A 57,671-nucleotide genomic window follows, 5' to 3' on the forward strand; every position below is an offset into this window, starting at 1 on the left:
GAAATTTAATTGATGAATTTTTTAATAAGTAACTTTTATACACTGTTGGCGGAGTGGACGGGACTCGAACCCGCGACCCCCGGCGTGACAGGCCGGTATTCTAACCAACTGAACTACCACTCCTCCGAGTGTATAACAGTTTTGTCTCTTTACGGTGTTAACCGCCGGCGTGACAGGCCGCTTATATTAGACAAGAGTCTAACCAACTGAATTACCACTCTTCCGAGTGTATAACAGTTTTACCACTTTATTTTAAATCGTTGTGATCTCGATTAAACACACTGTTGGCGGAGTGGACGGGACTCGAACCCGCGACCCCCGGCGTGACAGGCCGGTATTCTAACCAACTGAACTACCACTCCACGAGTGTGTTACAGTTATTTCTTTATAAATTAATACTGGTGAAATAAACCATTTAGCTTTCATATAATACTGTTGGCGGAGTGGACGGGACTCGAACCCGCGACCCCCGGCGTGACAGGCCGGTATTCTAACCAACTGAACTACCACTCCACTGGAGTATTACAGTTCAAGCTTTTGATAATTATCTATTACATTTGCAAGCAAATGAGTTGGCGGAGTGGACGGGACTCGAACCCGCGACCCCCGGCGTGACAGGCCGGTATTCTAACCAACTGAACTACCACTCCACGTGATAATCATCAGTTCAACTTTAGATTTTGCTAGATAGTATTGCCAACTCTAAATTTATAAAACTGAATTTATAAAAAAATTGTTGGCGGAGTGGACGGGACTCGAACCCGCGACCCCCGGCGTGACAGGCCGGTATTCTAACCAACTGAACTACCACTCCAGCAAAATCAACGTTACATAATATGCAACTCCGTTGAGGCGCAGATAATACGGAGTTGCAGGTACTGAGTCAATAACGAAAAACAAAAAAAACATAATATTTACAAGGTAATTGGTCTAAGTGCTTATTTTATGTTCATAGCGTTTGTTTTTTAGCTTATTTATTTTATTTTTTAGTCGGTTTAGGTTCATCAATGATCAATTCATCTAATGATAATCCATTATCTGCAGCTAGCTTTTTTTGTTTTCTTTTGAGAAAAAACATCACTGCGAGCACTGCTATTACAATTAACAACGCAAATGAGGCTATTAATATCCATAGGTATTGGAATGGTTGCTCTGTTGCTTCGCCCGTCGCTTCTGCTCCTGAAATAGTTGCAGTGGCCTCTGAAGTGATGGGTAATAGTGAACTTACCTCTGGGATTTCAGGTGCTGGCGCTATTAATTCAAAGCTTTGATCAGGCAGTTTAAAGTTAATTTCACGACCATCTACAGTGGTTGCAAATACTTTTCCAGCGTAAGTGTAATTACCGTAAGCGAGTGGCAAATCAACGACAAGTGTATTACTTGCTTCTTTTTGGTCTGAGAAGTTTACGATAGATTGTTGTGTTTGTGGATTATCAACACTACTGATCATGGCATCGATGATAATTGAGCTAGGGACTATTTCAGATTCATCTGCAATTAACGTTAATTGTGCGCTACTCGCATTCTCTGCGGCTGGTTGTATTGTGTAGGTTAATGGTTGCGGAAAGACAACAATGTCTTTGTTCACGTTACGAATAAAAATATTATTTTTAGTCTTAATATTCAGCAAATACCGACCAGGATCTAAGTCCATGAAAAAATCAGTCGTTAGCTCTCCGTCAAAAGGGAATGAATCATAATATTGGCCATCGTCTCTATATAATGAGACTACTTTTTTCAGATCGCTAACAATAGAAACTGTTAACTTTGCATATTTCAAATAATCTTTGTTAGTCATTATCTGCCCATCTTTAATCAAAGATACATGGGATGTCAGATATTCACTATTGTAAACTTTAAGCGGCAATTTATTGATTTTTAATGAGATAGGGTTTAATAGCTGAATTCTATTATTCCCATTTAGCATTGCAATAGCTTGCCATGGACCGGGCATCGGATTTTGAATGGTTATAATATCTTGGCTGTTATTATGGAACCAGGCAACACTTTCTTCAGGGTGGCGGCGAGCAAATAATTTACTGCCATCGGGTTGTACTAACACCGTCTTTTGCGCACGTTTAGGGTGATTTAAGATAATTGTTACTTGTTCAGTATTAGGGTCAATTCTAAAGCGGTTATCAAGTAGTGGAATGTCATTGGGCGCATAGATCGTATGCGCAAAAGAGCTGACAACAGCCAGCATTAATAATGTAAATACAATCCAACTTTTATTGATTACCGCCACAAGCAGCTCCCTGATTTTTCTACTAAATCCAAACGTGATTCATGCGCTTTTAATTCTTCTTGGTTCGCATGAATAATAGATAAAGGTGATAAATTTTGACGTAAACGTCGACCAGTATCATTTTTACCTGACTCATTATTGGCTAAATTTAAGTCTTTTTGACCACCTGACATTAGTAGATAAACATCTGCTAATATTTCCGCATCTAATAAAGCGCCATGTAATACTCGGTGCTTATTATCAATACCATAACGGTCACATAAAATATCAAGATTATTCCGTTTACCGGGAAACATCTTTTTAGCCATCTCTAATGTATCGGTAACTGTGGCTATTTCTTCAGTAGGTTGTGTCTTTTTATTTAAAAAACGGAATTCTTGATCCATAAAGCCAACATCAAAGGGCGCATTATGGATAACTAAGTCTGCACCTTTAATAAAATCAATGAACCCATCTGCGATTTCCGCAAAGCGAGGTTTATCATATAAAAACTCATCGGTAATTCCATGGACGGCCATCGCTTCTGGATCAATTAACATATCCGGTTGTATATAAACGTGGTAGTGGCGACCAGTTAAGCGACGATTAATAACCTCAACACAACCAATTTCAATAATACGGTGCCCTACATAAATGAGACCATCTTTGTTCATACCTGTGGTTTCTGTATCTAGTACAACTTGGCGGGTGAGTTTACTTGTGTTCATAGACATCTCTATTTATAGTTGCTGCGTGTTTAAGCTGAATGTTAGCTTACTAGTCTAACAAATTTATGTGATGGTAATAATGAAAAAAATCCAACTTTATACAGATGGCTCATGTCTTGGTAACCCTGGTCCGGGTGGTTATGGTGCTATTTTAGTCTTTAATGAGCACCGCCGCGAACTCTCTGAAGGTTATGCGAGAACCACTAATAATCGAATGGAGATGCTAGCCTGTGTGAAAGGGTTAGAGAGTTTGACTGAAGTTTGTGAGGTGGATGTAACAACAGATAGCCAATATGTTCGTCAAGGCATTACACAATGGATACATAATTGGAAAAAACGTGGCTGGAAAACAGCAGCTAAAGCGCCAGTGAAAAATGTTGATTTATGGAAAGCGTTAGATGCTGCTCAAGAAAAACATACGGTAAGGTGGCATTGGGTAAAAGGGCATTCAGGACATCCTGAAAATGAACGCTGTGACGATTTAGCGCGAGAAGCCGCAGAGGCTAAACCAACTCAAAAAGATGAAGGTTATGTAGAATAGTATTCACTGCAACTGCGAATAATATTGTTAATCGCGCAAAAGAACTGTTTAGGTGTTTTTTGAGTGAGATTGTTTAGTAGTAACTGGTTGATTATTAATAATTCGTCGTTTAAATTCAAACCCTAATTTGATCGGCGTCATTGGTGTGGTTTGTTTTTTCGCAACCATGAAATAAACGCTACAGAAAAAAGGTAAATAACGACGTCCAAAGTTTCCTAAATTAGTCATGATAGGACCTTTGGGCTGTGCTAATAAACAATCAAAGTACTGTTTTTCTTTTATTTCAAACCCTAAAACATGTAACCAATCGATAACTCGATTAGGTGAAAAGAGGCGCGCGGTATGTTGATCATTAGGTGTTAATAATGTTCGACACCCAAAAAAGCTGTAGGGGTTATAACCACTGATTATCAAGGTACCATCAAGTGTTAAGATACGATCGATTTCTCTTAATAATTGATGCGGATCGCTCGAAAAATCTAATTCGTGCACTAAAATGCACAGGTCGATAGTGGCGTTTTGAAAAGGTAAATGTTGTAAATCGCTTTGTAAACCAATATCTTCTCCATCCTCTGCGCAATTTATTTGATGGCGAATAGGGCAATTATCGGTTTTTAATTGTGTACTCAGATGCCCTAGTTTTAATAAGTGATAACCAAAGCAATGTGAGATGGCATCCTTAACAAGGTCTTGAGTTTGTGCCTGCAGACGTTGCCCGTTACTTAACTGTAACCAGTCCGTAATTGGAGTTAAGATACGTGATGTTTTTGCTGTTTTCATGTGTCTCCACTCCTAAACTTTAAAGTTGAGAAAAATTATGTTTAGTGTTTTAACTATTGCTGCATTTAATGATAACTATATTTGGCTTATTAAAGATAGTCAAAGCCAGCGCTGTGTTGTGGTCGATCCCGGAGACGCAGCGCCTGTTCTTGAAATTTTAGCGGCACAAGAGTTAGTCATTGAAGCAATTATTATTACTCATCATCACCATGACCATATTGGCGGTGTGAAAGATTTATTATCAGACAACCCTAATATTAAAGTGTTTGCTAAGCAACCTCTGTTTGATCAAGTTAATTTAGTAGATGAAGATGCTGAGGTGAGTTTTTTTGATGACAGGTTAACCTTTAAAGTATGGCAAGTGGCTGGACACACCTTGGATCATATCGTTTATTTTAATGATCAAATGCTGTTTTGTGGTGATACTTTATTTTCAGCTGGCTGTGGCCGAGTATTTGAAGGCTCACATCAACAAATGTACAGCGCATTATCGCGTTTAAGCACGTTGAATGATGAGACTAAAGTATATTGTGCTCATGAATATACGCAGAATAATCTTATTTTTGCTCTGCAGGTTGACCCAACCAACAATGATTTGCTCGCTTATATTAAACAAGTAAGTAAATTACGTCAGCAGGGACTGCCTTCTATTCCAACTACGATCAAGTGTGAGAAAGCGATTAATCCTTTTTTACGTACTTCTGATACTGAATTAGTTAATAATCTACAAAACTTACTTGCAAAACCTATTGAAGCTGGATTGCCATGCTTTGCAGCATTACGTATTTACAAAGATAACTTTTGATCGTTTATTAGATTCTAATATTGGCTCAATTTAAAAGTAGGTACGCCTGCATTTGTACCTATCTGGTTTACTTTTTATCAATGGCTCGACTATGAAACTATTTTTTCCTTTATTTTTTATTTTATTATTGAGCGCTTGTCAAAGTACTTCCTTTCAAACCGCCAATTTCCCAGAAGAAACCATCTTCAATCAAGAACGAAATGAATTGGAAGAGCAAGATGATGAAGAAGGATTAACTAATCTTGTTGAAATTGAAAGCAGCCAAGCAATAGAGGGGCTATCAAAAAAGCATTATGATAATTTGTGGCTTAAATTAGCGGAAGGTTTTGATTTTGAAGTGCCTGATAACTCTCGAATAGCAATACAGCGTGATTATTATCTTCGCCACCCTAAATATTTACAACAAGTTTCAAAGCGTGCTGAGCCATTTTTATGGTTGATCGTCGAACAAATTGAAGCCAATAATTTACCATTCGAATTGGCTTTGTTGCCGGTTGTTGAAAGTACTTTTGACCCCTATGCATACTCCTATGCTGGCGCTTCTGGTTTGTGGCAATTTATGCCAATTTCCGGGGCGCGTTTTGGTTTACGTCAGGATTGGTGGTATGACGGACGCCGTGATGTATATGCTTCGACGCGTGGTGCTTTGCGATATATGCAAATTTTACATCGTTATTTAGGTAATGATTGGTTGTATGCTTTTGCGGCTTATAATTCTGGTGAAGGCAGAGTGGAGCGTGCTATTTCCAAAAACAGAAAAGCAGGCATGCCGGTTGATTATTGGAATTTAGATTTACCTAAGGAAACAGAAAAATATGTGCCTAAATTTTTGGCCTTAGTAGATATTCTCAGAAACCATGAAAAATACGATATCGACCTACCTTTTATTCCTAATAAACAGGCATTAACTTATGTTGATATTGGATCACAAATCGACCTTTCCTATGCTGCTGAATTAGCCGAATTAAGTCTTGCAGAGGTTCAACTGTTAAATCCTGCATTCAATCACTGGGCAACCTCACCTGATGGGCCTCATAAATTACTATTGCCAAGTGTTGTGGCAAAAGAGTTTTCTAATAAACTGGCCAAAGTTGATAAAAATAAGCGTATTCGGTGGGATCGTTACCGCGTTAAATCCGGTGATAGCCTGAGTATGATTGCGCAAAGGAATAAAACAACAACGAGTGTATTAAAACAAATCAATGATTTAAACAGCTCTTTTATCAAAATTGGACAACCTCTTTTAATCCCTATCGCTAGTGCTTCGCAACAACAATATTTATCTTTACAGGCAAAACGTTTACAAGATCAAGAATCTAGTCAACAGCTCACTAAGAAAAAAGTGACTCATAAAGTCATTGAAGGAGATACGCTTTGGGATATCAGCCGTCGATATAAAGTAACCTCTCAGCAAATAGCTAAGTGGAATGGTTTAAAAGTGAAACAAACACTCCGTTTGGGGCAAACGTTAAAGATTTGGAAAGCATCTTCTGTTAATACTTTTGCTAATACTAAAAAAATTACGCGCCATGTTACTTATCATGTACGAACAGGTGATTCTCTAGGCGGGATTGCTAATAAATTCAATGTTAAAACTGCTGATTTGGTACGTTGGAATAATATTAAAAATAGCAGAATGATTAAGCCTGGGCAGAAAATAAAAGTGTATGTTGATGTGAAAAAATCGGATACCTAATTATTTACAGGGTAATTATCAAGCCTACAATCGCTTGTCATCTTCAGTGCCCGTATTACATTTTAATCGTTGCTGTTTAATATCTTATGGGTAACTACATAGCTACTTAAGTAATTAGTACCTAACATTTAACAAATAAGAACCTGCAAGCCATAAGACGAGCAGGTTTTAGGTATGAGTAGAAGATTAAAAGGGGAGGTTGTAACACAAACAATTAAACTTTGCTCAACCCGTCAACCGCTTTAGATACCTTTTGCGCTCCGGATTGAACATCATGCATTATTGCTTCCATTGCACTTATCTGGGCACGATTTTTTTCAACAAACTCTGAAACCGAATGAATGCCATCTTGGACATTTTTAGTGACGTCTTGATTATTCGCCACAACATCTGATATTTCTTTCGTTGACTCTGTTGTTCTAGACGCAAGTTGTCTTACTTCATCGGCAACCACTGCAAAACCACGGCCTTGTTCTCCTGCTCGTGCTGCTTCTATAGCCGCATTTAATGCTAATAAATTAGTTTGATCTGCAATACTTTTGATTGTTGATACAATTGCTTGAATGTTATCCGATTGCTCACTGAGTAGGTTAATCTGCTGAGTGGCTTTATCGGTGAGTTCGGAAATATCTGCTGAGGTTTTGACTGACGATATTAGCATTGTTGATGCTTTCTCAATCATGTCCATAGTCGCTAACGAGGTGTCATGGGCGATGGTTGACGCTTCTCTTACTGATGCTTCACGCTCAATGTTATGTGTTATATCACTCGCGAATTTGATGACCTTAATTACGTGATTATTATCATCGAGAATAGGATTGTAAGTTGCTTCTAACCATAGGTCGTTACCGTAAGCGTCTTTTCTTAAAAACTGCCCACTTTTAAAGTTATTTTGTTGTAAATCTTCCCAAAAAGTAGGGTTTTCTTTGTAAAATGAGTCTTCACAGAATAGGCGGTGATGTTTGCCTTGAATACTTTTTAGGTCATAACGAACTGCAGATAAAAAATTGTTATTAGCAGTAATAATATGCCCTTCAAGTGTAAATTCTATAATCGCTTGTGATTTATCAAGTGCATTAAATACCGCTTCTTTAGCTAATGAAGCTATTTTCTTTTCAGTAACATCTGCTGCAATTTTCATGACTTTAGTGACTTTTCCATCTTCTGTAATAGGAAAGTAAGTCGCTTCTAACCAGATTATATTGCCACTTTTATGCTTACGCATGAAAGTGCCTTTATTAGAGTGACCTTGTCGAAGTGACTGCCAAAATGAGGCATATTGTTCAGATTTGATATATTCAGGAAGGCACATAACAGAGTGATGCTCGCCAACAATTTCTTCTTTTTGGTATCCAGTTACATTTAAAAATAAAGGGTTAGCATCAATAATTTGGCCATCAGGAGTGAATTCGATGGTTGCTACGCTGTGCTTTATTGAATCTACAATAGAGTTAGCTGTTTTAAGCATCAATTTATGATCGCTTAACTCATTTTTTATATGCTTATTAAACATTTATTTCCATCCTATGGCTTTATCTGAGTATGATTAAACTATTGATGCACTATTGATGCACTATTGATATTAGAGACATTATTGATTATTAAGTGTTATCTGAAGAACTGTAAAAGTAGTCTAAAAAATGAATTAAACAAGATGTTATGTTTAGTATTAGATATGTTTGATATTTTAAAAAATTATATCTGTATTTCAATAGCATAAGAAACTTTGTATTAGTAAATAGCTAGCACTCTTAACGAAGAAGTAAGCAAACGTCTGCTATGTTCCATTTTTTTAAAACTAGCTTGAGTATATTTAAAAAATAATTAGGTGATTGATAATTAGAGTTACTTCAGGTTGTAATAGGATCTTAATCGCCTGAAATGTTCGTTAGGATATTATATCTTTAGACAGTAGATTATGGATGTCTTTGATATACGTATAAGCAAGGTTTGCTTTCCATTTACCATAAAAGCTATAATTGATTTATTTCAACAATTTAAGACCTATTTTTGATTTAATAGATTTTATTTTACGCATATTTATCAGGGCCAGAGAAGATATAGATGGAACTAAATCTTGTTGTAAGCGATATACATTGGTTGAATAGTAGCGTTGAAATTGCGCTGGCAGTCATTATTTTATTTAAAGTCAAATTGTTAAGAGTGAAACTCAGTCTCTTCGCTTGCGCTGTTGTTTCTGTGATTTGGCATGGCGCAGTTCCTGATACTATTTCTGCAGGTTCCCTATCTTGGGGGTTTTTCTTAATTGAGTCTTTACGATACCTTGCTTGGGTGATTGTATTACTTTATTTATTGATGTTAGCGAGGGGAACAAAACTCCCTAATATATGGGCATATGGCTTGTATGGCACATTGTTAATCACCTTAACGCTGTTCATTTATAACATTAATAATACTGCGCTCTTTCCTTCACCTATTTTAGCGCTTTACTTTAAAATAATGCTGAGTTTATTCGGCTTTGTGGTTTGTGAGCAATTGATTAGAAGCGATCATTCTAGTCGAATGACAAAATTAGTTGCGTTAGTTGCATTTATTATTTTTTCCTACGATATAGTAGTGTTTTCACTGCTGTTACTCGATAGCGACCTTGATCAGTCTTTATGGCAAGCAAGGGCTGTGATTAGCTCTGTCACTTCTTTATTATTAGCCCTCAGTATTATATTTTATGCGGATCAATTAAAGGAAAGTAGTCGTTTCCAGTTGTCAAATAGTGTCATTCTTTTTAATACGAGTTTGACCTTGGTAGGTGTATTTTTAATCTCGATTGCTTTATTTTCTTCGGCACTAGACTACTTTAATATTAGTTGGTTAAGCGCCTCTAAAGTCATGTTATACGTTTTATCTGTCTTTTCTATTGCTGCACTTTCACTTTCAGAGAAAATACGTGAGGGATTTGTTGTTTGGACAAGTAAACATTTCTTTGCCCATAAATATGATTATAAAAAACAATGGATAAAACTAGATCTTCTGCTTTCTCAGCAACATAAAAGTCAGAATTGTTACGATGTATCATTACACGCATTAAATCAGTTATTTAATTGTGATGCAGGTGGAATTTGGGTTAAAGGTCAACAATTTTATACGTGTGTTGCTACTGCTAAATTACAATTTAGTGGACGTTTGCCGATAGAGTCTATACATAGCAATTTTATTCAAAAATTAGAGCAAGAAGAATGGGTTTACCAGGCTAACAAATTTGCTAATAAGTACGATGCACAATACAACAATGATTTACCTGACTGGATAGCAACGGTACAAAATACTTGGATCGTGCTACCACTCAATGCAGCATCGGGTTTAGTTGGTTTTGCGGTGCTTTGCAAAACAAAATTAAATGAAAATGAGAAACTAACCTGGGAAGATCTAGATTTATTAAAGCTAACGGGGCGACAAGTTGCCACCTATATTAATCAAGAGCAAGCGGCAGAAAAGTTAGTTCAAAACCAACAATTTGACATGTTTAATAAAGTCTCGGCCTTTGCCATTCATGACATTAAAAACTTAATCGCGCAGCAAGGTCTGGTGGTTAAAAATGCAGAAAAATATAAACATCACCCTGAATTTGTGGATGATGTTATTGCTACAATTGCTAATTCTGTGAAAAAAATGGATCAGTTATTAAAGAAATTAAAAGGCAGTGACGAGTTAAAAACGATTAATTTACATGAGTTATTAGCTCAAGCTGTAGCAATGAATATGAATGACTTCCCACAACCTAAACTAACCAAAACTTGCTTAGATGCAGAGGTTAAAGGGGATAGAGACAAGTTATTGATGGCTATTAACCACCTTATCAAAAACGCTCAGGACGCAACTGAAAATGAGGGGAGTGTAGAATTATTATTAAATTGCAAAGATGATCAAATCTGGTTAGATATTATAGATACTGGTACAGGTATGGACCAAGATTTTATTAAGAATGATTTATTTCAACCTTTTAATAGTACCAAGCAGGATCAAGGGATGGGCATAGGCGCTTATCAAATACGTGAAATCATACATTCATTAAAAGGAGAGTTAATTGTCGAAAGTACACCACAGGTCGGTAGCAAGTTTTCTATCTATTTGCCTATGGCAAGTTAACGGCATTAACATTTTTATAAGATAAATATGATTTGTTTTAAGTAATTAGGGTAATCTCCTAATAACGTAATTGGGTTTAAACTAGCATTTACACTTAAATTAAAAAAGAGAGAAAAATATGAATAAATATCTACTAGCGCTTCTCTGTACTGTGATGATAAGCGGATGTGCAAAAACAGTTGTTTTACATGAAGAACCTTATTCGGATAAAGTTAAATTTTCAGAATATAAAATAGGTAATAATGATCAGTTATTAATCAGTGTTTGGAAGAACCAAGATCTTTCTGTCACTGTTCCTGTTCGCCCTGATGGCAAAATTTCAATGCCTTTAGTGGGTGATGCGCAAGCACAAGGGTTAACACCTGAAGTGTTAGCGTCAGAGCTTGCTGATAAATTAAGTAAATTTATCCGTGCCCCTAACGTAACTGTTATTGTACTCGGTGCTAATAGTGCTTCTTATTCAAGTCGTGTACGTATTACAGGTGCAGTTAACGGCCCATTATCGATTCCTTATTACACGGATTTAAATGTTTTAGATTTAGTCCTGGAAGCTGGTGGTTTAACAGAGTTTGCAAATGCAGATGAAGCAATTTTGTACAGAAACACACCTGATGGCATCAAACCTTACCATGTTAATGTTGATGATATTTTAAACAGAGGCATTTTAGATACTAATTATCTGCTTCGTCCATCTGACATTTTAATAATTCCTGAGAGTGTATTTTAAAGATGGATATTACGGAAATTTTTAAATATGTCGCCGTAACATGGCGAGAGATATGTCAGCGTAAGTTTAAAGTGGCCTTTTTAATGACCATTATTAGCTTTGCTATCATGTTTGTAGGCATGTTACGACCGCCGAGTTATTCTAGTTCGATTACTATTTATGCTGATAATCAAAATATTATTAAACCATTATTAGGCTCGAAAGCATCAGTGACCGAGTTAAAACAGAACAGAAGTAATCAAGTGCGTGATATCATTTATTCACCGCGTATCTTATCGGAAGTGATCGATAGCGTTTATGGTGAAGATGCATTCCCTGCTGGCTTAGCAAAAGACATTAAAATTAGCCAAATTCGAGGCAATCTAAACGTAGATGGTAAGTCAGGTAACTACATTCAAGTTTCCTATAAAGACGATACTGCAAGTAGAACCTTTGAAGTGCTGAACAAAGTGGTATCCGTTTTTATTGAAGATAGCGCAGATACAAAGCGTCAAGAAAGTCGAAGCGCTTATAATTTTATTGACCAACAAACCGCGTCTTATAAAGCTTTACTGTTAAAAGCAGAGGAAAAACTAAAAAGTTTCCAATCATCTAACTTTGATGGCACAGAGGAAGAAGTCAATTCTCGTATTGCTTCATTGCGCGCTTCGATTGAAGAGATGAACATACAAGTTCAAGAGAGCAACACACGAGTCTGGAACTTACAAAAACAACTTTCTAGAGAGAATAAGTTAGTTGGTAATAATTATGAATCGTCAGTCTATCAATCTCAATTAAGAGAGCTGAAAAAAGAAAAAGCAGCTTTGCTGATCAATTATGAAGATAGTTATCCTGCAATTGTTGATATTAATTATAAAATCAATGATTTAGAGAATACTCTCGCTGACTTGGCGAATGGCGGTCAAGCTAACAAGCCTATTAATTCTGATCTTAATCCATTGTATGGAGAGTTACGGAGTTTATTATCTGCTGCAAGAATTGAGCATCAAACCCTATTAAATCGTCTTAAAGCATTTAATGAATTATTAGATGAATCCTATGAACGACGTAAACGCATTGCAAATAACAAAGCTGAATTGTCTGAATTAACGCGTGACTACAGTGTATTTCAACAGCAGTATGAAGAAATGCTGACTAAAAAAGAAAAAGCACGTATTTCCATGGTGTTAGATATTCAAGGTCAAGGGGTGAACTATAAACTGCAAGAAGCGGCTACTTACCCAAATACACCTATTGGCGCTCGCTTTATTCACTTTTTTGTTGCAGGCCCTATTGTTGCTTTACTTATTATGATCGCTATTTTTGTGATTAAAATTATGCTTGATTCAAAAATTCGATTTACCTCTGAAATAAAAGATTTTGAAGGTGTTAGTTTATTAGCAGGTATTCCACATGCCCTTTGTAATACTGAGAAAAGACGTAATCGAGTCCATAATACTTTTCTCTTACTTTATTATATTGCTTGTTTATCTTGTTATGTCGCTATAGCTGTTGCCTACAAGTACGGTGCATCATTAACAAATATCATTGATTTTGGAGCATTTTAATATGTCTGATTCTTCTTCAAATAATTCTTCAGCTCTGCAAAGCCGTGATACCTTCACGCCTGAGTCGCTGCAACTGAGTAAGATAACGGAGATGGCTGAAACAGCCTTGCTTTCGTCAAAGGAATTGGATGAACGTAAAATCATTTATCCTGGTCTTGATGATTATAAAACGCTAAATGCTTACCGCGAATTACGTACTAATCTATTAAATAAAATGGACAACAATAACTTTGTGTGCATGGTAACCGGGATCTCTCAAGAATCAGGTACTAGTCATGTAAGTATGAATTTAGCGACCAGTATTGCATTAGATCAAGGTAAAACTGCCTTAGTGATTGATTGTAATATTTATAAACCTCGAATTGCTTCCTATTTGAAAAACGAGCCAACGCTCGGGTTAACTAATTTGTTAGCAAGAGACACTGATGCTATTACAGATATTATTTATCCATCTGGTATTCCTAGAGTTAGGGTGATACCTGTTGGTACGAATATTATTCATGCTGCAGAGCTCTTTTCTTCACTTAACATGCAAAATTTTATTAACTCAGTTAAAAACCGCTATCCAGATCGTTTTATCATTATTGATACACCCCCCATTGGCTTATACGCGGAAACTCAGATATTAGCTTCAATTTGTGATACCGCCATTTTAGTTGTTGGGTATGGTCAATCGAACTCTTCTCAAGTGGAAGCAGGCGTCGATGCAATCGGTAAAGATAAGCTAGCTGGATTGGTTCTTAATAATCAATAGTCGATAGTGTGAATATGAAATTAAAAAAATGTAGTTTTAAATTTATAGAAACGAGCTTAATGGCATTATTGTCAAGCACCGCTATTGCAAGTGATTTGCCTGCCTCTGTGAGTGATCGTTATATCTCATTGGGTATTGAGCATGCACAGAGTGATAACATTAATAAATCGAGTGTGAACAAAGAGTCAGGGTATGAGCAAACGATTGATCTTGGCTTGGGTTATTTTAATCAAACCGCGACCAATTTGACCGCACTCGATTACACTATTTCTTATTCAACTTATAGCGATGATGAAACTGATGATGAAAGCGATATCTCGGGTAGCTTAAATTTATCGCAGGAGATTTTTAGTAAGAATCTGATGCTTAATTTAAGCCATTTTAGGCGTTCATATTTACTCGACCAATCAAGCAGTGATGTACCTGAAAATAGTGGGGACAGGGATGTATTCACTGTCAATCCTGTCTGGATTATTCCTTATTCAAAACGCGCCGGATTTCAACTTAGTTATAATTATATAGCAACGCGTCTTAGCGATAATGATGACGATGATGCAGATCGTAATATTTTTGGATTGGCTTGGTACCATAAATTAAATACTAAAACTCGCTTCGAACTTTCTAGTGATATGAGTGATGTTGAATATCGCAATACAGGGGCCGACTATCAAGAAATTAGTGTTAATGCCTCTATCGAAGGGCAATTGGTTGCCGGTACTTATTTAGTACAATTGGGTTATAGCAAATTAAGCGATGATAACAGTGATGAAACTGGTGCTATTTTCAAATTAGCTTACCAATATCAATTCGCCAAACATAACCTTTCATTGAGCGCAGAAAGAGAGTTAAGCGACTCATCTTTAGGGTTAGGTCTTGATGTGGCTGATAATGAAAGTGAAGACTTTTCCGATAGCCAATTATTATGGATAGACAGGCTCCAATTAGATCATAAATTTATTATTACAAGCCGCTTAAACAACAATAACAATATTTTTTATCAACAAGAAAAAGATATAAATACCGATGAAAAAGATCCTCGCTGGGGTTTAAGTACAGGCTTCGACTTCAAAAACACTGAAAAATTAAATTCTTTTGTGTCGTTACAATATAGTGAGTCAACACTGGTTTCAGATTTCGATAAACAAATCACTAATGCCATCATAGGTGCAAAATACTTATTCCGTCCAAGGTTAAGTTTCTCATTGCAAGCTGAGTATGAAAAACAGTCTACAGCTAGTATCTCAAGTTATGATGAAATGCGTTACACAGCTAGAATTGAATTTAGGAATTAAGGAAAGATATTGAAAAATAAAAAAGCTGATACGTTACTGATAGTAGAAGATGATCTTGGCTTACAGACCCAATTGAAATGGCATTTTTCTGATTATAATGTTGTCATTGCCGCCAATCAAAAAGAAGCTATCTCTGCTATTCGTTTACATGAGCCTAAAGTCATGATCCAAGATTTGGGGCTGCCTCCCGATGAGGATGGTGTGACCGAAGGGTTTGAATTATTGCAGCAGGCGCTACATTTACATCCTTATATGAAAATTATTGTGATGACCGGCAATGAGGGTAATGAACATGCAATGCAAGCTGTTAAATTAGGCTCCTATGACTTTTATGCCAAACCAGTAGATGCAGATACCTTAGATCTTATCGTGCAACGTGCTTTTCATATCTATCATCTAGAAGAGAAGAATCGTCAGCTTAGCAGTCGCAGTCAAAAAGAATCAATGTTAAATGGGTTGATTGCTAGCGATACTAAGATGTTAAAAATATGCTCGATGATAGAAAAAATTGCTCCCACTGATGCGTCTTGTTTATTGATTGGTGAAAGTGGAACGGGTAAAGAAGTTATCGCTAATTCTCTGCATCAACTTAGTTTGCGAAAAGATCATAAGATGATAGCGATAAATTGTGCAGCTATCCCTGAAAACTTGATTGAAAGTGAACTCTTTGGTTATGAAAAAGGTGCATTTACCGGTGCGGTTAAAAGTACCGTCGGTAAAATTGAAATGGCGCACAAAGGGACCTTATTTCTTGATGAAATTGGTGATATGCCATTACACCTGCAAGCTAAATTATTGCGTTTTTTACAAGAGCGAGTAATAGAGCGTGTTGGCGGAAGAACGCAAATTAATATCGATACACGTATTATATGTGCAACCCATAAAGACTTAGAAAAATTGGTAGCTACAGGTGAGTTTCGTGAAGATCTCTTTTATCGTATTGCAGAAATTCAAATAGATATACCACCCTTAAGAGATCGTGGTTCAGATAAAATCTTATTAGCTAAATATTTACTTAACAAGTATGTAAAAAAACAGAAATTACAAATTATCGGTTTTTCGGAAGATGCGATAAATGGCATAGAAAATCATACTTGGCCAGGTAATGTGCGAGAGATGGAAAACAAAATAAAACGTGCAGCTATCATGTGCGATTTAAAATACATCAGTGCTTTAGATTTAGGATTAGTGAATGCCGATACGACACCGCTTAACCTAAAAGAAATTAGACGAAATGCAGAAGTAAGTGCGTTGAAGCAAGCATTAATTGCATCTGATCATAATGTTAGTGCGGCAGCAAAATCTTTAGGTATCACGCGACCCACGCTTTATGACCTAATGAAAAAATATGATATGCAATAATTAAAATGAATTTCAACTACCTTTTATAAAAGGGAATACCATGAAAAAACATACAACAGGCATTTTGAGTTCATTTGTATTAGTAAGCTCTTTGCTTATGGTTGGCTGCAATGGAGATCCTGAATCAGCCAATGTTGCTGATTTGACTCAATATACTCAGCAAGGCAAAACTTATTTAGAGCAGAGTCAATTTAAAGCTGCGATAAACTCTGCCAATAATGCCATTACTGCTTATCCCAATTATAGTGATGGTTATCTTATTTTGGCAAAAACCTATAATAAACTAGGGCAATCTAATCAATCGATTGAGGTTTTAAACGCTTATAAAGGCGATAAAAATGCAGATTATTACTTACTATTGTTAGAGTCTTATCAACGTAGTGGCAAGGTTATTTCTGCAAACAAGTTAATTGAGCAGCATGCTGATTTGTTATCTCAAGATGCTAATCAATTTAAGTTGTTAAAAGCAAAAATACTGTTACTTGAAGATAATGGTAAACAAGCATTGTCATTATTCAAAGAACTGCAGACGACATCAGGCTTCAAAAGTGAAGGTTTAATTGGTGAAGCACGCATTGCGGCAGCACAGAATAATAAGCAGAATGCGCTTTCATTACTTGATAGTGCATTACAAGTGGATGAAAAAAATATCGAAGGCTTAATGCTTAAAGGCTTTCTATTAATGGGTAAAGGAGATATAGAAAACGCCGAGAAGACATTATCTTATGCACTTACTGTGATCCCGTCATCTGATATTTTTACGCCTGAGCGTATTGGTATTCTAAGAGCGCTAACAAGTATTCTAACTTCACAGGGGCGTAGCTCTGAAGCTTTATTATACTCACGTATATTAAGTGATGAATTTCCAACAGCAACCACGATAAACGAGCACTATGCCTCTGCACAGGAATATTACAAAAGAAAAGAGATCGCAAAAGCAAAAAAAGAGCTTTATGAAATCTTAAAAATTGATGCAAAAAATAATAAAGCGTCGACTATGTTAGGTGTTATTTTATACACAGAGGGCGATATCAACGGTGCTGAAAAATACCTGTCAGGTATGATCGACCCTGAAGTGAATACGCCACAATTAACTCAAATCTATGCAATGACTCAGCTTAAGCTAAATCAGAGTAACGATGTATTAGCTATATTAGATGATGTGATTGACTATGAAAATCGACTTGATACGTTAACACTTTATACCATTGCTGCTATTTCAGAAAGTGAGTTTGATAAAGCTGATATCGCGCTTGCTCGAATCGCAAAACTATTTCCAGATTCTTCTCAACTACCTTTATTAACAAGTAGTTATATTACGGCTAAAACACCAGAACAATCACAACAAGTGCTTGATGTATTAGCAAAAGGTCTGCAAAAAAATGCTTCGGATTTTTCTTTGCAAACGGCTTATTTAAAAAAATTAATTGAGTTAAAGGAATTAGATAAAGCAGATCAATTTATTACTGAACTGGCTAAGAAAGAAGGTAGCGCGACACAAACACGCTTATTAGTTGCAAATTATTATCTATACCGTAATCAATTCTCGCTTGCTGAGGATCATTTTAATCGTATTATTGAAGAATCTGATAATGATGTGCAGGCTTATTACGGCTTAGCACAAAGCAAGCAAATTCAACAAGATTGGAAAGCGGCTTTTGAGCAATACGATAAAATAATTACGCTATATCCAGACCAATTAAGAGCTTATTATGGTGCGGTTGTTAGCCTTAAGCAGCAGCAAAAAGATCCTCTAACAGTTGGTACCTACTTATCCAATAAACATAAGGCTAATATTCTAGCGTTAGTATTAGCTGATTATCAGTATCAAAGTAATAATTTAACCGAAGCAGATCAGCTGGTTAAAACTGCATCAGATTTACCCGTTGAGTTAAAAGATAAAGCCGATCAATTACAACAACAAATAAGTAATGTAAGAATTATTATGGCAATGCAAGAGGGTAATTACCCTGTTGCGAGGGAGTTAACATTAGCGCAATTGCAATTAACGCCTGAACAACCATTGTTCTTAATTAGACTTGCTACAATTGAGACGCGTTCAGGGCAATATACGGAAGCTGATAAAGTATTGAAGCAGATAGAATCTATGTTGCCGGACAATCCTCAAGTTGTACTTTTACAGGCTCAATTAGCATTAGCACAGAAAGATAAAGTCAAAGCGGAGCAGTTATTAAAAGCTGAATGGAATAAAAGTGCAACAGAGGAAATTGCTCTTGAGTTATATAACTTTTATAAAGTTGAAGATAATGTAAAAGCGCGTGATTTATTAGCTAAATGGAAAGAAAAATCACCTAACAGTGTTTATGCAAATTTAAATGATGGCATGGTATTGCAAGGTGAAGGTAATAATACAGCAGCGATAGCGGCTTATGAGAAAGTTCTATCGGTTGCTCCTAATCAAGTAGCTAGCTTGAATAATGCAGCTTGGTTATATTCATTAAGTGGGGATCCTAAAGCCGAAGTAATGGCCGAAAGGGCTTATAAAGCCGCACCGAATAATGGTGCTGTTTTAGATACTTACGGTTGGATCTTATATCAGGCGGGTAAATATGAACAAGCAAAACCAATACTCAAAAAAGCGTTAGAATTAATGCCAAATGATGCTGAAATTAAAAAGCATTGGTCTTTAGTTTCTGAAAAATAATAAATTAGTTTAAAAAGTGATATTGTAAAAAGCCCCTCAATCGTTGATAAAATGATTGAGGAGCTTTTTTGTATAGGCGTCTAATGCAAATATTTAGTATTGATGTCAGGTCAATATCATTTGTTCAAGAATAATCATTTATTTGGTAAGAAGCTAAATTAAATCAATGGTATAGGTGTTTTTATAAAAAATATGAGCTCAAGAAAGAATAAGAAGATGTTAAAGATATACGTTCAATATCTTTAAATACGTTAAAGTCTAAAATTAAAAGCTGCTAGTCTTGATTTAATTAGTCTTTTAGAGTTTTATTATATTCGAGTCGTTTTATATAAAATAAAATGTAAGTTCACGAAATATCTAGTAATTATTCAGCACTCTAGCGTTATACTCCATTAATATTTTATTTATTCCTATTAACTAAAGGATTATCAATTATAAATTGCTTTATTTCTTCAGAATAAGTTAAATCGCAAAACTCACATATTCTTTGAATTTCAATCGTAGATTTATTTATGAAATTTTCATAATCCACTTCTATAAAGTTAGCATTACTTTTTTTCAATTCACTTTCAGCAAGTTGATTCAATTTATAAACTTGATAAGTAGTAAGTTCCAATTTCGAATGCTTAAATTCTTCAAAATTATCCTTTTCATCTCCTAACCCTTCCCACCAAATTTCATTGCTGTGGTCTTTTTTCCAAAAACCAACATTCATCAATGAATTAACAGTAGAATTAATTTCGCGTTTGACTCGAATGAAACAGGCATCCGGAAAAATTGATTGTAGAAAAATAACTCGAGAGGGGCCTGTGATTTTAAAAGCGAGTCTTTCTTTACCTTGCTTTTTAACAAGCTGAGTAAAATAATTTCTTATTATTTTCTTTTCTACTGCTGTTGCCTCTCTCTCTATAGTACTTTTTGAAAAAGAGCTACCCACAAGGTAATTCCACATTGGATAACTTTCATCAGCTTTAAATATATATTTGTTAAAAAAGTTCGTTTTATGTAATTGAGACTTTTTACCTTTTAAAGAAAAGTATTTATTATGAAAAAATTTTCTTAATAAATTTAAACTTACTATTTTCGGGAATTTATCACTGTAATTACTTGGCCAGGCTAAATCATTATGGGCTAAAATCGATTCAGCAATAATTGTTGTTCCCGATCTAGGCACACCTATAAAAATAATTGGTTTAATTAATACATCGTTCATTTAATTACCCTTTTACAACCCTGATGAAAAAATTTTTAGTAAATTTAAGTATATCAAAAAATTCTTTATTCTTTCGGCAATATTATTAAAGCATGATTTTTTTGCAAAAAAATGCTGATTATTAAACTAAAAAATATAACCCATGCCAGTAATTCTTCTGTTATGTAATTTCTAAAGTAAATGAAAAAAGTATCAAAACAGTTTTAACTTTACGTTACACATGCTTTTTCCAATAGGTCTGGCCATATGTTTTTACACATTCAATAAAGAAAAATATATTTTGTTTTAAAGAATAGGTTAGCTAAGGGATAGACCTTGATAACGATTATCATGAAATAATTCACCATAAATAATAAATTGGTAATCACCATGAAACAATACTCTCTGTCTTACAAGTAAAACGCTTCATTGATTACAGGTACAAAAACCTCATGTAATTAATTACTTATGGTTATAAATCATTGGCGTTACTTTTTTAAATACTGTAGCTCTTGAAATGTTTTACATTCTAAGAATGTGTTTTTTTGTAAAAACTCATCCAATTTACGCAGGGAATAAGGTGCAATACTTTTGGGATGTCCCATAATATTAAAAATACCTTCATTGTTATTTTCTTTTAAATGTACTTTCAATGCGCTTTGTAATTGACCTGCTTTAGCACCATCAATCATTACCGGGCCATAGGTACTTTTAGTTAACCGATCAATATAATATTGCTTATTGGCCACCATCGCTTGCCCATCACCAAAGGATTTAAATTGTTGGCTCGAGAACTTTTTATGGAAAGCTAATTTCCAAAAAAATAACGGTGATGTTTCAAAGGCGCTGATCGGTAATTCAACAAACTCACCAGATGGCTCCGGTAGCAATGGATCGTTAGAGAAAGTCCAAGAGGGTTGTTGTGGCATACCTTTAAAGTCAAAGTGTCTGGTTGGATCCGATGAATAACCCTGATTAAAGACCGTACTATCTAACCAAATTCCATTATTTAGCAAAGCCTGTTTAATTTTGATAAATGGCTGTAAGCACCAACCCCCAGCTCGGTAAGCAAAAATAGGACGATGGCTACACAGTTGTAATTCAGCTTTGTAAGTGCTTACTATCTCTTCTATTTCTTGTTCAGAAAAGTCATGTAAACGATAGCGACTTGTATCAATCTGCCAACCGGTTTGATCATAAACACTATCAAACCAATGCGGGTGAATATGCAGTTGTATATCGTGGCCTGCTTCGGATAGTGATAATAATTGTTTTTGAATCTCGTTATATTGTTCTTTAAGTTCAGAGAACTGATTGGAATACTCTTTTAATTTAACAAGAAAACCCGCATCGACAAATAAGCAAACTTTACTATTGTGTTTATCTAAAATAGTGATTAATTGCTTCGTAGGTTTCAGCATACAATTTTCAACTGAGCCTGGATTTTTACCAAAAAATAATTCGTAATCTAAGCTTATTAAATAGTCTACTGTCTGCATTGTTAGATTCCCTGTTATTTGTAGTGACTTAACGTAATAAAATGAGTATTTTATCTTTATATGCGGAAAAGATGGTATTAAATTGTGTTAATATTTACATCTTAATTTTGACTCCGTGAGATGGAAGCGAAAGCTGTCATTATATCAATAAGTTAAGTTTAAAATATTAGCGTGTAGTTAATTTGTGCAGTTCAATAATAACTATTGAACTTATTACTGAATTCAAGAACCAATAACGGGTTATAAAAGGTAGTTTAAAGCAGAGAACTATAGAAGTAGCTATGCTAATTTGCTTATTCAGAGTTGAAGTAACATAAACAATCATTATATTAAAATAATAGTAAAATATAACTGCTAAGGACAGGCAAATGACGGATGATAATCGCGTACTAAATGAACCTTTAAAACGATATAAGGTACAAGCGCCCACTATTAAAATGTTTGGTATCGATATCCATCCATTAGGCATGTCCCAATCCCTAGATATTATTAACGAATGTATCACTTCTAAACAATCTCTACATATCGGTATGTTAAATGCGGCTAAAGTAGTCAATATGAAGCGAAATCCTGCTCTTGGGGAGGATGTTACTTCATCAAATTTGATTCTTGCTGATGGAAGTGCAGTGGTATTAGCCAGCAAAATCCTCAATAAAAAATTACCTGAGCGAGTCGCTGGTATCGATCTCATGCATGGCATATTAGAGCGTGGTAATAAATTAGGTTATCGTGTTTTTTGTTTAGGTGCGACGGAAGAAATATCAGAAGAAATTGAACGTCAAATTCATAAACATTATCCTGGTGTTGTGCTTGCTGGGCGTCAAAATGGTTATTTTTCAGATGACCAGGAAGGTCAAGTCGCCGAGGATATCGCGGCGTCTAAAGCAGATGTATTATTTGTCGCGATCACTTCGCCTAAAAAAGAACAATTTATGGCGAAATGGGGCAATGTGATGCGAGTGCCTGTTGTACATGGAGTCGGTGGTTCATTTGATGTCTTCGCAGGCAAAGTAAAACGTGCGCCTCTCATTTGGCAAAAAATGGGCATGGAATGGTTATATCGCGTGTTACAAGAACCCGGCCGTTTATGGAAGCGCTACTTAGTCACCAATACATTGTTTATTGGTATGTTAGTAAAAGAAATGTTCAAACCAACAAAAGCGTAAAAGAAAAACATGACTCAACAAAAACAAAAATTAGTTTATCTCGCTGCTGCAAGTCATTCAGGCTCAACAATGACGGCGATGTTATTAGGTGCTCATCCAGATCTTTGCAGTGTTGGTGAACTAAAAGCGATACATTTAGGTGATAAAAACAGTTATTTATGTTCATGTAAAAAGTTAGTTGGGGAATGTGGTTTCTGGGAAGGGGTTGCGCAAAAAATGGCAGACAAAGGCCATGATTTCTGTATCTCCGACGCTAAAACTGATATTCGTACAGGCGCTACACCTTATATGTTAAGGCTATTGAGACCGTTGGTTAGAACGCCATTGATGGAACTCATTCGAGATAGTTTATTAACGTTATCACCAGTATGGCGCAAACAATTACCTTTTTTACAAAAACGTAATGCAGACTATGCGCGTTCAATTGCAGAACAAGCTAACGTTGATACCGTAGTTGACTCTTCAAAAATTGGTATACGCCTAAAATACTTATTAAAAAATCCAGCATTGGATATTAAAGTCATCTGGATTGTCAGGGATGGCAGAGGTGTCTCGCAGGCTTATAAAAACCCTTCAGAATTTGCCGATGCTAAAAATCCAAAATTGCGTGGCGGTGGTACAGGTCAAACTCAAGAACAAGGGCGAGGTATCGAAGTCGGCGCTCATGAATGGGTGCGTTGTAATCAAGAAACAGAAACCGTGTTAGCAACCATGCCAAAAGAAAACTGGGTACAAGTACATTATGAAGATATGTGCAATCACACTGAAAAAACCTTGGATGCACTATTCGAGTTTATTGGCGTCGACCCATCAAAAAAACGCTTAGATTTTAAAACCGTAGAGCACCATGTTGTGGGCAATGGCATGCGTTTAGATGATTCTGAAGAGATCATATTAGACGAACGCTGGAAAGATCAATTGAGCGAAAACGAGTTAGCTAAGTATTTCCAAGTAACTGGTGATTATCATCAAAAAATGGGTTACATGGAATAATATTAATGGGAGATATTAACAAAAAAGTAAAGGTTGAAGATCTTACTGGGCAAAGTCGTTTTGCATGGAACTTAATGGTGAGTTGGATAAGCCAACTTGTTCTTATTTTTTCTGGTTTTATTATGCCTCGTTTGGTAGATGACCAAGTCGGACAAGCTGCCTTAGGCATATGGGACTTTGGTTGGTCATTTGTCAGTTATTTAACCTTGGTCGGATTAGGAATGGGAGCTTCTTTTAATCGCTATATCGCCAAACATCGTGCTGCTGATGAATTGACGTTACTGAATCAAGTTGCCAACTCAGCGGTATTTGTACAAATAATTTTCTCCGGGGTAACAATTCTTTGTACGGTACTGTTTTATTATTTAGTACCTGCCTATTTTTCTGAGTCGCTCGGCCAAAATACCGAAACTGCACAATCAGTCGTCTTATTTTTGGGATTAAGCGTAGCAGTGCGAATGAGTTCAGGCTCTGCCAGTGGTTTACTAACAGGCTATCATCGTTGGGATATTCACAATGCGTTGCATGCGGGTGACAGCATCCTTTCTATTATATTGATGGTTACCGCCTTGTTTTATACTGACTTAGGCGTTGCGGGGATGGCAATCGGTTATTTGCTATCGACCATTATTTTTGAATTTTTCCGTTTTGTGTTAGCAAATAAAGTTTGTGTAGAATTTAGTTTTAACTTACGAATGGCTAACTGGTTAACCTGTAAAGCTATGCTGAAATTTGGCATTAAAAGTATGCTCTCAAATATACCACCTATTTTGTTACTTCAAACAATCAGTATTTTATTAGTGAGTGCCATTGGGCCCGCTGCTTTAGCTGTTTTTGCTCGACCAATGGCATTAACAAAGCAAATAAAAACGTTTATGACAAAGTTTACAATGATGTTAACACCTACTACTGGATCAATGCAGGGTGCGGGTGATATTAAAGCAATTCAAGCATTATTTATTTCTACCACTAAAATGAGCTTTGCATTTGCTTTACCTAGCTTAGGATTTTTAGTTGCCTATGGGGATATTATTCTTCAATATTGGATGGGACAAGAATATGCTTTGTGGTCTTTGGTTATGATTTTATCATTTGGTCAATTATTACCCATGGGACAAGATACTTCTATCCGTGTACTAATGGGAATGGATCAACATGGTCGCATTTCAGTTATTGCCTTTTTTGCTATTTTTGTTTTGTTTGGTGTTGGACTTCTCTTTTCTGGGCTCAGTAATTGGGAGTTAACAACCGCTGCATTATTATTTGTGATTCCAATGAATATTGTATATGGCTTCATTGTGCCGATTTATACCTGTAAAGAGCTAAAGTTGTCTTGGTTTAGCTATGCTTATAATACATTTATTTTGCCATTAATTTATGCATTACCTTTTTTTGCATTAATCGCATGGTCGCGTGATGCTTACCAATCAGTAAATTGGGTTGCTGCTACTGTTATTTTCATTGCAGCTAATGTAGTCACACTTGCTATTTATTATGTGTATTTAGTGCCGTTTAACGTAAAGCAAAAGTTGCTTATTCGTTTAAAACTTCAATCATGAACTTGATCAAGGTGTAATCATTATGTCAGTCACTTTACGAAAATACCCTTACCCTTATCAGGCTATGCTAGCTATCTGTAGTGATTTAGATGAAACGCCCAATAAAGCCATTTATTTCGAAACTGCTCGTTACTTAAATACAACGGAAGAAACCACTTTAGGTAAAGGCGTTGGATTAGAAGTCGGCAATACTATTTACTTTGATATGCCAGAACATAATTTTTCGTATACCAACACAGATGATGATGGTCGGAATAAAATTCATCAATTGATAAATTCAGGGCACATCGACTGCCTGCATTCCTTTGGTGATTTTGTTAATAATAGAACGCTTATAGAACAACACTGGAAGACCATTCAATCAGGTGAACGAAAAATTGAAGTATGGGTCGATCATGCGCAAGCCCCGACTAATTTAGATAATGATATTATGAAGGGGCAAGGTGCAGAGCCCGGCAAACCGGCTTATCATAGTGATTTAACGGTTCAATCGGGTACGCTAGCTTTCATTTGGAAAGGACGCGTAACGAGTTGCGTCGCGCAAAATGCCAAGAGAAGTTATCGCGCTGTGTTTAATAAAAAGCAAATAAAAGCAAGTCTTAAAACGATGACGTTAGAGTTTATTAAAGGCTGGTTAGCAAGGTTTGGTAATAAAAAATATGCGATGCATAAAGATAATAAAGTACTCCGACAATCGACATTAGTAGATGGCACGAAGATTAATGAGTTTATGCGTTGTAATCCTGCATGGGGTGGTGTTTCTTGTTTTGATCAAGCTCGTGGTATACATCATGTATTAACCAAAAAAGTGCTCGATACGTTAGTGGATAAAGCGGGATGCAGTATTTTATATAGTCATTTAGGCAAAGTTCACTCTGTGGCTGAGCCTTTTACCCAAGATACACGTCAAGCATTTGAGTTGTTAGCAGAATATCAGCAACATAATAAGATTTTAACTACTACTACACGCCGTTTATTGGGTTATAACCGTACTCATGAATCACTTGAATTTGCCGTTAAAACGGTCGGAGATGAAACTCATATTCACCTTAGTACTGAGTATGAAGGGGATGATCTTCAAGGGTTAACTTGGTATGTAGAAAAACCTGAGCACGTTAAATTGTATATTAATAAAAAATTCAACGATATAACCATCAATCAGCCTGATATTAGTGGTAAACCGAGTATCTCTATAAAATGGTGCCAGTTAACTTTTCCTGATATTAATATTTAAACTAATTTGAGCTTAACTATGTATAACATCAAACTATTTGTCGGAAGAGCTGTTTTATTTTCTCTTTATTCCATGATTCGTATCTTTTCTTTCCTGCCTACTAAAAAGCAGAAAAAAGAAGGCAATGTCATTGTGTTAACAGGCACTTTCTATTCTAAAAACTGGATCGATGCTCATTTAGTGCCTTTGGTGACGTGTTCGAGTGTTAAACATGTTTATATAGTATCAAATAACATGAGCTATAATTTGGAAGGGTTAAGTGTCATAACACCTTCGTCTACTTTATCTCGTTTAATCGGCTCAACGTTAGCAAGACTTGTTACGTTTTTCATATGCTCATTCAAACACCGGCCAGACTATATAGGTGGGTTTCACATTCTATTTAACGGTACGTTAGCTATTTTATTTTCTAAACTTCTACAATGTAGGTCGATCTACTTTAGTGTTGGAGGTATTACTGAAACATTAGAAGCCGGAAAAACAGAAAATAGCTTTTTTAAATTTTTAGATGGTAAAGATAAATTTTTAACCGCTACTATTTGTAAAATAGCTTCAGTTTCATCTGTAGTAATAACAATGGGGAATGGAGCAAAAACATTTCTTGCTGAGAAGGGGGCTAACCCTAAAAATATTCATGTTATTTCTGGAGCAATTGCAGCTGATAAATTTTATCCAGATAAAACCATAGTTAGTGAATATGATATTGTTTTAACGGCAAGATTATCCAAAGTGAAACAAGTAAATTTATATTTAGACATCATTAAAAATATAAAGGATAAAGAAGTTCAGTGTAAAGCTTTAATTATTGGAGATGGCCCTTTGTTATCTGAATTGAAGGCTTATGCGAAGAGTTTAGATATTGAAGATAGAGTCTATTTTGCAGGACATCAAGATAATGTTTTGGATTGGCTGCAAAGGTCTAAAATATACGTATTAACTTCTCGTTCAGAAGGTTTAGCATTATCCATGCTGGAAGGTTTAAAAGTAGGTTTGCCTGCAATAGTGCCTAATGTTGGCGACCTGTCTGATGTGTTAGTTGATGGTTATAATGGCTATCTTATAGAAAACCACAGTATCGAAGACTTTTCAGAATCTATTATTACATTATTGACAAACCCAATTTTATTATCAGAGTTTTCAGATAACGCAATTAAATCGACACAACGTTTTGATTTAACTGTTATACAGCAGCAGTGGAACAATCTATTTACCTCGGAAAATAATTAATATGAAACAAGCATTTTCTAAAAAGAACCTATGGAATGCAATGCCTGACTCAGTAAAAACGCTAGCTGGTAGTTTACTTTCATTTATTCCATTACCTTACCTGATTGGTAAAAAATTTCGCGATACTACTAAATTGATTTTATCTGCAGATAGTTGGTCTAAAAAACAAGTAGAGCAATATCAATTAAGTAAATTAAAGGAGCAAGTGTTAGTTGCCTATGAAAAATGTCCAGCCTATAAAAAATTATATGATGATGCCGGTATAAATGTATCTCTGTTGCAAACACTCGATGATTTTAAGGTATTACCATTTATCGATAAAACCTTCATTAATAACAATGTTGATGATTTATTATTGGTAGATAAAAATAGTGCTAATGTTGATTATATTACGACAGGGGGCACTAGCGGAGTGCCATTAACCTTTTATATTAATGCCGAACGTTCGCAAATCGAATATGCATACCTTGTTGATGGGTGGAAAAAAGCAGGCTTTAAACTCGGTGATATTAAAGCAGTATTGAGAGGGCGTGTAACCAGTGAAAAAAATAGCGAGAATAGAAGTTACGATCCAATCTTTAAAGAACATTATTACAGTAGTTTCCACACTAGTGATAAAGATATGGCTGCCTATGTCCAGCATCTGAAGTCTCTAAAAAAATGTTTTTTGCATGTATACCCCTCTTCTGTATACCAACTTGCTAGATATATTAAAAAAAATAATATAATTATCACTAATGTCCAAGCTATTTTAGCGGAATCAGAGAATGTTTATCCTGAGCAACGTGTGTTTGTAGAGTCTGTTTTTAATTGTCGATATTTTTCCTCTTACGGGCATACAGAAAAACTAGTTGCGGCTGGTGAGTGTGAACACTCTTCTCATTATCATGTCTGGCCTACTTATGGTTATTTTGAGTTAATAGATGAGCAAGGTAATGTCATTACAGAAAAAGGGCAAGTTGGTGAAATTGTCGGTACTGGGTTTATTAATACAGTAATGCCTTTTATTCGTTATAAAACAGGGGACTTTGCGGAGTATGTTGGCGATTTTTGTGATAAATGTAAACGTAATCATTTAATCATTAAAGATATCCGAGGGCATCGAATACAAGAACATTTGATTACTAAGGACAATAATACTATCTCATGGACTGCGATTAATATGCATGACGACACTTTTGATGATGTCCTTCAATATCAGTTTTATCAAGATACACCTGGAGAGGCAATTATTAATATTGTGGTTAATGAAGTTTTCTCGGATAAGCATAAAATGAGAATTGAAGAAAACATAGCTAAAAAATTAGCAGGTCAAATATCGGTTGAAGTTCAAGTCGTGAAAGCTGTTAAATTAACTGAGCGTGGTAAATCGGTGTTTGTAGATCAAAGAATAAAATAACATTTATTTTATTCTTTGATTAGTTTTACTTAACTTTAAACTTCTCTTTATATGGATTTTCATTTTGATTCGAATAACCTTATTAACCTTACTTATTAGCTATTTATGTGTGTCTGCTTGGAAAGATTGGTTTAAAGCGGCTTGTTGGCTTGTGTTATTAATGTCTATTTTCCAACATCCTGATATGCCTAAGTCCATTGCAAATATTCCTGGATTGAATCATTGGAACTTTCTATTTTTAAACGTAGTCTTTTCATGGCTAATAAATCGAAAAAAAGAAAAAATATCTTGGGAAATGCCTCGACATCTTAATTTTTTATTGTTTTTTTATAGTGTAGTTATTGTAGTTAGTGTAATTCGTTATTTAAACGATCACTCTGGCGTAGATGAATTAATCGCAACCTTTGGCGGGTCCGCTGATTTAGGTATTTCCGCTATCAACGAATATTTAATTAATTGTTTTAAATGGGTTATTCCTGCAATTATAATCTTTGATGGTTGTAGAAGTAAAAAGCAATATTTTTTTGCTGTAACAATGTTAGCTTTAATGTTTTTTCTGCTCGCTTTACAAGTTGTTAAAGCGATGAAATTAGGGTCGTTAACTATGGGGGGGGATGCATTACAATTGAAAGCGTTAAAAATAATTTCTAATAGCGTTGGTTTTCATCGTGTGAATATCTCAATGATAATGAGTGGTGCTTTTTGGGCTGTTTTTTGTTTGAAAGAATTTGTTAGTCGCAAATATTTCTTTTTGCTAATTATCCCTGGATGCATAATGATTTTTTTAGCGATGGCGTTAACAGGTGGGCGAACTGGTTACGGTACTTGGTTAATTTTAGGTGCATTTTTCTGTCTTTTCAAGTGGAGGAAATACTTGTTACTTGCACCTGTTTTACTTTTTTTGATTGTTATTGTAGCTCCTTCTGCTATCGAACGTTTGACACAAGGTTTCACATCAGAGAATAATGATGAATTTAGTCAAGAGACAGATGTAAACTTTCACGGTGAAAACGTTGATATGGCTTCAGTGACTTCTGGTAGGGTAATTGCTTGGCCTTTGGTCTGGGAATCCATTAAAGAGGCTCCTTTCTTTGGCTCTGGCCGTGAAGCAATGCAAAATTTGGGCATTACAAGGAAAATAATGTTAGAACATGGGGAAGGGGAGCTTTTTCCACACCCACATAATGCATATTTACAATTGTTACAAGATAATGGCTTTATTGGGGCAATTCCAATATTTATATTTTATTTAATTATGGTTAAATACTCATGGAGTTTATTCAGAGACAATAACAATAATTTATATATAGTCACAGGAGGGATTAACTTGGCGCTCTTACTTGCATTCTTGATAGCTTCAACAGGTAGCCAAACATTTTATCCTAGAGAGGGAGCTTTAGGAATGTGGGTTGCAATTGGGCTAGTTTTAAGAGTTTATATCGAAAGAAATAAGCTATCTAAAGGAATGAGAAGCTCATTATTAGAAGAATAATATTATATTATCTGCTGTGTGAAGTTTTGTGCTAATGCTACTATGTTGATAAGGTTACGTTTAAACGTATGCATTGTGTTGGCACAATTAAATATTATTTAAATGGAACTTATAGAACAAGTTTTAACGATGCAATTTTAATTTAATAAATTTCTGATTATTGAAAATCCTTTATTTTAGTCTTCATAAACCAATGCCTGCATTTTGCAATAGGTAAAGGTATGAATTAAACAATCTTCATTAGTTGGATGCTTTCATTTAACAAAGATTATTTAACTTTTTGTTTGTATCTTAAGGGGCTACTTTTATAGTTACGCCACTTGGATTATTAGGTTTACTTGAAATATTTATATCAGGGTTTGTCCCATCCATTTCAAATGGCCCAATGTCCACTGAATATCCTTCAATTCTTGAATTATTTAGTATGTCTTTATCTAGTTTTATTGTGGAATTTGTTGCAACTGCAAGCTCTGTATTCAATTCTGTAAAAACATCATCACCAACATCCCATAATATTGATTCATTAAAACCTTCTGAAATAAGGCTGTCTATATCTAATGGTGTATTTTCAAACATTCCTGAGTAATTTTTACTTATTACCCCTTTATTTTCAACTTTATTATTTAAATGGTCATCTAAGGTAAATAAGGTAGTAATAACTGTACTTTTAAACTTGATATTTAATTCGTCAGATGGGAAAAAATTGTGTGATAAAGTTAAACTTGGCTGTTCATCATGATGTTCTGTCCATATATGATAGCCTTGTTGATTGTCTTTATGTCCATTATCAACTTTTGCTATCACGTTATTTTTAATTTTAGTGGTTCCCGATGTTGCTGAAATGTTAATTCCATTCGGTGTGTTATAAGTTAAATTATTATAGATGAAACGCTCGTCACCTCCCTGTATATGAATGCCCGCGCTTTCCCAGGCCGAGGAAGTGCCGATATTAGACTCGGTGTGAACGTCATATATAATGTTTCCCACTATATATACTTTAAAAGATACATTATCTATATTACTAGTACTTGCTATGCGAATCCCATACTCTACATCGCGTATACGATTATTAATAATCCATAATCCTTTAGGTTCATATTGAGCACCTAATCCTTTGGCTGGAGACCATGCTGTACTTATAATATCATGCACATAGTTAGTTGAAAAAACCACATTTGTTGCATATTTCACCCATAAACCAGATTGTCTGACATTAAAAAATTCATTTTTACCTGCATATATGTTGTGGCTAGCATCAACAGGTGGTCGTGGATTTATTTGTAAACCGCTTCCTGATGCATTATATCCAGTATTTTCAAGTATCCATACATTAGATGTGTACCCAGTTGACGCCATTAAGCCTGCATCAATATCTGTAGTTGAATTAATATCTCCAGCATCACTTATTGTATTTTTATAAAGAACTACATTTGTTGATTGGCTGCTTTCAGCTCCTTTTACAGATAAAAGTTCTCCATTTTTCATATCTAGAGTTCCTATCACTGTGCTATTTTTTACAACAATATTATTTGCGGGGTAACCAGAGGCTAAAGAACCAACTTGTATTTTTGAATTTTCTGTTACATTTAATTTAGTAAGATAAACATTGTCTCCCCACACAAGAACAGTCGATTTAGTGAAGTTAGCTTGTTCATCTTGTGCAGTAGTAACCCAGACTGGTCCTGATTGATTAGCAACCCATGGCTCATTACTACCTGTTCCATAAATTTTAATCGCTCCGCCACTAGCATATGAGTAATTTCCACTGATTTCTACATAAGACCCTTGTGGCAAAACTTGGGGGATTGTCTTTCTAGGGGCGTCAGGAGTTCCATATTTTAAGGAGTCATTACCTTTATCATATTTAATGTAATAGTATCCTGCTTGTTCAACTGTCCAATTAGATGGGCGATCAGGTGCTTCTTGTGTGAAGTTTATATTTGTATCTGGTATGCCTACTGGCATAATATAGTTGCTTGCAAATGAATATGAGCTAAACATTGCGATAATTAATAAAACAATTTTACTTTTCATTCTTATCTCCTCGAGTTAGGGGCTTTTGTTCGTTAGAAGTTTAGCAGTGTTTTATTTATTTGCCTTGTCATAATAACAATCGAGTGATAATGCCGCTATCCAGCCCTCTATTTTCAATTCACAACTTGCGTTTTCAGACTAAATTCAGGACTTATTTTTTATGGTGTTTTTGGGAGTTCATAGGCATTATTCATATTGTATATTATTTGTAACCTGTTCTAACTCATACATAACGGTGGCATTCGAATGAAGACGATAATGAAATGTTTTTTTTTATTTTTACTCAATAATTTAGGTATTCTAAAATTTTTACATTTTAAAAATCGAAAAAAAATATGTGTGTTAATGTTACATGGTGTTATGGCTCCGCACAATCAAACGACTTGGATCCCTTTAAGACCTCAGTTATCCCCAACAGAATTAGAAAGAATACTCCGAATATTGTCGGATTTTTATCAATTTATAACGGTTGATCAAGCGTCGGACATGCTCTCTGGAAAAATTCCGCTTGTTGATAATGCAATGCTTATTACTTTTGATGATGGTTATCGTAATAATTTAGACTTCGCATTACCTATCTGTAAAAAATTCAATATTAAACCCATTCTATTTGTTGTAACAGACCATGTTGATTCTCAATTACCTTTCTGGTTCGATCGCTTAGATTATGCATTGCAACAAAATATGGGGGAGTTAATAACATTTTCATTCAAAGGGAAAAAATACAGTTTCGATGCTACTTCACGAAAAGCCCTAATTCAAAGTTTTAAAGAGTTCAGGGATAACTGTAAAGCTGAATTTACTAATGATATTAAAATGGGGCAATTGTTTACCGCACTTTCTGAATTTCTTGAAGTTCGTTCTGGTATGGCGTTAAAAGACTTGTCAGAACACGATGATTGGACGGGAATTGTTTCTTGGAAGCTGTTGAATGAAGCTGTTAAAGCTGGTGAATTAGATATAGGGAGCCATACTGTTAATCATTGGCGTTTGGATAGTCTATCCGAAGAAACCCTTGAATCACAACTAACTCAATCAAAAATATGTATTGAGACTGAATTGTCAGTAAAATGTCATTATTTTTGCTATCCTAACGGAAATTATAACGTTACAGCGACCTCTTTAGTCAAAAAAAGTGGCTATAAAGCAGCATTCTCAACTGATGTTGGGTTATGTAAATCAAAGGATGATTTAATGACGTTAAAGCGTTTTAATTTTCCTTCACATAAGACAAAAGCTGCATTAATGTATTTACTTAATTCTTGATTATAAATATAAGTTATCTATGTTTATTTATCGAATCCACCCATATTATTAAGGTTAAAAATTATCATGTTAAATATATGTCTTGTTGCTCATTTTGCATATGGAGCTATTACTGGCGGTAGTCAGGGCTCAATCGGGGGGGTAGAAAGGCAAACTAGTTTAATGGCTAAATGGTTAGTTGCAAGAGGGCATAAAGTTTCTTTATTAACCTGGTCAGAAGGATCAGAACAAGATGAAGTAATTGATGGGATTCATGTTATAAAAATTTGTCCAATTGACGATGGGTTACCCGGTATTAGATTTTTTCATCCAAGGTGGACTGGCTTGATTAGCGCAATGAAACGGGCTGATGCTGATGTATATTATCAGAATTGTGGTGAATACATTACTGGGCAAGTTGCTATGTGGTGTAAGCGAAATAATAAAAAATTCTTATACTCATTGGCTAATGACTCCGATGCAGATGTTAAAATGCCGGTAATGAAAACTTATCGTGAGCGGATACTATATCGATATGGCCTTTTAAATTCTGACTATATCCTCTCTCAAACTAAGAAACAGATGAAATCTTTAAAGGAGGGGTTTAATTTAGATTCTGAAATTATGCCAATGCCATGTCCTGGGCCAAACAATGATGAATATCAGAAATTAATATTCAATAAAGATAAACCATCCATTTTATGGGCTGCACGTATTCATAAAAGCAAGCGTTTAGAGTTGTTTTTAGAAGTTGCTAAAGAGATACCTGAATATCAGTTTGTCGTTGCTGGCAGCACTCCAAGAGAAGATGATTATTTTAAAGGTCTTTTGAATACAATGAATGCATTACCTAATTTAACTTATTTGGGGATGGTTTCACGTAAAGACATGCGAAACTTATATCATAATAGCACTGTGTTTTGTTGTTCTTCAATTTATGAAGGATTCCCTAATACCTTTTTAGAGGCTTGGAGCCAAGGATTACCGATCGTTTCGACATTTGATCCTGATTATTTGATTCGAGACAGAGAGCTAGGTTTCGAAGCGATTACAAAAGATGACCTTGTTCGAGGTATTAAAAAGCTTTGTTCAGATCAAACGTTGTGGCAACAACACTCTGATAATTCAAGGGAATATTATCAAAAAAATCATTCTGTTGATCAGGTGATGGAAAGGTTTGAGGCTATATTTACTGACCTTTCTAATAAAGGTTCTTAAAAATGGCAATCAAACTCGCATTTATAACGCAATTCCCGATTGATATAAATAGACCTCATGGCGGAGTTGAAGCGGTCAGCGTGAACCTTATTCCGTCTTTATCTAAATATTCAGAATTTGATATTCATGTCGTTACTTTATGTGCCAGCACTCAAAAAGCGACTATTACCAATGTTGGCAATGTAACTATTCATCGTTTACCTAAGCCTGCAGGCAGTGAACTTAAAAATGCGCTAGGCGAAGGTAAAACATTAATTGAAAGCAAGGTAATAAGCCTTTCACCTGACTTGATTCATGTACATGATACCTACGGTATTATGGTTAATGAGCTTTTGATTCCTAAAGTGTTTACGGTACATGGTTTTATCTATGCTGATACCTTATTAGCGAAGGGAAAGTTTAAATTCTTACGCTCTAAAATATGGGAGTTTATCGAGAAAAGAAGTTGGTCAAAGCAACCTAATATTATTTCAATTAGTCCTTATGTTCGGGAAAGATTAAGTGGTGTTACCAAAGCAAATATATTTGATATCGATAATCCTATTTCAGATTCATTTTTTAAATTAAATAGGGAAGAAGTGGCTGGTACTATTTTTACCTCTTCAGTACTTACTCCTCGTAAAAACCCTATTCAATTAGTTAAAGCGGTTGCCTTGTTAGTTAAAAAGGGTATTAATGTACAGCTGAGGATTGCTGGAAGTGTCGTTGATGAAGAATATGCCAGATTACTTGATACAACCATTAAAGATAATAACTTGCAGGACCAGGTTGTTTTATTAGGCCGAATTAATATCACGCAAATTCAAGACGAATTATGCAAAGCCTCGATATATGCATTAGCCTCTTTAGAAGAAAATTCTCCGATGGGTATTGAAGAAGCTATGGCGGTGGGAGTACCAGTGGTAACCTCAAATCGTTGTGGTATGCCCTATATGGTTAAAAATGGGGAAACAGGCTTTTTAATTAACCCCTTTGATGAAAAGGATATTGCGGCTAAATGTGAGCGTATTCTGACTAATCCTGAATTAGCGAAAAAAATGCAGGATAAATCACGACAATTAGCATTAGATTTGTATCACTCAGATCAGGTCGCAGCGAGAACTGTTGCTGTTTATCATGAAGTTTTAATGCATGAATAAAATATTAAATCGCTTTGGAGCACTTCTTTTGTTTAAAAAAAACTCTATCCATATCTTATTTTTTGTTCCCTTAGTTATTCTTTTATTAGCTAATCTTCCTGCTTTATCAACTATTTTTGATGAGTGGAATAGTGATGGTCCTTATAGCCACGGCTTTTTAGGCATATTTGTTGTTATATATGCTTTTTGGATCAAGCGTAAATCGATTACATTAAGTAAAAACACAACTACCTCCTTTATTATTTCTAGCATTGGATTGTTAGGTAGTTTACTGGTTAATCTTGTTGCTATGCTCGCTAGTATTCAGCAATTACAATTACTGGCTTTATTTTTTATTATTCTATTTCTATTTAGTGCTTTATATGGTCTTAAAACACTTCAAGCCTGTGCATTACCTTTTATCATGTTGTTTCTTATATTTCCTGTCTGGAATATTTTACAATTTCCACTGCGTGAATTATCTACTGCTGCAGGCCAATGGGGGCCAGAGTTAATTGGTATTCCGGTCGGTCGAGACGGTTACCGCTTATCAACAGCTGGTGGTTTGTTTGATGTTGAGCCTGCTTGTTCTGGTTTGGGCTTTTTCATGGTATCGGCATTATTAGCATTTTTTGTTAGTTTTATTAATAAATTATCGCAGAAAAAAACACTTACTTTTTTAATTATTTGCTTAGTTATCGCCGTGTTAGCCAATTGGTTACGTATCATTATTATTATCGTTGTTGGTACGTACACTGAGATGAATCACTTTATAGTGCATGACCACTTAACCTTTGGTTGGATTGTGTTTGCGCTTTGTTTATTGCCACTTATTTACATTGCACGTACTTACTTTGATGATAGTGCCATTGTTAATAACAAGGCAGTGGACTCGTTACCTGCAAAACAAGTAGATGTTGTTAACAAAACACATGCCCTCACTGCCATTACTTTACTTATTGTGTTTATTGCGGCGACTTACTGGATCCCTTCTCGATTTAATGAAAATTATGCGTTCACTGTGCCTACTTTAAGCAATTACGAGATGGCAGGCGAAAGCAAAAGCTATAGCCCTAATTGGAAGCCTTATTCGCAGGGGGCAAGTAAAGAGCGTTTCTTTTATTATGTAAAAAAGGATGTGGGCTTTCAAGTCTATCTGGCTGATTATGTTAAGCAAGAACAAGCTAGTGAAATGATCTTTGTAGAGAATTATCTTTACGATGATCAATTTTGGCATGATGTTGAAGATAAAAAATTATCTTTACTCGATAATCAATACTTGCAACAGGCAAACTTAGTTGTGGTTCAGCGTTCACAGGCGCGATATCGCATGATTGCATCTTGGTATGTTATTAACGGTGTGATCACGAGTGACAAAAAGAGAGCCAAACTTGCTGAAGTACAAGCTGCTTTGGTTGGTCAACCTGGCGCAACACTTATAGCCGTTGCATTAGATTACGATGCTCAAAACAGTGCGTTAGCGGAACAAACATTGAGTGAGTTTATTCATTCATATCTTAATCCTTAGTATTCATACTTTAACCCTTAGTATTCATAACTTAATCCTTAGTATTAATAATTAAAGAGTTTAACCACATAAATGCAGCCTATTACTTGGTATATCAAACGAATTAAAATGATGTCAGTTGACGAAGTCACTTGGCGAGTAAGTTCTTTAAGTGATGCGTGGATTGAACGATTACGCGTTCAGTTTAACTGGGTACCTAAAGTTCAATATACTGAGCGATATGACCCACAGGCTACGTTTAAGCCTGGCTTTAGTGTGTTTGAAGGGCAAGTCGCTGAATATGACGATGCTTGGAAAGCGCCTTTATTAGCTAAAGCTGAATCAATCATTTCGCATAAGTTAAGTTATTTTGACTTGCAAGATCATCACCTTGAATCACCTATTAATTGGCATAAAGATCATAGTGCTGGGATTTACTCAAACCTTGGTCATATTCTTTCCGTTAACTACCGTGATTTTAAGAATAATGGCGATTGTAAGTTAGTTTGGGAACCTAATCGTCATCATCAAATGGTAGTTTTAGCGCGTGCTTATAAAGTCACCGGTGAACTTAAATATGCACAGGCTGCTGTGCAGCAAATTACTCACTGGTTAGATCAAAATCCTTACGGCAAGGGGATGAACTGGCGTAGCCCGTTAGAGCTATCTATTCGCTTGATTAGTTGGGTATGGACGATTGATTTAATTAAAGATTCTGAATTATTTGTTGGTGATTTTAAAGAACGATTATTAGAAAGTGTTTTTTTACATTGTCGAGATGTAAGTGGTAAGTTTTCTCAAGGTACTTCTGCCAATAATCATTTAGTTGGCGAAGCGGCGGGTGTTTATATTGCTGCACGCTATTTCACTATGTTAAAAGATGCACCGCAATGGCAACAAAAAAGCAAAGCGGTATTAGAAAATGAAATTCAGGCACAAACCTTCAATGACGGCTGTACCAAAGAGCATGCCTTTAGTTATCAATTCTTTGTGTTTCAATTTTATCTGTTTACGGCATTAGCGGGTAAATGGAGTGAAGATGATTTTTCACCTGCGTATTGGCAAACGCTTAAGAAATTAAGCCAGTTCATCGCAATTATTGCAGAAGGTGGTGAGCATTATCCAATGTTGGGCGATCAAGATGATGGTTATGTTATTGATTTAGGAGATCATGTTCATAATATTAATGCATTATCGGATATTGTTAGCCATTTTTATGATGATGAAATCTTTGCTCAAGGTAAAAAACAACCGAGTGAATCTGCATTTTGGCTATTTAATAATAGACAACAGCCAACGACTCAAGCATCGACTAAAGAACACGAACTTAACTCATTTGCGTTTACTGACTCAGGTTATTATTTATTGCAGGCTGGCAAAGTGAGTGAAGGTAATCAAGCAAGTGTATTAGTGGATGCTGCTGAGTTAGGTTATACGGCAATTGCTGCTCATGGCCATGCCGATGCACTGAGCTGTGTGGTGCGTATTAATCGAAATGATTTGTTTGTTGATACAGGAACCTATGATTATTTTAGCTTTCCACAATGGCGTAATCATTTCCGTAAAACCCAGGCGCATAATACTGTCGAAATTGACGGCTTAGATCAGTCTGTTATGACCGGGCCTTTTATGTGGGAGTCTCATGCCCAAGCCTCTTGTTGTAAGTGGCTGCCTAGTGAATTGGGTGGCGAACTGGTCGCTGAGCACAATGGTTATCAACGTTTAGGTTCTCCGGTAACACATCAACGTAGTATTAAACTGAATGTGTTAGAAAAGCAGATTGATATTACGGACGAACTTAAAACACAAGGCCAACACGATATTGTTATTTATTTTCATTTTTCTGAAAATTGTCAGAATATTGAGATTAGTAATGGCGTTTGTCATTTGTTGTTGGGTAATGATCAAATCACCATTAAACTGCCAGAAAGAAGCTCTGTAGAGCTAATTACTGGTGTGGAGAGTGAAGATAAACAGACGCCATCATTGGGCTGGTTAAGTCGTGGTTATCATCAGAAAGTGGCTATTACTACGTTAGCTATATCTGCTCACATTAGTGAAGATAGAGCATTTACAACAAGCATCTCATGGGGTGCTTAACTGTTTTCTATTAATTACTTAATGATTAATTTCATAAGTAGAAACGTTTTTTAGTTCTCTTGAATTCAAGTGGTAAGTGCTTAAATCCTCATTAATGCCTATTTATAAGGGGTTAAAGTACCTGCCTGTTGGCCAGATAGTCATGACATTAAATATGATGTTTTTGATTGAATTTGGCCAAATCATTAAGTTATGTCCATTGCGTTTTTCAGCGAGCCAGCGTCTTTTATGATCTGTATATTGACCTAGAAAGTCGTAATCTGTAAGCCCTTCTTTTAAACACTGCTGAAAAACATGATAGCGTAAGACTTGTCCTACTCCATTTTGAAACTCAGCGTTAAAACCTTCTTGTAATGCAAAAAACTGTTCTTGATATACATAACCAATCTGCATTGCTTGGGTAATACCTTCACACTCTAATTTAGCTAAACGTAGCCAGCCCTGTTGTAATGCTCTAGGCACAAAATGAGAATAAAAGGCTGCCATTTCAGGCCTTCTTGCAAAGGAACCTTGTAAACCCGCTTTTTGCCAACGTAAATTGTGTAATGTAAATAACTCTTGTAGTTCTTCTTCGAGTTGCGCTGGGTTATCGCAGAAACTCACTTGCCATTGACCTTGTCGGCTTAAATAACCTTGCGTTTGTTTGATATTAGTGCGCAAACTTTTAGATAGAGAAGGGAGGATTTGCTCTGAGATTTTTTCTAGGTCGGTATTTGCAAATTCGACTTCACGTGATTGTTGTTTTAGTTTTTTTGTTTTATTCAAGGCTGCAATTAATGTTTCTCCACCTCTCGTCCAACTCGCAACGTTGCTATACCAAATAATATCCCAATGTGATTTTTTATGGCTTGCCACTAATGCGGACCATAGCTGTTCTTTTAAGGCGATACTATGTTCTTGTTTAACGATGAAATTGGAATACTCCGAGCCTATACCTTGGTCTCCGGCGAAACGTAGTACGTTATAATTGATACATTTGAATAGTCGATACGGTTGAATGTAGAAAGGGGCGATAGCGACAATTTGCTCTGCTTGTTTTAATATTACAAAAAATGGCTTTGTATTGGCTGAACAGGTTTTTTTCCAGCTATCAATCCATTGCCAGGTTAAGAAAATATTATCAGCATCAGATTGATGCAATAAAGTATTCCAACTTTTTTTAAGTTGATCGACTTCTGACCATGAGGTAATAATGTGGGAAGTTATTATTTGCATATCCGTATCAACACCTTAAATCTCATGAGATCAATTAAAAAAACAAAATCCTGTCCTACAGTGTAAAACAAAGCCTGTTAATTTATGTATTATTTTTGACTAAATCTGCATTTATCTGGCCTCTATCGCTTAATCACATGATCTATTATTTCGCTATGCTATGATGCTTTCATTATTAATAATGAATGAGAGCAAAATGACTACGCGACAAAATGAAAATATCCACATCCAATCAGAAACAGTTTTAATTACACCAGCAGAGCTTAAAGCCTCTTTACCGGCTTCTGATAGTGTTTATCAATTCATTCATGAATCTCGTCAAACTATTTCTAATATTGTGCATAAAAAAGACCCACGTTTCTTAGTGATTTGTGGTCCTTGTTCTATTCACGATGTTGAAGCTGCAAAAGACTATGCAACCCGTTTGAAAGAGTTACATGAACAATATAAAGATACTTTATATATTGTTATGCGTGTTTATTTTGAAAAACCACGTACTACAGTGGGTTGGAAAGGGTTAATTAATGACCCTCATATGGATGACTCATTTGATATTGAAACCGGCCTGAAAAAAGCGCGTGAATTATTGTTATGGATTTCAGAGTTAGGTTTACCTATCGCGACTGAAGCATTGGATCCAATTAGCCCACAATACATTGGCGATCTGTTTAGCTGGTCTGCTATTGGTGCACGTACCACTGAATCACAAACTCACCGTGAAATGGCAAGTGGCTTATCAATGCCTGTTGGTTTTAAAAATGGTACTGACGGTAGTCTTTCTACTGCGGTTAATGCAATGCAATCAGCTTCTGCACCACATCGTTTCATGGGTATTAATCAGTCTGGACAAAGTGCATTATTGCAAACTGCTGGTAATAAAGATGGCCATGTTATTTTACGTGGTGGTGGTGGTAAACCAAATTATGATTCAATCAATGTCGCATTAGCTGAGCAAGCATTAACTAAAGCTAAAATGGAAAATATTTTAATTGTTGATTGTAGTCATGAAAACTCTAGTAAAAATCATGAATTACAGCCATTAGTTGCAAAAAATGTTTTCCAGCAAGTAGTTGGTGGCAATAAATCTATTATAGGTATTATGTTAGAAAGTAATATTAATGCCGGTAACCAACCCGCATCGTTACCTGCTGAGCAGTTACAATACGGTGTATCAGTTACAGATGCGTGTATTGATTGGCAAACTACCTGTGAATTATTAGATGAAGCGGCAGTATTATTGAAAGATACAGTCCAGAACAAATAAGAAGTAAATTATGCCTTTAACTAAATTAAGAGATCAGATTGATGCTGTTGATCAGCAAATCATTGATTTATTAGCAGAGCGTTTACGCCTTGTAGGAGAAGTTGGCGAAGTTAAGACTAAGCATGGCTTGCCTATTTATGTGCCAGAGCGCGAAGCCGCGATGTTAGCTAAACGTCGTGAAGAAGCTGAGCAAAAAGGTGTGCCAGCCAACCTTATTGAAGATATTTTACGCCGTACCATGCGTGAGTCTTATGCTAGTGAAAATGATACTGGCTTTAAAACTGTTAATCCTGATATGAAGCGTATTGTGATCATTGGTGGTAATGGTTTGCTAGGTCAGCGTTTTGTCGAGATGTTTAAACTATCTGGCTATGACGTTGATATTCTAGGCCGTAGTAACTGGGATCAAGCTGAAGCTATTTGTAGCAAAGCGGGACTCGTTATTGTGGGTTCGCCAATTGATGTCACTGTTGATGTGATCAAGCAACTTACTTTCTTGCCTGAAGATTGTATTTTAACCGATATCACCAGTATTAAGGATTCTCCTTTAACTGAGATGTTGGCAGTCCATAAAGGTCCTGTGGTTGGTTTACACCCAATGTTCGGTCCAGATATATCAAGCTTTGCAAAACAAGTGATTGTGTACTGTGATGGTCGTGACCCAGAGAAGTATCAATGGCTGATTGACCAAATGAAAATTTGGGGCGCGCACTTGTATCCTGTTGCTGCACCAACACATGATCAGTCTATGACTTTGATCCAAGCATTACGTCATTTTACGAGTTTTGTGTACGGTGTACATTTGCAAGAAGTTGATGCTGATTTAGAGCAACTGTTAGATTTAAGCTCGCCTATTTACCGCTTAGAGCTAGCGATGGTAGGGCGTTTATTTGCACAAGAGCCTGCTTTATATGCAGATATTATATTGTCGCAAAAAAGTAACCTAACCATGATCAAGCAATACCATAAACATTTCGCGGATGCGATTGAGTTATTGGAAGCAAACAATCGTGAAGAGTTTATTGACCGCTTTAAATCTGTGACCAATTGGATGGGTGACTATTCTAAGTTGTTCCTTGATGAAAGCAGAACGATGCTTCAGCAAGTACACGATAATCGTCATTACGAAACTAAGTCATAGCATCAATTAATGTACTAGCTTATTAGGCTTATTTATTAAGCTTGATTGTTGGGACAGGCTTTATACTTAGTCATTAAACCTAGCTTCTTACTTTAGATGCTAGGTTTAACTTGATGATTGGGCTTAATGTCTAGATTTACGATGAAGCTGGTTATTAGGTCTAGCAGTTAGGTTTAGCACTTAAGTTAGTTTATTCATTGCCAAGATCGAAAAAGGAGGTGTTTAACCTCCTTTTATTTGCTTTTTTAATTATTTTTTAAACTGTTTAAGATTGTTTAAAGCTAAGAGCTTTAATTCATCTTCTTGATAACAATTATGCAGCAAACTCTTTATTTAATTTGATTTCAGCATCTGATTCAATTTCAACTTCTGGCTCTTCAATAGGCTCTCCTGAAATTTCTCCGTTACGACATAAGTCTTTACCATTATTCTTGGCACGGTTTGCTTCATCTTTATGGTTATGTTTATTTAGTTGACGTTCAATTTTTTGGAATAGTTGATTGATGGCAACATATAAATCATCATGCTCTGCGTGAGCAAAAACTTTACCGTTTGGTACACCAATAGTACCTTCAATTTTCATGCCTTTAGGCTCTTTAGTGATAATAAAATGGGGATTGATAAGAGAAGTTTGTAGTTTTTCTAATTTTTCAAAACGTTCCTCTACTTTTGCGCGCATTGTGTCTGTGATAGTCATTTGTTTGCTAGTAATTTCAATTCTCATATAGGACACCTTTTTGTTGTAACACTTGTTGTGTTCATAAATAGATTAGGCTTTTCACTGTAAATTAAAAGCGACTTAGATCACACTTTATAGCCCTTTTAGATAAACAAAGTAATTCTTTGACCTAACCATATTTTCTTAAAAAAACTTCAACTTTTACTTGTTGAAACCTAAAAGTTAGTCCACTTTGGAGTGAATAAGTTCCGCGATTTACTTCACTGTTTTTTATATCTTGTTTTTTCATTTAAAAACCTTTTATTAAACTAAGCATTTGTTATCTTTACTACTCCTATATTTTTCAACCAGTGTTGGTTTTTCTATTATGATTAATAAGCTTATACGTATCTGCCTATTTTATATGCTATTTAGTGTGAGCATTGGCGCTCAAAGTGCATCATGGAATAATGCGATTAGCATGTATGGCGATCTTAAGTATGACGCTGATTTTGAACACTTTGATTATGCCAACCCGAATGCACCAAAAGGCGGAGTATTCAAGCAAGCTAGCATTGGCAGTTTTGACTCACTAAACCCTTTTATTGTTAAAGGAAATGCTGCCAGCGGCATAACTCGTATTTATGATACGTTACTGCAACAATCAACCGATGAACCCTTTAGCTTATACGCTCTAATTGCTTCACAAGTTAAAGTCGCAGATGACTTTAGTTCTGTTAGTTTTTTAATTAACCCTAAAGCTACTTTTCAAGATGGTGAGGCTATCACCGCCAGCGATGTGAAGTTTAGTTTTGACTTATTAGTGAATGAAGGTGCACCGCATTTTAGTTCCTACTATGCAGGTGTTGAAAAAGTAACCGTTGATGCTTTATTGCAGGTAACCTTTCACTTTAAAGAGGTGGGTAACCGAGAATTACCGTTAATTATTGGGCAGATCCCAATTCTTCCAGAGCATTTCTGGAAAGATATCGACTTTTCTAAGAGTGGACTGATTGTACCTGTCGGTTCGGGGCCTTATCAAATAGAAAGTTTTGATGCCGGTAAGCAGGTTGTTTTTCAACGTGTTAAAAATTATTGGGGAAAAGACCTCGCCGTTAATAAAGGGCGTCATAACTTTGACCATATTATTGTTGATTATTATCGTGACGATTCAGTTGCTTTTGAAGCCTTTAAATCTGGCGCCTTTGATTATCGCTTAGAAACCTCTTCAAAACGTTGGTCTACAGGTTATGTGGGCGAGCAATTTAATAAACAGCACATTTTATTAGAAACGATTGCAGATAAAACGCCACAGGGTATGCAAGGTTTTTGGTTTAACTTACGAAAAGATAAGTTTAAAGATCCAAAGGTAAGGGAAGCTATTTCGCTATTATTTGATTTTGAATGGGCGAATAAAACATTATTTTATGATGCGTACACACGTATTGATAGCTTCTACTCTGGTTCAGAGTTAGCAACCCAAAGTGAGATTTCACCTGCAGAGCAAGCTATTTTATTACCTTATAAAGAACAGCTTCCAGCGTCTGTATTTCAGCCAATAAAAGCAAATAAAACATCGGGTAATGGTAATGTTCGACAACAAATGCGTGAAGCGGTGGCGTTATTGGCCGAGGCAGGTTATCAGTTAAAAGATAGTAAAATGCAAAATCAACAAGGCGAACAATTAAGCTTTGAGTTTTTACTCTATAGCAAAGACTTTGAACGCATTATTCATCCTTTTCGTCGTAATTTGCAACGTATTGGCATCAAAGCAGATATTCGTTTAGTTGATGTTTCTCAGTTTATTAATCGTTTAAATAGTTTTGAGTTTGATATGTTGTCTTTACGTAAAGGACAATCTATTTCACCTGGCAATGAACAAGCTAGCTTTTGGGGATGTAATACCGCAAATGATGCTGGGACTTCTAATTGGGCGGGTATTTGTTCTCCCGTGATTGATGCATTAACACAGCAGCTTATTATGGCCACCACACGCGAACAATTGGTAAATACAACTAAAGCCCTAGACCGTGTTTTGTTATCACAACATATGGTTATTCCGCAATGGTATTTACCGGCTTACAGGATTGCTTATTGGGATAAATTCTCTCGCCCTAAAGTTTCCCCCTATTATGCCCTTGGATTAGATACTTGGTGGCTAAAAGCTTCCTCTGGCGTGACTACTAGCGAAGGAAGCCAATAATGCATCAATATATATTAAAAAGATTACTACTGATTATTCCTACTTTGATTGGCATTATGACTTTAAACTTTTTTATAGTACAAGTCGCTCCAGGTGGTCCCGTTGAACAAGCAATTGCTAAATATCAAGGTATTGATTCCGACGCAACTTCTCGAGTGACTTCCGGCATTAATAGTGAAATAAAACAAGGCTCAAGTTACAGTAAATATCGCGGCGCACAGGGGGTTGATCCTGAATATATTGAAGCGTTAGAAAAGTTATATGGATTTGATAAACCATTGCATGAACGTTATTTTTCAATGCTTTGGCGTTATATTAACTTTGATTTCGGAGATAGTTTTTATCGGGATAAAAGCGTAATTGATTTAATTTATGAGAAAATGCCGGTATCCATCTCTTTAGGTTTATGGACGACATTACTCGCTTATCTTATTTCAATTCCATTAGGCATTAAAAAAGCCACTGCACATGGTAGTCGTTTTGATGTGTGGACAAGTACAATTGTTACTGTTGGTTATGCCATTCCAGCATTTATATTTGCGATTATGCTGGTGGTTTTATTTGCGGGCGGTTCTTATTATAGCTGGTTCCCTTTACGTGGATTAACGTCCGATAACTTTGAGCAGCTTTCCTGGTTTGGGCAAATAAAAGATTATTTCTGGCATTTAACTTTACCTATTTTTGCCAGCGTTTTAGCCAGTTTTGCTACGCTGACTATGCTTACCAAAAATTCCTTCCTTGATGAAATTAATAAACAATACGTGATCACAGCGCGCGCTAAAGGCTGTTCTAAAAATCGTGTTCTGTATGGGCACATTTTTCGTAATGCGATGCTGATAGTATTAGCGGGATTACCGGCTGCTTTAATCGGTATTTTCTTTACCGGCTCGATGCTAATTGAAGTTATTTTCTCTTTAGACGGGTTAGGGTTATTAAGTTTTGAAGCTGTCATTTCACGTGATTACCCAGTTATATTTGGCTCTCTGTATATTTTCACTTTAGTAGGATTAGTGCTTAAGTTAGTCAGCGACGTGACTTATACCTTAATTGATCCACGTATTACATTTGAGGGGCAATAATGTCTTTATTACTCGCTTGGCAACGTATTAAAAAGAATCCGAGTAACCATCAAAGGTGGGCACAATTCAAAGCTAATAAACGCGGTTATTACTCACTGTGGATTTTTAGTTTTTTATTTTTATTAAGTTTAGTCGCAGAAGTGTGGGTCAATGATAAGCCGATCATGGTGTCCTATCAGTCCAATTGGTATTTCCCAATCGTCCAAGATATTCCAGAGCAAGATTTAGGTGGTGATTTTGATATCACTACTGATTATCGCGATCCTTATATGGTGCAACAAATTAATAAAGAAGGGTGGATGATCTGGCCGTTAATTCCTTTCTACTATGATTCAATTAATTATGAGCTAACGAGTGCCGCACCCTCTAAGCCGGATGCTTTAAATTGGCTGGGCACTGATGACCAGGGGCGAGATGTCGTTGCGCGATTGGTTTATGGTTTTCGTATTTCGGTGATCTTTGCTTTATCTTTAACGCTAGTAAGCTCTGTGATCGGTGTGATTGTTGGCGCTATTCAAGGTTATTATGGCGGTAAAATTGATCTAATAGGGCAGCGTTTATTAGAAATTTGGGAAGGCTTGCCAATGTTATTTATGCTGATTATTTTAGCCAGTTTTGTTGAGCCAACGTTTACTTGGTTATTAGGCTTGATGATTTTATTTAGTTGGCCAAGTCTTGTCAGTGTAGTGCGTGCTGAATTTCTACGTGGACGCCATTTAGATTACGTTAAAGCGGCCAAAGCCCTGGGCGTAAAAGACAGTAAAATTATGTTTAAGCATATTCTGCCGAATGCAATGATAGCGACGCTAACGTTTATGCCCTATTTATTTACTGGTGCATTAACCACATTAACATCCTTGGACTTTTTAGGCTTTGGTCTGCCTTTAGGCTCTGCTTCATTGGGTGAAATGATTTCTCAAGGTAAAGAAAATTTACACGCTCCTTGGTTGGCCATTACTGCTTTTATCTCATTATCAAGCATTTTGGTGTTATTAGTCTTTATTGGTGAAGCTGCTCGTGATGCTTTTGACCCGAGGAAAACACTATGAGTGAAGCCAGTTATTTATTACAAGTTAATGACTTGTCGGTGAGTTTTGCAGAGGAACAGATAGTATCTGGCGTCAGTTTTTGCCTTGAACAAGGTAAAACATTAGCGATTGTTGGCGAAAGTGGCTCCGGCAAGTCATTAACGGCTTTATCGGTTTTACAGTTGCTACCTTACCCACATGCGCATCATCCAACGGGCGATATTATCTTTCAAGGTCAGTCACTAATGGGGAAATCTGAAAAGGTCTTAGAGGCGGTGCGCGGCAATAAAATTAGCATGATTTTTCAAGAGCCGATGACTTCCTTAAACCCTTTGCACAATATTGAAAAGCAGATTGCAGAAACTTTATTGCTTCATAAGGGACTAACGGGCAAAGCGGCACAATTACGTATTATCGAGTTGTTAGATTTGGTAGGGATCAAAAATCCACAATTACGTTTAAATGCTTATCCTCATGAGTTATCGGGAGGACAGCGTCAACGTGTGATGATTGCAATGGCATTAGCTAATGAACCAGACTTATTAATTGCCGATGAGCCTACTACTGCATTAGATGCAACGATTCAAAAACAAATTTTAAAGCTATTAAAATCGCTACAGCAACGTTTAAATATGGGGATTTTATTAATTACGCATGATTTGAATATAGTGCGTCAATTCTCTGACCATGTGTTAGTTATGTGTAAAGGCAAGCAAGTAGAATATCAACAAACAGACAGGTTATTTAAATTTCCCGCTGATGATTATACTAAAAAGCTGTTAAATGCGGTACCGACAGGCCAAATGCAAGAATTAATCGATTCAAAAGTGATTCTTGAGGCACATGACATTAATGTTAGTTTTGCAATGAAAAAGAATTTTTGGGGCAAAACGGTACAGTCATTGCAGGTGGTTAAAAATGTATCCTTAAAAATACATGAGGGTGAAACACTTGCTTTAGTCGGTGAAAGCGGTTCGGGGAAAAGCACCTTGGCACAGGCGCTATTGCAATTGAATAAAAGTACAGGGCAAGTTGTTTACTTGGGAAAAGATGTTCAGTCTTTAGCTAAAAATGATTTACAGGCTTTGCGTCAGCAATTACAAATCGTATTTCAGGATCCCTATGCGAGTTTAAGCCCAAGGATGTCGGTACAGGATATTATTGCTGAAGGCGTACATGTATTTAATCATCAACAAAAGTTAAGTGATCAAGAAATAAGTCAGCAAGTATTCCAAGTATTAACTAAAGTTGGATTAGAACAAAGTGCTGCAAGCCGTTATCCACATCAATTTTCAGGTGGACAACGTCAACGTATTGCTATAGCAAGAGCACTGATTCTAAAACCAAAATTGATTGTGTTAGACGAGCCGACATCGGCATTAGATAGAAGTATTCAAAAACAAATTATTGAGTTATTGAAAGCACTACAGCAAGAGTTTTTACTAAGCTATCTATTTATTAGTCATGACTTGTCGGTGGTGAAAGCAGTCAGTCATCGTGTATTAGTGATGAAAGCAGGTGAAATCGTTGAAGAAGGGCTAACTTCACAGTTATTTACGCAAGCAAAGCACCCTTATACACAAGAGTTGATATCTTCGACTATTCTATGAAAAGATAGTTAACATTGTGAAAGTAGAGTTAAATTTGTAAAAAGATTGCTAAGTTCATATACAGCTGACTATGTGTAGATAAAATGTACACATAGTCAGCTCATTTATTGTTTCCATTGAGGTGTTATGAAAAAATTAATTTTAGGTTGTTTGTTGTTTTCTGCATCAAACTTCGCCAGCGCCCTAAGTTTAGATGTTCAGCGTAATATTTTTACTGATACCTTAGACTTACAAGAGAAAAAACAGTGGCAAAAAGCCAACCAGAATATTAATGATATTGCTGATTACCCGCTAGCTTATGTCGCCCAATACAATTATTTGAATGCGAATATGTCGACGGTCAGTGATGCCGATATTATAAACTTCATTAAAACGCATAAAGGCAAAGTGGTCAGTGATGATTTACAGCGCTCTTACCTTTTTTATTTAGCGAAACAAAAAAATTGGAAACAGTTTTTAACCGCTTACCCTAAAATGCCGAATAATCGCGTTTTAAAGTGTTATTACCTGCAAGCTTCTATTGCCACCGGACAAAGCGAAAAAGCATGGCCCGATGCACAAAAATATTGGTTATCTAGTACTTCATTACCGAATGCCTGTGATGATGTTTATGTTTATTATCAAGCGTACAAAAACTTGACACAAGAGGATATCTGGCAGCGATTTAACTTAGCTTTTGTTAAAAATAAACAAGGCTTGATGCGTTTTTTAACTGCAAGAATGGATAAAGACAAAGCTGCCTTAGCGACTCAATTATATGAACTACATAAAGATCCTAAAAGTTTATTAGACAGTGATCTTTTTGCTTCTCGAAAAGTCCAAAGTTATCGTTTTTTAGTGCCGAGTATTAAACGCCTAGCACGAAAAGACTTAGCTAAAGCGATGCTAGCTTATCAGCAGTTTGATAAAAAAATTGTATTTACCGCCACTGAAACCAATGCAATCAAAAAGCAATTTGCGACACTTATTGTACAGCGTGATAAAACTAACTATTTTTCTTGGTTAGACAAAGAGTTGCCGTCATTAAACAACGCGTCTTTAGTTGAGCAGCGTATCCGTTATGCGATTAAACGTAGTGACTGGAAAAATATAGGTTACTGGTTAAGTAAGTTACCAGATGAGAAACGTTATTCATCTGCATGGTTATATTGGCAAGCAAAAGTATTAGAGCAAGCCGGTGAAGCAGATAAAGCAAAGTCTATTTATGAAAAGGTGGCAAAAAATCGTAATTTTCATGGTTTTATGGCATCTCAAAAATTAGGTTTGAATTTTTCTCTTAATGCACAAACCATTGTTGAAGAGAAGGATAGTTTGAACTCTTTAGGTGGCGAACTGGCGGTGATTGATGAGTTATTGTTTCATCAATTGAGGATACAGGCTAAAAGGCAATGGCAACGCCTTTTAAATACACAAAACAAGAAGATTCAACAGAAGCTAGGATTATATGCCTATGATCAAGGCTGGGCACATTTATCCGTACTAGCGAGTATTAACTCTAAAAGTTGGAATGCACTAAATATTCGTTTCCCAACAGCAAAACCAGAAATATTTGTAAAAGCGGCTAACAAATATGATTTAGAAGATACCTATATTTATGCCATTACTCGTCGTGAAAGTAGTTTTGATGAATATGCAAAATCACCTGTTGGTGCAAGTGGTTATATGCAATTAATGCCTAAAACTGCAAAAGAAACGGCGCGTAAAATTGAGCTGACTGAATATAATGAAGTCTCACAACTCAACCAAGGTGCGCTCAACGTACAATTAGGTACGGCTTACTTTAATGGCTTGCTAACACGTTATGATGGCAACCGTGTGTTAGCAACCGCTGCCTATAATGCAGGCCCACACCGAGTTGATAGATGGGTAACGCCGGATAAGAAAAATGGCAATATTGGGATTGAAATAGATAGCTGGGTAGACACCATCCCTTATTATGAAACACGTGCCTATGTGCAAAGTGTTTTAGCCTATAACGTTATTTATCAACATGTATTAGGTAAACCATTGAAGTTTTTGAATCAGAAAGAATTTTTAGCTCGTTATTAATGATGACTTAAGAATAAATAGTTGGCCGTTAACTGCCGTTAGCTGTTAACAAGGTCATTAATAAATGTTCTGTAGAGAAAAAGCCTGCAGAACATTATTTACAGGAGCTATTTTTAAATATCTCTAAATAGTAGTTTCTAAGCCTGCCCATTTTAATATTACTTTTCTAGCATTACCTTCTAAAAATACTTCTGCTCCCTGCATATGTAGTACTACAGTGATTGGATTTATATTGTTCATAGTAGTTCACTTGATCTAGAAATTGAATTGAAGGCAGAAATGCTTTTAATTAATCCAGCAAACATTATTTTGCTGGTTACTATCGCTGGTTTTAGTGTTGCTCTGGTCTATATAAAGCGTTCTACAGTCGCTTTCGTCATTGATTTGACTACCTGTGGCTTTTGCTTCGGCTTTTAGCGTATAGGTGTGTGTAGCGGCGGACACAATACTAAAAGTATAGTATTGATTATTTGAAGGTAGACCCGCAGAGGATGCATTAGATATGTAGGTAGGATGAGTGATGCGAAAACTGCTTTGTTCTATTTGTGCTTTAATCAGTTCACTTTGAGCATCTGCTCGTCGTGTTTTTATAACAAATCCTTGATACGAGGGATAAGCGATAGCTGCTAATAGGCCCAAAATAGCAATCGCTATCAATAGTTCAATGAGTGTGAAAGCGGACTGCTTTTTTATTTTTAATTTTTTATTATTAACTATCAGCATAATCACCTACCTGTATAGGTTATCGCTAGCTCCCATATTTTTTATCAATTTTTTAGGGATTGAATAAATACTCTAAAAAACGAGGAAGTGGGGAGTATCTTCGCTCGTGATTTTTATCCATAACGATTTAAACTGAATTCGAGTTACTTATTACTTGGGTTATTACTGAGTTCCATATTGATAAAAGACCTAATTTCACTTTAAATCAATAGTGATGGTTGTTTTAATCAAATAGTTTGTGCACCACTGCCAATGTTTCTTCTATTTTTTGCGTATTACTTGGTGCAATGTAGATCGTATCATCGCCGGCTATCGTTCCTAGAATACCTTCAGCTTTGCTCATCGAGTCTAATAAACGTGCAATTAATTGTGCTGCGCCTGGACTAGTACGAATAACAATTAAACTGTCATTTCTGTCGATATCAACAACTAAGTTTTTAAGTGGGCTGGTGGTCGTCGGAATGCCCAGTTCTGCAGGTAAACAATATACCATTTCACCCGTTGCATTGCGTGTACGGACCGCGCCTGTCTTACTTAACATACGGGACACTTTAGATTGATTAATGTGAGTGAATCCAGCGCCGATCAATGCATCGACAATCTCACTTTGTGAGCTTAAATGTTCTTTTTTAAGCAAGCCTTTAAAGAAGTCCATTAGTTCAGAGGTCTGTCGCATTTGCTAATTCCATAATTGCATTATAATAAAAGCCATATCTTAATCTAAATGCACCGTAGGTTAATAGATTAAATGTCACTTTTTTTGCATATTTATTCGTTTTTGGCTAAACGGTTCTATTTACATTGAGAGTCTCTACTTTATTGCTGGTACTTCTGCTAAAATTTGCAATAAATTGCCAATATCAAGGATGATTCATTATGATCTCTGTTGCTCGCCTATTGGCGCTTATTATGTTTTTCTTTGCTACTGCAATAAGCGCTGAGATCATGCCTCAGATGCAGGTTAAATTTGCTACCGATAGTAATTACTATCCCTTTGAATATTTATCTAAAGATAAAGAGATCAAAGGCTTTGATATTGATATTGCTAAAGCAATTTGCCACGAAGTTAATTTGCAATGCACTTTTGAACATCACCGCTTTGATGGTTTACTATTAACGTTACCTTTTGGTAGATATGATGCCGTTATTGCCGCGTTAGACATTACTGCTGAACGTTTAAAAACCGTCGACTTTAGTGATAGTTATTATAAAGTGCCTCCGGTTTTTATTAGTAAAGAACCGTTGCAAGGGCAGTTTTCACTCTCCGGAAAATTCATCGGCGTACAGGCTAATACTTCAAATCAAAATTACTTGATTAAATACGCGAGAGACAATAGTTACATCGTGCCTTATTTTTCATCTCAAGCTGCATTCGAAGATTTAAAACTACAACGAATAGATGCCGTTTTTGCAGACTTTGCTGTAGTTAATGATTTTTTAAGTAAACAACTTTCAAGCCAACAACTGACAGGCGACTCATTAGTAATTAGCCGCACTGAAGAAGTCTTTATTAAAGAGTTTTCTGAAGGTTACGGTATTGCGGTAAAAAAAGGTAATGATCTGTTACGTGAACGTTTAAATACAGGATTAAAGCTCATAGTTGAGAATGGTACTTATGCCAAAATTTATCAGCAATATTTTCCATAATTAATTTTTAAAGTCCTAATATCAGCATTTTATAGAAAATAAAAGACCTTTCTTTTTTACATTGCTCACAATTACTTAACATATTTCACACTTGCGTATTTATTCACTTTAGAATGACAAGGCTAATCTTATTTCTATTATCATTAGAAATGCAAAATAAAGCATTTTGTTTGGTGATGGCTATACATACTTAAACATTTTATTTCACTGGAGAAAAATATGAAAGTTGCTGTTCTTGGTGCTGCAGGTGGTATCGGTCAAGCGTTGTCATTATTATTAAAAACTCAACTACCAGCTGGTTCTGAGCTAGCATTATACGATGTTGCTCCTGTTGTTCCTGGTGTAGCGGTTGATTTATCACATATCCCAACAGCAGTTAAAGTTGAAGGTTTTGGTGTTGACGCGTTAGGCGCTGCATTAACGGGTGCTGATATTGTAATTATTCCAGCGGGCATGCCACGTAAGCCAGGTATGGACCGTGCTGATTTATTTGCAGTGAATGCTGGTATTATCAAAACGTTAGCTGAAGGCATTGTTGCTAACTGTCCTAAAGCATTAGTTGGTGTTATCACTAACCCTGTAAATGGCACTGTTCCAATCGTTGCTGAAGTTTTCAAAAAAGCAGGTGTTTACGATAAAAACCGTATATTTGGTGTAACAACACTTGATGTTATTCGTAGTGAAGCATTTGTTGCTGAACTTAAAGGACTAAACGTTGCTGAAGTTAAAGTTCCAGTAATTGGTGGTCACTCAGGTACAACTATTTTACCACTTCTTTCTCAAGTTGAAGGTGTGACGTTCTCTGAAGAAGAAGTTGCTGCATTAACACCACGTATTCAGAATGCGGGTACTGAAGTTGTAAATGCTAAAGCTGGTGGCGGTTCTGCTACTTTATCTATGGGTGCTGCTGCCGCTCGTTTTTGTTTATCTTTAGTTAAAGGTTTACAAGGCGAAGACGTTGTAGATTACGCATACGTTGATATTGACGGCGGCGATGCTCCTTACTTCGCTCACCCGGTACGTTTAGGTGTTAACGGTGTCGTTGAAATTTTATCGTACGGTAAATTATCAGCTTTTGAAGAAAAAGCGAAAAACGATATGTTAGAAACACTTAACAAAGATATCCAAGAAGGTGTTGATTTTATAAACGGCTAATCTTTTTTTAGTTTTTTATACAATATTATTAATAAGGTCAGCGATGCTGGCCTTTTTTGTGCCTATAATTACTTAAGCTTGTAATTGCTTATTAATAGTTACTTAATGAATTAATTTTTAAAAGGATCGCTATATGAAAGTTGCAGAAGCAATGACCGCTCGCGTAGTGACAATCGAAATGGATGATCGTATTCCTGCGATCCAAGAAATATTATCCCAACTAGGGTCTCATCACTTATTGGTAGTTGAAGAGGGGAAATTGTGTGGTGTTATATCTGACCGTGATATTTTGCGAATACTCAGCCCCTATTTGTATACAGAATCAGAGTTAGTACGTGATACTGAAACGATGCAACGTCGCGCTCACCAAGTGATGACGCGCAGTCCTATTACTGTTTCTCCAAAAGTGTCAGTTAAAGAAGCGCTGGCATTGATGTTAACCCATGATATTAGTTGTTTACCGGTACTTGAAGGCGATAATATTGAAGGGATATTTACTATTCACGATGGTGTTCGCGCACTGATCAAATAATAATTGGGCGTCAATATAAAAACTTACAGCCCTGACTAATAATAACCCCTTAGTTAGGGCTGCTTTATTAGTTTCCTCAGCTAGATTGTGACGATATTTTATAATAACAGTATTCACTACAGAGTTAATTTGATGGTGTAGTCTCTTGGTATATACATAAACGTCATAAATAATGTGCTTTAAATATTTTATATTGTATGAATTATTCTTTATAGTGTGTGTATTGACTAATTACCCCCTGAGATTTACATGGATTATCTCCCTATTTTTACCAAACTTAATAACCGTCATTGCCTTGTTGTAGGTGGTGGTGATATTGCTGCGCGTAAAGTTCACTTATTATTAAAAGCTAATGCTTCTATTACCGTTTGTGCACCGGAAATCTGTGACTCATTATTAGAAAAAGCTAAAAATAATCAGTTAACGGTTATCAAAGAAGTTTTTTATGATGAGCTTATCACTGATAAATGGTTAGTTATTGCTGCTACTAATCAGCATCATGTGAATGAACATATTGCACAACTCGCTGAGCAAAAACAGATTTTAGTGAATGTAGTCGATGAACCTAATTTATGTAGCTTCATTATGCCGTCTATTGTTGATCGCTCACCTATTGTTGTGGCCATTTCTAGCGGTGGTAAAGCGCCTGTATTAGCACGTTTAATACGCGAACGTTTAGAAGCTTTATTACCCATGCATATTGGCCGTCTAGCAAAGATCTCAGGGGATTTTAGACACCGAGTGAAGCAAGTGATCACCAAAGAGTCTTTACGTCGCCGTTATTGGGAAAAGCTGTTTGGTAATGGAGATTTAGCTAGCTTATTACAAAAAGGCCAAATGGAAAAAGCACAACAGTTGATGGAAGACAACCTCACTGAAGAAGTCGCGCAGGGCGACGTGGCTTTAGTTGGTGCAGGGCCAGGCGATCCTTCATTGCTAACGCTTAAAGCATTACAGTTAATGCAGCAAGCGGATGTGGTGCTCTACGATCGATTAGTTTCAAAAGAAATTCTTGATTTAGTACGCCGCGATGCGGATTTAATTTCCGTGGGTAAAGCGGCAGGTAAGCATGAAGTTGAACAGTCTCGCACTAATCAAATGTTAGTGGAACTTGCACAGCAGGGTAAAAAAGTAGTGCGCTTGAAAGGCGGTGACTCTT

General features: G+C 36.0%; 44 protein-coding genes and 5 tRNA genes (1 of these 49 running past the window's edge). 33 read left to right on the forward strand and 16 right to left on the reverse strand.

The annotated features are described in order from the left end of the window. Positions 1-46 precede the first annotated feature (46 nt). From MT391_RS01325 to dnaQ, 7 genes are all read right to left on the reverse strand, one after another. Positions 47-123 (reverse strand) — tRNA-Asp (locus MT391_RS01325). 162 nt (positions 124-285) lie between these two features. Beyond that, positions 286-362: transfer RNA gene (locus MT391_RS01330), tRNA-Asp, on the reverse strand. Between the two features lie 74 nt (positions 363-436). Then, positions 437-513: transfer RNA gene (locus MT391_RS01335), tRNA-Asp, on the reverse strand. A gap of 60 nt (positions 514-573) precedes the next feature. Next, positions 574-650 (reverse strand) — tRNA-Asp (locus MT391_RS01340). An 87-nt stretch (positions 651-737) separates the two neighbouring features. Beyond that, a tRNA-Asp gene (locus MT391_RS01345) sits at positions 738-814 on the reverse strand. A gap of 165 nt (positions 815-979) precedes the next feature. Then, positions 980-2,245 carry a hypothetical protein gene (locus tag MT391_RS01350; RefSeq protein WP_166371960.1) on the reverse strand — a complete coding sequence of 422 codons (1,266 nt, stop codon included), beginning with the start codon at positions 2,243-2,245 and terminating at the stop codon, positions 980-982. Beyond that, complete coding sequence (gene dnaQ, locus MT391_RS01355; protein WP_028867337.1) at positions 2,236-2,952, reverse strand: DNA polymerase III subunit epsilon; 717 nt, start codon at positions 2,950-2,952, stop codon at positions 2,236-2,238. The genes MT391_RS01350 and dnaQ overlap by 10 nt, the downstream gene beginning before the upstream one ends. A 76-nt stretch (positions 2,953-3,028) precedes the next feature. Between dnaQ and rnhA the strand changes: the two genes are divergently transcribed. Continuing rightward, the gene (gene rnhA, locus MT391_RS01360) at positions 3,029-3,493 is read left to right on the forward strand and encodes a ribonuclease HI (protein WP_499440067.1); all 465 of its coding nucleotides are present in this window, start codon (positions 3,029-3,031) and stop codon (positions 3,491-3,493) included. 48 nt (positions 3,494-3,541) lie between these two features. Here the strand turns inward: rnhA and MT391_RS01365 are convergent, their stop codons facing one another. After that, on the reverse strand, positions 3,542-4,273 hold the full coding sequence (locus MT391_RS01365; RefSeq protein WP_499496698.1) for a methyltransferase domain-containing protein: 732 nt from the start codon (positions 4,271-4,273) through the stop codon (positions 3,542-3,544). Positions 4,274-4,310: 37 nt separating this feature from the next. Between MT391_RS01365 and gloB the strand changes: the two genes are divergently transcribed. Both gloB and MT391_RS01375 read left to right on the forward strand, forming a co-directional pair. Next, the gene (gloB, locus tag MT391_RS01370; protein WP_499496699.1) at positions 4,311-5,078 is read left to right on the forward strand and encodes a hydroxyacylglutathione hydrolase; all 768 of its coding nucleotides are present in this window, start codon (positions 4,311-4,313) and stop codon (positions 5,076-5,078) included. Between the two features lie 91 nt (positions 5,079-5,169). Next, positions 5,170-6,774 (forward strand): LysM peptidoglycan-binding domain-containing protein, encoded by a 1,605-nt coding sequence (locus MT391_RS01375; RefSeq protein WP_499496700.1) that lies wholly within the window; start codon positions 5,170-5,172, stop codon positions 6,772-6,774. A 214-nt stretch (positions 6,775-6,988) separates the two neighbouring features. Here MT391_RS01375 and MT391_RS01380 read toward each other — a convergent pair whose 3' ends face one another. After that, entirely contained in the window at positions 6,989-8,287 is a 1,299-nt protein-coding gene (locus MT391_RS01380; RefSeq protein ID WP_499496701.1) for a methyl-accepting chemotaxis protein, read from the reverse strand. A 551-nt stretch (positions 8,288-8,838) separates the two neighbouring features. On the opposite strand from MT391_RS01380, the gene prsK reads away from it, so the two are divergent. The 7 genes from prsK (at position 8,839) to MT391_RS01415 (ending at position 19,225) form a co-directional block, all read left to right on the forward strand. Next, positions 8,839-10,878 carry an XrtA/PEP-CTERM system histidine kinase PrsK gene (gene prsK, locus MT391_RS01385; protein ID WP_499496702.1) on the forward strand — a complete coding sequence of 680 codons (2,040 nt, stop codon included), beginning with the start codon at positions 8,839-8,841 and terminating at the stop codon, positions 10,876-10,878. A gap of 118 nt (positions 10,879-10,996) precedes the next feature. Next, complete coding sequence (locus tag MT391_RS01390) at positions 10,997-11,605, forward strand: XrtA/PEP-CTERM system exopolysaccharide export protein (protein ID WP_028867344.1); 609 nt, start codon at positions 10,997-10,999, stop codon at positions 11,603-11,605. Between the two features lie 2 nt (positions 11,606-11,607). Further along, positions 11,608-13,152 (forward strand): XrtA system polysaccharide chain length determinant, encoded by a 1,545-nt coding sequence (locus tag MT391_RS01395; protein WP_499496703.1) that lies wholly within the window; start codon positions 11,608-11,610, stop codon positions 13,150-13,152. Between the two features lies 1 nt (position 13,153). Beyond that, a complete protein-coding gene (locus MT391_RS01400; protein WP_028867346.1) occupies positions 13,154-13,906 on the forward strand; it encodes an AAA family ATPase in 753 nt (250 codons plus the stop codon). A 14-nt stretch (positions 13,907-13,920) separates the two neighbouring features. Next, positions 13,921-15,198, forward strand: coding sequence for a hypothetical protein (locus MT391_RS01405; RefSeq protein ID WP_499496704.1), 1,278 nt, complete (start codon positions 13,921-13,923; stop codon positions 15,196-15,198). 9 nt (positions 15,199-15,207) lie between these two features. Then, positions 15,208-16,560, forward strand: a complete 1,353-nt coding sequence (prsR, locus tag MT391_RS01410) for a PEP-CTERM-box response regulator transcription factor (RefSeq protein WP_028867348.1) — start codon at positions 15,208-15,210, stop codon at positions 16,558-16,560. A gap of 40 nt (positions 16,561-16,600) precedes the next feature. Further along, the gene (locus MT391_RS01415; protein WP_499496705.1) at positions 16,601-19,225 is read left to right on the forward strand and encodes a tetratricopeptide repeat protein; all 2,625 of its coding nucleotides are present in this window, start codon (positions 16,601-16,603) and stop codon (positions 19,223-19,225) included. A 400-nt stretch (positions 19,226-19,625) separates the two neighbouring features. Here the strand turns inward: MT391_RS01415 and MT391_RS01420 are convergent, their stop codons facing one another. Next, complete coding sequence (locus tag MT391_RS01420; RefSeq protein WP_499496706.1) at positions 19,626-20,438, reverse strand: sulfotransferase; 813 nt, start codon at positions 20,436-20,438, stop codon at positions 19,626-19,628. 467 nt (positions 20,439-20,905) lie between these two features. Next, positions 20,906-21,916 carry a hypothetical protein gene (locus tag MT391_RS01425; RefSeq protein ID WP_499496707.1) on the reverse strand — a complete coding sequence of 337 codons (1,011 nt, stop codon included), beginning with the start codon at positions 21,914-21,916 and terminating at the stop codon, positions 20,906-20,908. Positions 21,917-22,284: 368 nt separating this feature from the next. Between MT391_RS01425 and MT391_RS01430 the strand changes: the two genes are divergently transcribed. From MT391_RS01430 to MT391_RS01460, 7 genes are all read left to right on the forward strand, one after another. Continuing rightward, the gene (locus MT391_RS01430; RefSeq protein WP_499496708.1) at positions 22,285-23,082 is read left to right on the forward strand and encodes a WecB/TagA/CpsF family glycosyltransferase; all 798 of its coding nucleotides are present in this window, start codon (positions 22,285-22,287) and stop codon (positions 23,080-23,082) included. Positions 23,083-23,091: 9 nt separating this feature from the next. Continuing rightward, positions 23,092-24,075 carry a sulfotransferase gene (locus tag MT391_RS01435; protein ID WP_499496709.1) on the forward strand — a complete coding sequence of 328 codons (984 nt, stop codon included), beginning with the start codon at positions 23,092-23,094 and terminating at the stop codon, positions 24,073-24,075. A gap of 5 nt (positions 24,076-24,080) precedes the next feature. After that, a complete protein-coding gene (locus MT391_RS01440; RefSeq protein ID WP_499496710.1) occupies positions 24,081-25,634 on the forward strand; it encodes a lipopolysaccharide biosynthesis protein in 1,554 nt (517 codons plus the stop codon). 22 nt (positions 25,635-25,656) lie between these two features. Continuing rightward, positions 25,657-26,868: a hypothetical protein gene (locus MT391_RS01445; protein ID WP_499496711.1), complete on the forward strand. Its 1,212-nt coding sequence runs from the start codon at positions 25,657-25,659 to the stop codon at positions 26,866-26,868. Between the two features lie 18 nt (positions 26,869-26,886). Next, positions 26,887-28,095: a glycosyltransferase gene (locus MT391_RS01450; protein WP_499496712.1), complete on the forward strand. Its 1,209-nt coding sequence runs from the start codon at positions 26,887-26,889 to the stop codon at positions 28,093-28,095. Position 28,096: 1 nt separating this feature from the next. Then, entirely contained in the window at positions 28,097-29,494 is a 1,398-nt protein-coding gene (locus MT391_RS01455) for a phenylacetate--CoA ligase family protein (RefSeq protein ID WP_499496713.1), read from the forward strand. Between the two features lie 109 nt (positions 29,495-29,603). After that, positions 29,604-30,986 (forward strand): O-antigen ligase family protein, encoded by a 1,383-nt coding sequence (locus MT391_RS01460; RefSeq protein ID WP_499496714.1) that lies wholly within the window; start codon positions 29,604-29,606, stop codon positions 30,984-30,986. A 291-nt stretch (positions 30,987-31,277) separates the two neighbouring features. Here the strand turns inward: MT391_RS01460 and MT391_RS01465 are convergent, their stop codons facing one another. After that, a complete protein-coding gene (locus MT391_RS01465) occupies positions 31,278-33,020 on the reverse strand; it encodes a right-handed parallel beta-helix repeat-containing protein (protein ID WP_499496715.1) in 1,743 nt (580 codons plus the stop codon). Positions 33,021-33,365: 345 nt separating this feature from the next. Here MT391_RS01465 and MT391_RS01470 point away from each other — a divergent pair, with 345 nt between their 5' ends. The 5 genes from MT391_RS01470 (at position 33,366) to MT391_RS01490 (ending at position 40,208) form a co-directional block, all read left to right on the forward strand. Next, entirely contained in the window at positions 33,366-34,286 is a 921-nt protein-coding gene (locus MT391_RS01470) for a polysaccharide deacetylase family protein (RefSeq protein WP_499496716.1), read from the forward strand. A 66-nt stretch (positions 34,287-34,352) separates the two neighbouring features. Continuing rightward, positions 34,353-35,483: a glycosyltransferase family 4 protein gene (locus MT391_RS01475; protein WP_499496717.1), complete on the forward strand. Its 1,131-nt coding sequence runs from the start codon at positions 34,353-34,355 to the stop codon at positions 35,481-35,483. A 2-nt stretch (positions 35,484-35,485) separates the two neighbouring features. Beyond that, positions 35,486-36,622, forward strand: coding sequence for a glycosyltransferase family 4 protein (locus MT391_RS01480; RefSeq protein WP_499496718.1), 1,137 nt, complete (start codon positions 35,486-35,488; stop codon positions 36,620-36,622). Positions 36,623-36,650: 28 nt separating this feature from the next. After that, on the forward strand, positions 36,651-38,129 hold the full coding sequence (locus MT391_RS01485) for an exosortase C-terminal domain/associated protein EpsI (RefSeq protein ID WP_499496719.1): 1,479 nt from the start codon (positions 36,651-36,653) through the stop codon (positions 38,127-38,129). A gap of 108 nt (positions 38,130-38,237) precedes the next feature. Continuing rightward, positions 38,238-40,208: an alginate lyase family protein gene (locus MT391_RS01490; RefSeq protein ID WP_499496720.1), complete on the forward strand. Its 1,971-nt coding sequence runs from the start codon at positions 38,238-38,240 to the stop codon at positions 40,206-40,208. A gap of 102 nt (positions 40,209-40,310) precedes the next feature. On the opposite strand, the gene MT391_RS01495 is transcribed toward MT391_RS01490, so the two are convergent. Next, positions 40,311-41,423, reverse strand: coding sequence for a GNAT family N-acetyltransferase (locus MT391_RS01495; RefSeq protein WP_028867368.1), 1,113 nt, complete (start codon positions 41,421-41,423; stop codon positions 40,311-40,313). A gap of 196 nt (positions 41,424-41,619) precedes the next feature. Here MT391_RS01495 and MT391_RS01500 point away from each other — a divergent pair, with 196 nt between their 5' ends. After that, complete coding sequence (locus MT391_RS01500) at positions 41,620-42,687, forward strand: 3-deoxy-7-phosphoheptulonate synthase (protein ID WP_499496721.1); 1,068 nt, start codon at positions 41,620-41,622, stop codon at positions 42,685-42,687. A gap of 10 nt (positions 42,688-42,697) precedes the next feature. After that, entirely contained in the window at positions 42,698-43,828 is a 1,131-nt protein-coding gene (gene tyrA / locus MT391_RS01505) for a bifunctional chorismate mutase/prephenate dehydrogenase (RefSeq protein ID WP_499496722.1), read from the forward strand. Positions 43,829-44,141: 313 nt separating this feature from the next. Here tyrA and hpf read toward each other — a convergent pair whose 3' ends face one another. Continuing rightward, positions 44,142-44,552, reverse strand: a complete 411-nt coding sequence (gene hpf / locus MT391_RS01510; RefSeq protein ID WP_028867371.1) for a ribosome hibernation-promoting factor, HPF/YfiA family — start codon at positions 44,550-44,552, stop codon at positions 44,142-44,144. 322 nt (positions 44,553-44,874) lie between these two features. Between hpf and MT391_RS01515 the strand changes: the two genes are divergently transcribed. The 5 genes from MT391_RS01515 (at position 44,875) to MT391_RS01535 (ending at position 52,455) form a co-directional block, all read left to right on the forward strand. Continuing rightward, on the forward strand, positions 44,875-46,689 hold the full coding sequence (locus tag MT391_RS01515) for an extracellular solute-binding protein (protein ID WP_499496723.1): 1,815 nt from the start codon (positions 44,875-44,877) through the stop codon (positions 46,687-46,689). After that, positions 46,689-47,768, forward strand: a complete 1,080-nt coding sequence (locus tag MT391_RS01520) for a microcin C ABC transporter permease YejB (protein WP_499496724.1) — start codon at positions 46,689-46,691, stop codon at positions 47,766-47,768. Before MT391_RS01515 ends, MT391_RS01520 begins: the two co-directional genes overlap by 1 nt. Beyond that, a complete protein-coding gene (locus MT391_RS01525; protein WP_037070784.1) occupies positions 47,768-48,817 on the forward strand; it encodes an ABC transporter permease in 1,050 nt (349 codons plus the stop codon). The genes MT391_RS01520 and MT391_RS01525 overlap by 1 nt, the downstream gene beginning before the upstream one ends. Then, positions 48,814-50,406, forward strand: coding sequence for an ABC transporter ATP-binding protein (locus tag MT391_RS01530; RefSeq protein ID WP_499496725.1), 1,593 nt, complete (start codon positions 48,814-48,816; stop codon positions 50,404-50,406). Before MT391_RS01525 ends, MT391_RS01530 begins: the two co-directional genes overlap by 4 nt. A gap of 126 nt (positions 50,407-50,532) precedes the next feature. Continuing rightward, positions 50,533-52,455 carry a transglycosylase SLT domain-containing protein gene (locus MT391_RS01535; RefSeq protein WP_499496726.1) on the forward strand — a complete coding sequence of 641 codons (1,923 nt, stop codon included), beginning with the start codon at positions 50,533-50,535 and terminating at the stop codon, positions 52,453-52,455. 285 nt (positions 52,456-52,740) lie between these two features. On the opposite strand, the gene MT391_RS01540 is transcribed toward MT391_RS01535, so the two are convergent. Then, positions 52,741-53,178, reverse strand: coding sequence for a type IV pilin protein (locus MT391_RS01540; RefSeq protein ID WP_499496727.1), 438 nt, complete (start codon positions 53,176-53,178; stop codon positions 52,741-52,743). A gap of 223 nt (positions 53,179-53,401) precedes the next feature. Further along, a complete protein-coding gene (gene argR, locus MT391_RS01545; protein ID WP_028867378.1) occupies positions 53,402-53,854 on the reverse strand; it encodes a transcriptional regulator ArgR in 453 nt (150 codons plus the stop codon). Positions 53,855-54,054: 200 nt separating this feature from the next. On the opposite strand from argR, the gene MT391_RS01550 reads away from it, so the two are divergent. From MT391_RS01550 to cysG, 4 genes are all read left to right on the forward strand, one after another. Beyond that, entirely contained in the window at positions 54,055-54,825 is a 771-nt protein-coding gene (locus tag MT391_RS01550) for a transporter substrate-binding domain-containing protein (protein ID WP_499439874.1), read from the forward strand. A gap of 219 nt (positions 54,826-55,044) precedes the next feature. Next, on the forward strand, positions 55,045-55,980 hold the full coding sequence (gene mdh, locus MT391_RS01555; protein ID WP_028867380.1) for a malate dehydrogenase: 936 nt from the start codon (positions 55,045-55,047) through the stop codon (positions 55,978-55,980). Between the two features lie 133 nt (positions 55,981-56,113). Continuing rightward, on the forward strand, positions 56,114-56,512 hold the full coding sequence (locus MT391_RS01560) for a CBS domain-containing protein (RefSeq protein ID WP_499496728.1): 399 nt from the start codon (positions 56,114-56,116) through the stop codon (positions 56,510-56,512). A gap of 249 nt (positions 56,513-56,761) precedes the next feature. Further along, positions 56,762-57,671 carry the 5' portion of a siroheme synthase CysG gene (gene cysG / locus MT391_RS01565; RefSeq protein WP_499496729.1) on the forward strand. It continues 509 nt past the right edge of the window, so only the first 910 of its 1,419 coding nucleotides appear in the window; the start codon lies at positions 56,762-56,764; its stop codon lies off the right edge, out of view.

Origin of the sequence: Vibrio sp. 1-Bac 57 (genome assembly GCF_037546855.1) — a bacterium.
Classification (GTDB): domain Bacteria; phylum Pseudomonadota; class Gammaproteobacteria; order Enterobacterales; family Psychromonadaceae; genus Psychromonas.

Bases quoted from the DNA above. Each gene is read 5' to 3' on its own strand.
- MT391_RS01550 (WP_499439874.1), top strand. From the start codon at position 54,055: ATGATCTCTGTTGCTCGCCTATTGGCGCTTATTATGTTTTTCTTTGCT.
- MT391_RS01445 (WP_499496711.1), top strand. From the start codon at position 25,657: ATGTCAGTCACTTTACGAAAATACCCTTACCCTTATCAGGCTATGCTA.
- MT391_RS01560 (WP_499496728.1), top strand. From the start codon at position 56,114: ATGAAAGTTGCAGAAGCAATGACCGCTCGCGTAGTGACAATCGAAATG.
- MT391_RS01525 (WP_037070784.1), top strand. From the start codon at position 47,768: ATGTCTTTATTACTCGCTTGGCAACGTATTAAAAAGAATCCGAGTAAC.
- MT391_RS01495 (WP_028867368.1), bottom strand. From the start codon at position 41,423: ATGCAAATAATAACTTCCCACATTATTACCTCATGGTCAGAAGTCGAT.
- MT391_RS01535 (WP_499496726.1), top strand. From the start codon at position 50,533: ATGAAAAAATTAATTTTAGGTTGTTTGTTGTTTTCTGCATCAAACTTC.
- argR (WP_028867378.1), bottom strand. From the start codon at position 53,854: ATGCGACAGACCTCTGAACTAATGGACTTCTTTAAAGGCTTGCTTAAA.
- MT391_RS01540 (WP_499496727.1), bottom strand. From the start codon at position 53,178: ATGCTGATAGTTAATAATAAAAAATTAAAAATAAAAAAGCAGTCCGCT.
- MT391_RS01380 (WP_499496701.1), bottom strand. From the start codon at position 8,287: ATGTTTAATAAGCATATAAAAAATGAGTTAAGCGATCATAAATTGATG.
- MT391_RS01475 (WP_499496717.1), top strand. From the start codon at position 34,353: ATGTTAAATATATGTCTTGTTGCTCATTTTGCATATGGAGCTATTACT.
- MT391_RS01430 (WP_499496708.1), top strand. From the start codon at position 22,285: ATGACGGATGATAATCGCGTACTAAATGAACCTTTAAAACGATATAAG.
- MT391_RS01450 (WP_499496712.1), top strand. From the start codon at position 26,887: ATGTATAACATCAAACTATTTGTCGGAAGAGCTGTTTTATTTTCTCTT.
- MT391_RS01530 (WP_499496725.1), top strand. From the start codon at position 48,814: ATGAGTGAAGCCAGTTATTTATTACAAGTTAATGACTTGTCGGTGAGT.
- MT391_RS01395 (WP_499496703.1), top strand. From the start codon at position 11,608: ATGGATATTACGGAAATTTTTAAATATGTCGCCGTAACATGGCGAGAG.
- MT391_RS01415 (WP_499496705.1), top strand. From the start codon at position 16,601: ATGAAAAAACATACAACAGGCATTTTGAGTTCATTTGTATTAGTAAGC.
- MT391_RS01405 (WP_499496704.1), top strand. From the start codon at position 13,921: ATGAAATTAAAAAAATGTAGTTTTAAATTTATAGAAACGAGCTTAATG.
- MT391_RS01520 (WP_499496724.1), top strand. From the start codon at position 46,689: ATGCATCAATATATATTAAAAAGATTACTACTGATTATTCCTACTTTG.
- MT391_RS01435 (WP_499496709.1), top strand. From the start codon at position 23,092: ATGACTCAACAAAAACAAAAATTAGTTTATCTCGCTGCTGCAAGTCAT.
- MT391_RS01465 (WP_499496715.1), bottom strand. From the start codon at position 33,020: ATGAAAAGTAAAATTGTTTTATTAATTATCGCAATGTTTAGCTCATAT.
- MT391_RS01470 (WP_499496716.1), top strand. From the start codon at position 33,366: ATGTTACATGGTGTTATGGCTCCGCACAATCAAACGACTTGGATCCCT.
- MT391_RS01375 (WP_499496700.1), top strand. From the start codon at position 5,170: ATGAAACTATTTTTTCCTTTATTTTTTATTTTATTATTGAGCGCTTGT.
- MT391_RS01515 (WP_499496723.1), top strand. From the start codon at position 44,875: ATGATTAATAAGCTTATACGTATCTGCCTATTTTATATGCTATTTAGT.
- dnaQ (WP_028867337.1), bottom strand. From the start codon at position 2,952: ATGAACACAAGTAAACTCACCCGCCAAGTTGTACTAGATACAGAAACC.
- prsK (WP_499496702.1), top strand. From the start codon at position 8,839: ATGGAACTAAATCTTGTTGTAAGCGATATACATTGGTTGAATAGTAGC.
- MT391_RS01480 (WP_499496718.1), top strand. From the start codon at position 35,486: ATGGCAATCAAACTCGCATTTATAACGCAATTCCCGATTGATATAAAT.
- gloB (WP_499496699.1), top strand. From the start codon at position 4,311: ATGTTTAGTGTTTTAACTATTGCTGCATTTAATGATAACTATATTTGG.
- MT391_RS01440 (WP_499496710.1), top strand. From the start codon at position 24,081: ATGGGAGATATTAACAAAAAAGTAAAGGTTGAAGATCTTACTGGGCAA.
- MT391_RS01400 (WP_028867346.1), top strand. From the start codon at position 13,154: ATGTCTGATTCTTCTTCAAATAATTCTTCAGCTCTGCAAAGCCGTGAT.
- MT391_RS01500 (WP_499496721.1), top strand. From the start codon at position 41,620: ATGACTACGCGACAAAATGAAAATATCCACATCCAATCAGAAACAGTT.
- MT391_RS01490 (WP_499496720.1), top strand. From the start codon at position 38,238: ATGATGTCAGTTGACGAAGTCACTTGGCGAGTAAGTTCTTTAAGTGAT.
- mdh (WP_028867380.1), top strand. From the start codon at position 55,045: ATGAAAGTTGCTGTTCTTGGTGCTGCAGGTGGTATCGGTCAAGCGTTG.
- tyrA (WP_499496722.1), top strand. From the start codon at position 42,698: ATGCCTTTAACTAAATTAAGAGATCAGATTGATGCTGTTGATCAGCAA.
- MT391_RS01365 (WP_499496698.1), bottom strand. From the start codon at position 4,273: ATGAAAACAGCAAAAACATCACGTATCTTAACTCCAATTACGGACTGG.
- hpf (WP_028867371.1), bottom strand. From the start codon at position 44,552: ATGAGAATTGAAATTACTAGCAAACAAATGACTATCACAGACACAATG.
- MT391_RS01420 (WP_499496706.1), bottom strand. From the start codon at position 20,438: ATGAACGATGTATTAATTAAACCAATTATTTTTATAGGTGTGCCTAGA.
- MT391_RS01425 (WP_499496707.1), bottom strand. From the start codon at position 21,916: ATGCAGACAGTAGACTATTTAATAAGCTTAGATTACGAATTATTTTTT.
- MT391_RS01390 (WP_028867344.1), top strand. From the start codon at position 10,997: ATGAATAAATATCTACTAGCGCTTCTCTGTACTGTGATGATAAGCGGA.
- MT391_RS01455 (WP_499496713.1), top strand. From the start codon at position 28,097: ATGAAACAAGCATTTTCTAAAAAGAACCTATGGAATGCAATGCCTGAC.